Source organism: Klebsiella sp. KTE92 (assembly GCF_000398905.1).
Taxonomy (GTDB): domain Bacteria; phylum Pseudomonadota; class Gammaproteobacteria; order Enterobacterales; family Enterobacteriaceae; genus Klebsiella; species Klebsiella variicola.
Map to the genome: position 1 here is coordinate 497101 of NZ_KB976100.1, position 56222 is coordinate 553322.

The 56222-nt window shown below is 58.0% G+C and carries 54 protein-coding genes, 1 rRNA gene, 2 pseudogenes and 2 other annotated features (1 of these 59 running past the window's edge); of the genes and pseudogenes, 22 read left to right on the plus strand and 35 right to left on the minus strand.

Annotation, left to right across the window (positions count from 1 at the left end; translation table 11 throughout):
* The first annotated feature begins 31 nt into the window (after nt 1-31).
* Nucleotides 32-790: a sequence feature (23S ribosomal RNA rRNA prediction is too short), on the plus strand.
* 1 nt (nt 791) lies between these two features.
* Nucleotides 792-1664, plus strand: a sequence feature (23S ribosomal RNA rRNA prediction is too short).
* 109 nt (nt 1665-1773) lie between these two features.
* The 3 genes from rrf to A1WC_RS22585 all read left to right on the plus strand — a co-directional run bounded on the left by rrf (nt 1774) and on the right by A1WC_RS22585 (nt 3190).
* Nucleotides 1774-1889 (plus strand): 5S ribosomal RNA (gene rrf / locus A1WC_RS22590).
* 384 nt (nt 1890-2273) lie between these two features.
* Nucleotides 2274-2549: a DUF2574 family protein gene (locus tag A1WC_RS25650; RefSeq protein ID WP_012969042.1), complete on the plus strand. Its 276-nt coding sequence runs from the start codon at nt 2274-2276 to the stop codon at nt 2547-2549.
* A gap of 323 nt (nt 2550-2872) precedes the next feature.
* Complete coding sequence (locus tag A1WC_RS22585) at nt 2873-3190, plus strand: hypothetical protein (protein ID WP_016160212.1); 318 nt, start codon at nt 2873-2875, stop codon at nt 3188-3190.
* A gap of 40 nt (nt 3191-3230) precedes the next feature.
* Here the strand turns inward: A1WC_RS22585 and A1WC_RS22580 are convergent, their stop codons facing one another.
* From A1WC_RS22580 to A1WC_RS22570, 3 genes are read right to left on the minus strand one after another with little or no spacing between them, the layout of a single operon-like run.
* Nucleotides 3231-4355: an ABC transporter permease gene (locus tag A1WC_RS22580; RefSeq protein ID WP_012542996.1), complete on the minus strand. Its 1125-nt coding sequence runs from the start codon at nt 4353-4355 to the stop codon at nt 3231-3233.
* Nucleotides 4355-7099 (minus strand): ribosome-associated ATPase/putative transporter RbbA, encoded by a 2745-nt coding sequence (rbbA, locus tag A1WC_RS22575; protein ID WP_016160213.1) that lies wholly within the window; start codon nt 7097-7099, stop codon nt 4355-4357. Before rbbA ends, A1WC_RS22580 begins: the two co-directional genes overlap by 1 nt.
* Nucleotides 7096-8163 (minus strand): HlyD family secretion protein, encoded by a 1068-nt coding sequence (locus A1WC_RS22570; RefSeq protein WP_016160214.1) that lies wholly within the window; start codon nt 8161-8163, stop codon nt 7096-7098. Before A1WC_RS22570 ends, rbbA begins: the two co-directional genes overlap by 4 nt.
* A 403-nt stretch (nt 8164-8566) precedes the next feature.
* On the opposite strand from A1WC_RS22570, the gene A1WC_RS22565 reads away from it, so the two are divergent.
* Nucleotides 8567-9961 carry a GGDEF domain-containing protein gene (locus A1WC_RS22565; RefSeq protein ID WP_016160215.1) on the plus strand — a complete coding sequence of 465 codons (1395 nt, stop codon included), beginning with the start codon at nt 8567-8569 and terminating at the stop codon, nt 9959-9961.
* A gap of 48 nt (nt 9962-10009) precedes the next feature.
* Here the strand turns inward: A1WC_RS22565 and trpS are convergent, their stop codons facing one another.
* Nucleotides 10010-11017, minus strand: a complete 1008-nt coding sequence (gene trpS, locus A1WC_RS22560) for a tryptophan--tRNA ligase (protein WP_016160216.1) — start codon at nt 11015-11017, stop codon at nt 10010-10012.
* A gap of 503 nt (nt 11018-11520) precedes the next feature.
* Between trpS and A1WC_RS22555 the strand changes: the two genes are divergently transcribed.
* The 4 genes from A1WC_RS22555 to A1WC_RS22540 are packed head-to-tail and all read left to right on the plus strand — an operon-like array spanning nt 11521 to nt 15956.
* Nucleotides 11521-12504 (plus strand): autoinducer 2 ABC transporter substrate-binding protein, encoded by a 984-nt coding sequence (locus tag A1WC_RS22555; RefSeq protein ID WP_008807607.1) that lies wholly within the window; start codon nt 11521-11523, stop codon nt 12502-12504.
* Nucleotides 12505-12554: 50 nt separating this feature from the next.
* Nucleotides 12555-14039, plus strand: coding sequence for a sugar ABC transporter ATP-binding protein (locus A1WC_RS22550; protein ID WP_008807606.1), 1485 nt, complete (start codon nt 12555-12557; stop codon nt 14037-14039).
* Nucleotides 14032-15003: an ABC transporter permease gene (locus A1WC_RS22545; protein ID WP_008807605.1), complete on the plus strand. Its 972-nt coding sequence runs from the start codon at nt 14032-14034 to the stop codon at nt 15001-15003. The genes A1WC_RS22550 and A1WC_RS22545 overlap by 8 nt, the downstream gene beginning before the upstream one ends.
* Nucleotides 15000-15956, plus strand: coding sequence for an ABC transporter permease (locus A1WC_RS22540; protein ID WP_016160217.1), 957 nt, complete (start codon nt 15000-15002; stop codon nt 15954-15956). Before A1WC_RS22545 ends, A1WC_RS22540 begins: the two co-directional genes overlap by 4 nt.
* Nucleotides 15957-15993: 37 nt before the next feature.
* Here the strand turns inward: A1WC_RS22540 and A1WC_RS22535 are convergent, their stop codons facing one another.
* On the minus strand, nt 15994-16776 hold the full coding sequence (locus A1WC_RS22535) for an NAD(P)H-dependent oxidoreductase (RefSeq protein ID WP_016160218.1): 783 nt from the start codon (nt 16774-16776) through the stop codon (nt 15994-15996).
* Between the two features lie 86 nt (nt 16777-16862).
* Between A1WC_RS22535 and A1WC_RS22530 the strand changes: the two genes are divergently transcribed.
* Together A1WC_RS22530 and fosA are read left to right on the plus strand one after the other, a co-directional pair.
* Nucleotides 16863-17771, plus strand: a complete 909-nt coding sequence (locus A1WC_RS22530) for a LysR family transcriptional regulator (protein ID WP_016160219.1) — start codon at nt 16863-16865, stop codon at nt 17769-17771.
* Nucleotides 17765-18184: a FosA5 family fosfomycin resistance glutathione transferase gene (gene fosA, locus A1WC_RS22525; protein ID WP_016160220.1), complete on the plus strand. Its 420-nt coding sequence runs from the start codon at nt 17765-17767 to the stop codon at nt 18182-18184. The genes A1WC_RS22530 and fosA overlap by 7 nt, the downstream gene beginning before the upstream one ends.
* Nucleotides 18185-18256: 72 nt before the next feature.
* On the opposite strand, the gene A1WC_RS22520 is transcribed toward fosA, so the two are convergent.
* Complete coding sequence (locus A1WC_RS22520; protein WP_012969021.1) at nt 18257-19669, minus strand: PLP-dependent aminotransferase family protein; 1413 nt, start codon at nt 19667-19669, stop codon at nt 18257-18259.
* 177 nt (nt 19670-19846) lie between these two features.
* Between A1WC_RS22520 and A1WC_RS25655 the strand changes: the two genes are divergently transcribed.
* From A1WC_RS25655 to A1WC_RS22505, 4 genes are all read left to right on the plus strand, one after another.
* Nucleotides 19847-20011, plus strand: a complete 165-nt coding sequence (locus A1WC_RS25655; RefSeq protein WP_008807599.1) for a DUF1127 domain-containing protein — start codon at nt 19847-19849, stop codon at nt 20009-20011.
* A gap of 165 nt (nt 20012-20176) precedes the next feature.
* The gene (locus A1WC_RS22515) at nt 20177-20641 is read left to right on the plus strand and encodes a MarR family winged helix-turn-helix transcriptional regulator (protein WP_016160221.1); all 465 of its coding nucleotides are present in this window, start codon (nt 20177-20179) and stop codon (nt 20639-20641) included.
* Nucleotides 20642-20647: 6 nt separating this feature from the next.
* A complete protein-coding gene (locus tag A1WC_RS22510; protein WP_008807597.1) occupies nt 20648-21715 on the plus strand; it encodes an HlyD family secretion protein in 1068 nt (355 codons plus the stop codon).
* Nucleotides 21705-22769 (plus strand): DUF2955 domain-containing protein, encoded by a 1065-nt coding sequence (locus tag A1WC_RS22505; RefSeq protein ID WP_016160222.1) that lies wholly within the window; start codon nt 21705-21707, stop codon nt 22767-22769. The genes A1WC_RS22510 and A1WC_RS22505 overlap by 11 nt, the downstream gene beginning before the upstream one ends.
* A gap of 2 nt (nt 22770-22771) precedes the next feature.
* Here the strand turns inward: A1WC_RS22505 and A1WC_RS22500 are convergent, their stop codons facing one another.
* Nucleotides 22772-23686, minus strand: coding sequence for a LysR substrate-binding domain-containing protein (locus A1WC_RS22500; RefSeq protein ID WP_016160223.1), 915 nt, complete (start codon nt 23684-23686; stop codon nt 22772-22774).
* Between the two features lie 363 nt (nt 23687-24049).
* On the opposite strand from A1WC_RS22500, the gene A1WC_RS22495 reads away from it, so the two are divergent.
* From A1WC_RS22495 to A1WC_RS22485, 3 genes are read left to right on the plus strand one after another with little or no spacing between them, the layout of a single operon-like run.
* Entirely contained in the window at nt 24050-24733 is a 684-nt protein-coding gene (locus A1WC_RS22495) for a nucleoside recognition domain-containing protein (RefSeq protein WP_008807594.1), read from the plus strand.
* Nucleotides 24726-25193, plus strand: coding sequence for a YjiG family protein (locus A1WC_RS22490; protein ID WP_008807593.1), 468 nt, complete (start codon nt 24726-24728; stop codon nt 25191-25193). Before A1WC_RS22495 ends, A1WC_RS22490 begins: the two co-directional genes overlap by 8 nt.
* Before the next feature lie 20 nt (nt 25194-25213).
* Nucleotides 25214-26317 (plus strand): M20 peptidase aminoacylase family protein, encoded by a 1104-nt coding sequence (locus A1WC_RS22485; protein WP_032691124.1) that lies wholly within the window; start codon nt 25214-25216, stop codon nt 26315-26317.
* 134 nt (nt 26318-26451) lie between these two features.
* Here the strand turns inward: A1WC_RS22485 and A1WC_RS0124880 are convergent.
* The 8 genes and pseudogenes from A1WC_RS0124880 to A1WC_RS22450 all read right to left on the minus strand — a co-directional run.
* Nucleotides 26452-26703, minus strand: a pseudogene (locus A1WC_RS0124880) (DUF3343 domain-containing protein); the annotation flags it as partial.
* A complete protein-coding gene (gene yjiL / locus A1WC_RS22480) occupies nt 26700-27467 on the minus strand; it encodes a putative 2-hydroxyacyl-CoA dehydratase activator YjiL (RefSeq protein ID WP_016160226.1) in 768 nt (255 codons plus the stop codon). The gene yjiL and the pseudogene A1WC_RS0124880, both read right to left, overlap by 4 nt.
* Nucleotides 27468-27476: 9 nt before the next feature.
* Entirely contained in the window at nt 27477-28628 is a 1152-nt protein-coding gene (locus A1WC_RS22475; RefSeq protein WP_016160227.1) for a double-cubane-cluster-containing anaerobic reductase, read from the minus strand.
* 97 nt (nt 28629-28725) lie between these two features.
* A complete protein-coding gene (locus A1WC_RS22470) occupies nt 28726-28965 on the minus strand; it encodes a DUF2164 domain-containing protein (protein WP_008807589.1) in 240 nt (79 codons plus the stop codon).
* 25 nt (nt 28966-28990) lie between these two features.
* The gene (gene mdtM / locus A1WC_RS22465) at nt 28991-30238 is read right to left on the minus strand and encodes a multidrug efflux MFS transporter MdtM (RefSeq protein WP_012969015.1); all 1248 of its coding nucleotides are present in this window, start codon (nt 30236-30238) and stop codon (nt 28991-28993) included.
* A 53-nt stretch (nt 30239-30291) separates the two neighbouring features.
* Nucleotides 30292-31584: a DUF445 domain-containing protein gene (locus tag A1WC_RS22460; RefSeq protein ID WP_008807587.1), complete on the minus strand. Its 1293-nt coding sequence runs from the start codon at nt 31582-31584 to the stop codon at nt 30292-30294.
* Nucleotides 31577-32239 carry a LysE family translocator gene (locus tag A1WC_RS22455; RefSeq protein ID WP_016160228.1) on the minus strand — a complete coding sequence of 221 codons (663 nt, stop codon included), beginning with the start codon at nt 32237-32239 and terminating at the stop codon, nt 31577-31579. The genes A1WC_RS22460 and A1WC_RS22455 overlap by 8 nt, the downstream gene beginning before the upstream one ends.
* A gap of 47 nt (nt 32240-32286) precedes the next feature.
* On the minus strand, nt 32287-33102 hold the full coding sequence (locus A1WC_RS22450; protein WP_016160229.1) for an AraC family transcriptional regulator: 816 nt from the start codon (nt 33100-33102) through the stop codon (nt 32287-32289).
* 217 nt (nt 33103-33319) lie between these two features.
* Here A1WC_RS22450 and A1WC_RS22445 point away from each other — a divergent pair, with 217 nt between their 5' ends.
* The gene (locus A1WC_RS22445) at nt 33320-34234 is read left to right on the plus strand and encodes an Rpn family recombination-promoting nuclease/putative transposase (RefSeq protein WP_016160230.1); all 915 of its coding nucleotides are present in this window, start codon (nt 33320-33322) and stop codon (nt 34232-34234) included.
* 158 nt (nt 34235-34392) lie between these two features.
* Nucleotides 34393-35763, plus strand: coding sequence for an NAD-dependent succinate-semialdehyde dehydrogenase (locus A1WC_RS22440; protein WP_016160231.1), 1371 nt, complete (start codon nt 34393-34395; stop codon nt 35761-35763).
* Nucleotides 35764-35812: 49 nt separating this feature from the next.
* Here the strand turns inward: A1WC_RS22440 and A1WC_RS22435 are convergent, their stop codons facing one another.
* From A1WC_RS22435 to A1WC_RS22415, 5 genes are all read right to left on the minus strand, one after another.
* The gene (locus A1WC_RS22435) at nt 35813-36133 is read right to left on the minus strand and encodes a hypothetical protein (RefSeq protein WP_016160232.1); all 321 of its coding nucleotides are present in this window, start codon (nt 36131-36133) and stop codon (nt 35813-35815) included.
* Complete coding sequence (locus A1WC_RS22430) at nt 36133-36678, minus strand: YfaZ family outer membrane protein (RefSeq protein ID WP_008807582.1); 546 nt, start codon at nt 36676-36678, stop codon at nt 36133-36135. The genes A1WC_RS22435 and A1WC_RS22430 overlap by 1 nt, the downstream gene beginning before the upstream one ends.
* A gap of 393 nt (nt 36679-37071) precedes the next feature.
* Complete coding sequence (gene yjiA / locus A1WC_RS22425; RefSeq protein WP_008807581.1) at nt 37072-38028, minus strand: GTPase; 957 nt, start codon at nt 38026-38028, stop codon at nt 37072-37074.
* Between the two features lie 11 nt (nt 38029-38039).
* Nucleotides 38040-38243, minus strand: coding sequence for a YbdD/YjiX family protein (locus A1WC_RS22420; RefSeq protein ID WP_016160233.1), 204 nt, complete (start codon nt 38241-38243; stop codon nt 38040-38042).
* A gap of 110 nt (nt 38244-38353) precedes the next feature.
* Nucleotides 38354-40504 carry a carbon starvation CstA family protein gene (locus A1WC_RS22415; protein WP_016160234.1) on the minus strand — a complete coding sequence of 717 codons (2151 nt, stop codon included), beginning with the start codon at nt 40502-40504 and terminating at the stop codon, nt 38354-38356.
* 384 nt (nt 40505-40888) lie between these two features.
* Between A1WC_RS22415 and A1WC_RS22410 the strand changes: the two genes are divergently transcribed.
* The gene (locus tag A1WC_RS22410) at nt 40889-41512 is read left to right on the plus strand and encodes a hypothetical protein (protein ID WP_008807579.1); all 624 of its coding nucleotides are present in this window, start codon (nt 40889-40891) and stop codon (nt 41510-41512) included.
* Nucleotides 41513-41639: 127 nt separating this feature from the next.
* On the plus strand, nt 41640-42350 hold the full coding sequence (locus A1WC_RS22405) for a transcriptional regulator (RefSeq protein WP_074183194.1): 711 nt from the start codon (nt 41640-41642) through the stop codon (nt 42348-42350).
* 74 nt (nt 42351-42424) lie between these two features.
* Here A1WC_RS22405 and A1WC_RS22400 read toward each other — a convergent pair whose 3' ends face one another.
* The 12 genes and pseudogenes from A1WC_RS22400 to A1WC_RS27765 all read right to left on the minus strand — a co-directional run bounded on the left by A1WC_RS22400 (nt 42425) and on the right by A1WC_RS27765 (nt 53181).
* A complete protein-coding gene (locus A1WC_RS22400; RefSeq protein ID WP_012542962.1) occupies nt 42425-42937 on the minus strand; it encodes a 4-hydroxyphenylacetate 3-monooxygenase reductase subunit in 513 nt (170 codons plus the stop codon).
* Nucleotides 42938-42956: 19 nt separating this feature from the next.
* The gene (gene hpaB, locus A1WC_RS22395; RefSeq protein ID WP_002887473.1) at nt 42957-44519 is read right to left on the minus strand and encodes a 4-hydroxyphenylacetate 3-monooxygenase, oxygenase component; all 1563 of its coding nucleotides are present in this window, start codon (nt 44517-44519) and stop codon (nt 42957-42959) included.
* 225 nt (nt 44520-44744) lie between these two features.
* Complete coding sequence (gene hpaA, locus A1WC_RS22390) at nt 44745-45635, minus strand: 4-hydroxyphenylacetate catabolism regulatory protein HpaA (protein ID WP_016160236.1); 891 nt, start codon at nt 45633-45635, stop codon at nt 44745-44747.
* Nucleotides 45636-45644: 9 nt separating this feature from the next.
* Nucleotides 45645-47021 (minus strand): 4-hydroxyphenylacetate permease, encoded by a 1377-nt coding sequence (gene hpaX / locus A1WC_RS22385; RefSeq protein ID WP_016160237.1) that lies wholly within the window; start codon nt 47019-47021, stop codon nt 45645-45647.
* Nucleotides 47022-47138: 117 nt separating this feature from the next.
* A complete protein-coding gene (gene hpaI / locus A1WC_RS22380; protein WP_012969004.1) occupies nt 47139-47930 on the minus strand; it encodes a 4-hydroxy-2-oxoheptanedioate aldolase in 792 nt (263 codons plus the stop codon).
* Between the two features lie 10 nt (nt 47931-47940).
* Nucleotides 47941-48744, minus strand: a complete 804-nt coding sequence (hpaH, locus tag A1WC_RS22375; RefSeq protein ID WP_002887487.1) for a 2-oxo-hept-4-ene-1,7-dioate hydratase — start codon at nt 48742-48744, stop codon at nt 47941-47943.
* 108 nt (nt 48745-48852) lie between these two features.
* Nucleotides 48853-49233 carry a 5-carboxymethyl-2-hydroxymuconate Delta-isomerase gene (locus tag A1WC_RS22370; protein WP_004146089.1) on the minus strand — a complete coding sequence of 127 codons (381 nt, stop codon included), beginning with the start codon at nt 49231-49233 and terminating at the stop codon, nt 48853-48855.
* A 9-nt stretch (nt 49234-49242) separates the two neighbouring features.
* Entirely contained in the window at nt 49243-50100 is an 858-nt protein-coding gene (gene hpaD / locus A1WC_RS22365; protein WP_002887492.1) for a 3,4-dihydroxyphenylacetate 2,3-dioxygenase, read from the minus strand.
* 1 nt (nt 50101) lies between these two features.
* Nucleotides 50102-51568, minus strand: coding sequence for a 5-carboxymethyl-2-hydroxymuconate semialdehyde dehydrogenase (gene hpaE / locus A1WC_RS22360; protein WP_016160238.1), 1467 nt, complete (start codon nt 51566-51568; stop codon nt 50102-50104).
* On the minus strand, nt 51565-52329 hold the full coding sequence (locus tag A1WC_RS22355; protein ID WP_008807571.1) for a fumarylacetoacetate hydrolase family protein: 765 nt from the start codon (nt 52327-52329) through the stop codon (nt 51565-51567). The genes hpaE and A1WC_RS22355 overlap by 4 nt, the downstream gene beginning before the upstream one ends.
* Nucleotides 52326-52958: a fumarylacetoacetate hydrolase family protein gene (locus tag A1WC_RS22350; RefSeq protein ID WP_012969003.1), complete on the minus strand. Its 633-nt coding sequence runs from the start codon at nt 52956-52958 to the stop codon at nt 52326-52328. Before A1WC_RS22350 ends, A1WC_RS22355 begins: the two co-directional genes overlap by 4 nt.
* A 58-nt stretch (nt 52959-53016) precedes the next feature.
* Nucleotides 53017-53181: pseudogene (locus tag A1WC_RS27765) on the minus strand (hypothetical protein).
* A 64-nt stretch (nt 53182-53245) separates the two neighbouring features.
* Between A1WC_RS27765 and hpaR the strand changes: the two are divergent.
* On the plus strand, nt 53246-53686 hold the full coding sequence (gene hpaR / locus A1WC_RS22345) for a homoprotocatechuate degradation operon regulator HpaR (protein WP_002887503.1): 441 nt from the start codon (nt 53246-53248) through the stop codon (nt 53684-53686).
* A 3-nt stretch (nt 53687-53689) separates the two neighbouring features.
* Here hpaR and A1WC_RS22340 read toward each other — a convergent pair whose 3' ends face one another.
* The 3 genes in view from A1WC_RS22340 to A1WC_RS22330 are tightly spaced (each overlapping or abutting the next) and all read right to left on the minus strand, a layout consistent with a single transcriptional unit that may run on beyond the window.
* Nucleotides 53690-54952 carry an NAD(P)/FAD-dependent oxidoreductase gene (locus A1WC_RS22340; protein WP_012969002.1) on the minus strand — a complete coding sequence of 421 codons (1263 nt, stop codon included), beginning with the start codon at nt 54950-54952 and terminating at the stop codon, nt 53690-53692.
* Nucleotides 54933-55196 (minus strand): (2Fe-2S)-binding protein, encoded by a 264-nt coding sequence (locus A1WC_RS22335; protein ID WP_012542953.1) that lies wholly within the window; start codon nt 55194-55196, stop codon nt 54933-54935. The genes A1WC_RS22340 and A1WC_RS22335 overlap by 20 nt, the downstream gene beginning before the upstream one ends.
* Nucleotides 55193-56222: the 3' portion of an NAD(P)/FAD-dependent oxidoreductase gene (locus A1WC_RS22330; protein ID WP_016160239.1), read on the minus strand. Its footprint extends 80 nt past the window's final position; only the last 1030 of its 1110 coding nucleotides appear in the window; the start codon falls outside the window, past its right edge — the gene reads right to left on this strand; its stop codon occupies nt 55193-55195. The genes A1WC_RS22335 and A1WC_RS22330 overlap by 4 nt, the downstream gene beginning before the upstream one ends.

Below are 56222 nucleotides of genomic sequence, written 5' to 3' on the forward strand. Positions count from 1 at the left end.
TGCTGGAGGTATCAGAAGTGCGAATGCTGACATAAGTAACGATAAAGCGGGTGAAAAGCCCGCTCGCCGGAAGACCAAGGGTTCCTGTCCAACGTTAATCGGGGCAGGGTGAGTCGACCCCTAAGGCGAGGCCGAAAGGCGTAGTCGATGGGAAACAGGTTAATATTCCTGTACTTGGTGTTACTGCGAAGGGGGGACGGAGAAGGCTATGTTAGCCGGGCGACGGTTGTCCCGGTTTAAGCATGTAGGCGGAGGTTCCAGGTAAATCCGGTACCTTTTAACGCTGAGGTGTGATGACGAGGCACTACGGTGCTGAAGTAACAAATGCCCTGCTTCCAGGAAAAGCCTCTAAGCATCAGGTAACATTAAATCGTACCCCAAACCGACACAGGTGGTCAGGTAGAGAATACCAAGGCGCTTGAGAGAACTCGGGTGAAGGAACTAGGCAAAATGGTGCCGTAACTTCGGGAGAAGGCACGCTGGTGTGTAGGTGAAGTCCCTGCGGATGGAGCTGAGACCAGTCGAAGATACCAGCTGGCTGCAACTGTTTATTAAAAACACAGCACTGTGCAAACACGAAAGTGGACGTATACGGTGTGACGCCTGCCCGGTGCCGGAAGGTTAATTGATGGGGTTATCCGTAAGGAGAAGCTCTTGATCGAAGCCCCGGTAAACGGCGGCCGTAACTATAACGGTCCTAAGGTAGCGAAATTCCTTGTCGGGTAAGTTCCGACCTGCACGAATGGCGTAATGATGGCCAGGCTGTCTCCACCCGAGACTCAGTGAAATTGAACTCGCTGTGAAGATGCAGTGTACCCGCGGCAAGACGGAAAGACCCCGTGAACCTTTACTATAGCTTGACACTGAACATTGAGCCTTGATGTGTAGGATAGGTGGGAGGCTTTGAAGCGTGGACGCCAGTCTACGTGGAGCCAACCTTGAAATACCACCCTTTAATGTTTGATGTTCTAACGTAGGCCCCTAATCGGGGTTGCGGACAGTGTCTGGTGGGTAGTTTGACTGGGGCGGTCTCCTCCCAAAGAGTAACGGAGGAGCACGAAGGTTAGCTAATCCTGGTCGGACATCAGGAGGTTAGTGCAATGGCATAAGCTAGCTTGACTGCGAGCGTGACGGCGCGAGCAGGTGCGAAAGCAGGTCATAGTGATCCGGTGGTTCTGAATGGAAGGGCCATCGCTCAACGGATAAAAGGTACTCCGGGGATAACAGGCTGATACCGCCCAAGAGTTCATATCGACGGCGGTGTTTGGCACCTCGATGTCGGCTCATCACATCCTGGGGCTGAAGTAGGTCCCAAGGGTATGGCTGTTCGCCATTTAAAGTGGTACGCGAGCTGGGTTTAGAACGTCGTGAGACAGTTCGGTCCCTATCTGCCGTGGGCGCTGGAGAATTGAGGGGGGCTGCTCCTAGTACGAGAGGACCGGAGTGGACGCATCACTGGTGTTCGGGTTGTCATGCCAATGGCACTGCCCGGTAGCTAAATGCGGAAGAGATAAGTGCTGAAAGCATCTAAGCACGAAACTTGCCCCGAGATGAGTTCTCCCTGAGACTATAAGTCTCCTGAAGGAACGTTGAAGACGACGACGTTGATAGGCCGGGTGTGTAAGCGCAGCGATGCGTTGAGCTAACCGGTACTAATGAACCGTGAGGCTTAACCTTACAACGCCGAAGCTGTTTTGGCGGATTTGAGAGAAGATTTTCAGCGTGATACAGATTAATCGATGCGTCCGCAGGACGTGTTGAAAACAGAATTTGCCTGGCGGCGATAGCGCGGTGGTCCCACCTGACCCCATGCCGAACTCAGAAGTGAAACGCCGTAGCGCCGATGGTAGTGTGGGGTCTCCCCATGTGAGAGTAGGGAACTGCCAGGCATCAAATAAAGCAGAAAGCTCAGTCGAAAGGCTGAGCTTTTTGTTTTTGCGTTTTAACAAGAACCCCGTCCCGAAAGGTGCGGGGTTTTTTGCTGTGTGGGGTATATCTCCCCGGTGGCGCTGCGCTTACCGGGGCTACAAACCGGGGCTGACTGGTAGCCCGGACAAGGTGCGCAGCACCGCCTCCGGGGAAACATCCAGCCCGACCGCCGGGCTCGTTAACATCAGCAATACCTATCACATTAATAGGTTACCCTGTAATTGTCCTTATTAATAATATGGATTATCTTCCCTGCGTGATGAATCAACGCATCATCTCTCCTGAGGGAGAAAAATAGAAAGCAACTCGCTTATTTCTCATCCTGTTAACTGGTTATAAATTCAATGAAAAAACCGCTAATTGGGATCCTGACCTTCGCTTATGGACTAAGCTTACCTCTGTTTGCTGCTGATACCGCCACATTAACGCTCTCCGGGCGGGTGGTTTCAGAAACCTGCAGCACCGATATCGTCAATAAACAACCTCAGCAGCGTTGCGGAAAGAATACCTATCTTATTGCTTCGCAAAATAGCGTGACGAATGCTCGCGGCGTGATCACGCGGACGGTGAATTTACCGGATGATGCAAGTCGGAAAATAATTATTAGTAGTTACGATTAATATTATCTCTCTATTTCAGCGCCATTTTATTGTGCCTCGGTAAAATAATGGCGCTGCCTCTTCCTCCCGCAAAATAACGCACTTACGATTCAGAAAAAATATTTCCGTGACTGAATACTTCGCTCCCGGATGTATTGTGGCAAACGGCATGCTTCTTCCCTGTTTTTGTCTTAATGAGCTACATCATTAACACTTTGTTAACTTGATCTGGTTTATATGGCGGAAAATTTGTTATACAAAGGGGGATGATTGCCTGTATGGATGCTGCCCGAAATACCTTGCGAGACATATGCAGGTTATCGGCTGGCAATATGAGAATAGAAATGAAAATCCTGTTTAACTGGTCGCCACTGCGCCAGCTCTTCACTTACATTCAGGAGCGCTTTACCTTTCTGGTGCTGCTCTGCTGGCCAGCGATTATCTGGCTGTTCTGCCGGGTCGGCGTATGGCTTATGGATAACGTTTATGAACTGCTGGGGAAATCACCCGCCCAGTCCTTCACCGTTTATCTGCAGCCGTTTATGACCCCCGGCACGCTGCTGCGCATCTCCATCAGCTGGATTGTCTTATTGTTTATCCTGTTTAGTATGGCGATGGCCTTCACCTGGGGTTTACGTCGCTTTATGAACCGCCACAAATAAATCCCTGGGCCGCCGTCAGTCGACGGCCCTTCTTAAGCCCTTACGCCATCTCGCCAATAGTCTTACGAAAACGCAGCAACGCGATAGTAAAGAATACCCCGCCGATAGCCAGCAAGGTTAAGAACTGCGGCCAGACGATGGCGAAGCTGGCGCCGCGGTACAGTATCGCTTGCGCCAGACTGACGAAGTGGGTGGTCGGCATGGTCAACATAATATCCTGTACCAGCTGCGGCATACTTTCCCGCGGTGTGGATCCGCCGGAAAGCATCTGTAGCGGCAGCAGCACGAGAATCATCAGCAGCCCCAGCTGCGGCATCGAGCGGGCGAGGGTGCCCATAAAAATGCCGATTGAGGTCGTGGCGAACAGGCTGAGCGCCACCCCCAGCATAAACAGGGGAATCGACCCTTCAATGGGCACCTGCAAAATCCCCTGTACCATCAGTATCAGTGACAACCCGGAGACCACCAGCACCACCAGGCCCATCGACCAGATCTTGGCCATCATGATTTCAAACGGCGTTACTGGCATCACCAACAAGTGCTCTATGGTGCCATGTTCCCGCTCGCGGATCAGCGCCGAACCGGTGAGGACGATCGCCAGCATGGTGATGTTATTGATGATCGCCATCACCGCGCCAAAGCGCTCCTGCTCAAGGTTAGGGTTAAAACGCATCCTTACCGCCAGCTCTACCGGCAGTACGCTGTTATCCCGATAACGGGCGACAAAGCTGTTGACTTCGCCACTGATAATATTCTGGATATAGCCGTTGCCGGTAAAGGCCTGGCTCATTCGCGTGGCGTCAACGTTGACCTGGATTTCCGGCTGCCGACCGGCCAGCACATCGCGCTGGAAGTTAGGCGGGATGTTGATGGCGAAAGTGTAGCGCCCGGCATCCAGCCCGGCGTCCATCTCATCAGCGGTGATCAGCTCCGGCTCGAGAAACCAGGGACGGTAGAAAGCGTTAATAATGCGTGAAGAGAGCTGGGATTTATCCATATCAGCAACCGCGATCGGCGCCAGGTGCAGCGAACCAGGCATCACCGTGGCCGAGGAGTACACCGACACGGTAAACGCAAACACGATCAGCGCCAGCATCGCTTTATCGCCGAGCAGGCTGCGCAGCTCTTTGACGCCAAGATTATAAATATTGCGTAATCCGCGCATCATCCCTCCTGTTTCTTCAGCAGCAGCACGCTCAGCCCGAGCACCAGCGGCACCGCAATCAATAGCGGAATGAACGAGCCCCACAAATCGCTGAGATTCAGCGCCTTGGAGAAGGTGCCGCGAGCGATAGTCAGGAAGTGGCTGGTCGGATAAATTTGCCCGATCCAGCGCCCGGGCCCTTCCAGCGACGCCACCGGATCGATCATCCCGGAGAACTGGGTTGCCGGGATCAGCGTAATGATCGCGGTACCGAAGATGGCGGCGATTTGGCTCTTCATAAAGGTTGAGATCAGCAGCCCCAGACCGGTGGCGATGGTGACATACAGCAGCGCCGCCAGGGTCAGCGTCAGGAAGCTGCCCTTATGCGCGACGCCAAAGACAAAGACCGACAGCGCGCACAGCAGGAAGAAGTTAAACATGCCCAATACGATGTAAGGCAGCTGCTTGCCGAGCAGGAATTCGCTGCGGGTGGTTGGCGTCACGTACAAGTTGATAATCGATCCGAGCTCTTTCTCACGGACTACGCTCAGGGCGCTGAGCATCGCCGGGATCATCATCAGCAGCAGCGGGATCACCGCCGGGACGATGGCCGGCAGGCTCTTCACGTCCGGATTATAGCGATAGCGGGTCTCGATGGAGATGAGCGAGGTATCGCGCTGTGGGCTGCTCTGCCGGGCGGCCATCTCCTGCAGCCAGGCGAGATGCATCGCCTGCACGTAGCCGCGCACGGTTTCCGCGCGGTTGGGCATCGCGCCGTCCACCCAGACGCCGATTTGCACCGGTGTGCCGCGGGCGATATCGCGACCAAAGTTCGGCGGGATCTCTATCGCCACCGCCAGTTCGCCGTCACGCATCCGGCGGTCCAGTTCGTCATAGCTGTGCAGCGGCGCCTGTTCGATAAAGTAGCGTGAACCGGCTATGTTCTGCGACCAGCCCTGGCTGCTGAGGGTTTGGTCGCGGTCGAGTACGGCAAAGCGCAGATCCTCAACGTCCATGCTGATCCCATAACCCATGATAAACATCAGGATCACCGTCCCCAGCAGCGCCAGCGTCGATCGCACCGGATCGCGGCGCAGCTCCAGCGCCTCGCGGCGGCTGTAGCTAAACAGGCGGCGTAGACTGAAGGCCTGCCGTGGGGCCGTGTGTTCCGAATGCGATGCGACAGCAGACGTGGGGTCCTCTGGTACTGGAGAGGACGGTTGGGCCTCTTTAAGCCAGGCGATAAACGCCGCTTCGAGGCTGGCTGAGCCACGTTGCTCAACCAGCGCCTGCGGCGTATCGCTGGCCAGCACCTTGCCGGCGTGCATCAGCGAGATGCGATCGCAGCGTTCCGCCTCATTCATAAAGTGGGTGGAGATAAATATAGTAACGCGATCCTGGCGCGCCAGGTCTACCATCAGCTGCCAGAACATATCGCGCGCTACCGGGTCGACGCCGGAGGTCGGCTCATCGAGGATCAGCATCTCCGGGCGGTGGATGACCGCCACCGCTAACGACAGGCGCTGACGGATCCCCAGCGGCAGATCGGCGGGAAGCGCGTCTTTAACCTCGGTCAGCATAAAGCGCTCGCTCATCTCAGCGACCCGGTGGGCTATTTCGTCGTCCGGGATATGAAACAGGCGGGCGTGCAGCTCGAGGTTTTGCCGAACGCTCAGTTCGCTATAGAGCGAAAAGGCCTGTGACATATAGCCCACCCGCTGGCGGGTGGCGATATCCTTCGGGTCGACCGGCTGGCCGAACAGCCAGGCTTCACCTTCGCTGGCGGGCAGCAGGCCGGTGAGCATCTTCATGGTGGTGGATTTGCCGCAGCCGTTAGATCCAAGGAAGCCAAAGATTTCGCCGCGGGCGATGCGAAAGTTAACGTGGTCGACGGCAACAAAGTTGCCGAAGCGCATGGTCAGGCCGCGCGCTTCGATAGCGATCTCTTCCTCACGGTCGTCGCGCGGCGGGATGATTACCGCCTTATGCGCCTGACGTTGCGCTTCAGGTAGCAGGGCGATAAACGCCTGCTCCAGGGTCTGGCTGCCGGTCTGGGCTTTGAGCTCCGCGGCGCTGCCGGTCGCCAGCACCTCGCCGGCATTCATCGCCACCAGCCAGTCAAAGCGCTCGGCCTCTTCCATGTAGGCGGTAGCGACCAGAACGCTCATCTCCGGCTGGCGCTGGCGAATACTGTCGATAAGCTCCCAGAACTGCGCCCGGGAAAGCGGGTCGACGCCGGTGGTCGGTTCATCAAGGATCAGCAACTGCGGGTCGTGGATCAGCGCGCAGCACAGGCCGAGCTTTTGCTTCATCCCACCGGAGAGTTTACCGGCGGGGCGATCGCGAAACGGCGCCAGCCCGGTGCTCTGCAGCAGCTCGTTGATGCGCAGTTCGCGCTCGGCTTTATCGTGACCAAACAGGCGGGCGAAGAAGTCGACGTTTTCATACACCGAGAGGGTGTGATAGAGGTTTTTCCCCAGCCCCTGTGGCATCCACGCGATTTTCGGGCACACGTCGCGGCGGTGATGCACATCACGCATATCGCCGCCAAGCACCATCACGTTACCCTGTCCAATGGCCCGCGCCCCGGCGATCAGCGAGAGCAGGCTCGATTTGCCGACGCCGTCCGGGCCAATCAGACCAACCATACGCCGTGCCGGGATCGCCAGGCTGATATCCCGCAGCGCGATGGTGGCGCCATACTGCTGGCCAACGTTTTCCAGCAGGGCGACGGGGGGCGAGGTATCCTGCGGCGTCAGTTTCATTGCGGCAACCTCACCGTTAGCGCCTCAGGCCAGGGTTGCTGTTTATCCACCCGCACGTAAGCCATGCCGGGCAGGCCGGTTTTGACATATTCCAGATGCTGCGCCAGCAGCTCCGGCGGGATGCGCGCTTTGACGCGGAACATCAGCTTAAGGCGCTCGTCGCTGGTTTCTACCGTTTTCGGCGTGAACTGGGCGACGCTGGCGACAAAGCTGATGTTGGCCGGGATCACCAGATCCGGCGCGGCATCAAGGATCAAGCGCGCTTCGCTGCCGAGCGCCAGCAGGCCAGCCTGTTCGGTTGGCAGAAAGAAGGTCATATAGACATCGGCGAGATCGACCATATTCAGCACCCGGCCACCGGCGGCCAGGACTTCGCCTGGCTCAGCGACGCGATATTGAATGCGGCCATCACGGGGTGCTTTCAGCTCGCTATCGTCAATATCGGCAAGGATCCGCCGTTCGGTCGCCTGGGCGGCTTCGACGCGGGTTTGCGCCTGAATAATGCTGGTGCGGGCAGCTTCGATGGCGGCGCGGGCGGCAGAGACCTGGGCTTTTGCCGATTCCAGCGCCGCGCGGGCACTCTCTGCTGCCGCGCGGTCGTCATCCAGCTGCTGGGCGGAGACGGCGCCGCGCTGCGACAGGGCATTCGAGCGGACATGGCGTTTCGCCGAGGAATCCAGCTCCGCCTGGCGCTGCTTCACCACTGCTTCGCTGGCGCGCATTTCACTCTGCCGCTGATCGAGCAAGGCTCTGGCGGCGAGCACCGCGCTTTCCGCCTCCTTGATTTGTGCGGCGGCTTCAAGACGCTGCTCGTTCAGTACGCGGGTATCCATCCTCGCGAGGACTTCTCCCTGACGCACAAACTGGCCCTCTTTGACCAAAATCGTGTCGATACGCCCGGCGATTTTACTGGCAATATCGACTTCGGTGGCTTCGATTCGGCCGTTGCTACTGGCAAAACCGTCCGGGAGACCTGGCGGGCGCAGCAGCCACCATGCGGCGGCGGCGAGCATCACCAGTAAGCCGACAAGATACCCTGCCCAACGTTTCTTTATTTTGTCCATACGCGACTCGCTTGATTCCCTTTGCTGAGTGGTGCGCGTGTTTCCTCCGCCGAGCGGAGCGTCCTCCTTGCGAGGGACGAAAAGGTGGGGATAAAGGCCGCTGACGCCGCGCTCTGCCGCGTCGATGCGCAGCCGATCGCTGTGCTACTTATGTGGTCATCATCAGCGATCCTGGCCTTAATGAAACACGCATAGTGAGAGCTACCGTCATCGCGATAGTAACATTCGTGGCGATGTTGTCCATACGAAGTGCATGGTCTTGTCGGTGTGTTAACAGAAATACCCACCGTCAGGATAAAACCGCGAAAACAGGGCGCCTGTTTTGTTATCTGGTTGCCCCCCGGTAACTACGATATGATTCCGCTCCTGGCATTAAGAAACATCCGACGAGTGCTTTAATTTCATGAATGAAGAAAGCCAAAAATATATCGCCGTGATTTTTAAGGAATGGCTACCGCTGTATGACAGCCTGACGCCGGACGTCCGTGCATTGCTTAAAAAAATGGCCGATGAGCGATCGTCGATGTTAGCGACCCGCTTTTACGATTTTATTTTTCAGGATCCGGATATCGCCAGGCACCTCTCTTATGAGCTGGTTGAGGAACGTCTGAGCCGCTCTCTGGCGGGATGGGTACAGCAGATCCTGACCTGTGAAAAAGAGGATCTTCAGGCTCTTGCGGAGCGCCAGTATCAGATCGGCAGCATTCATTCGCGGATTGGCATCCCGGCAGAGGCGGTGCTGCGCGGCACGCGGCAGATAAAATCCGGGCTGGTGGAGGCGATTCGTGACAGCCAGGTCGCGCGGGACACCGGGATAGCGGCTATCCATTACGCGATCATGGCGATGAATATGGCGGTGGAGATGATGTGTCACGCCTATACGCTGTCGCATTATCGGGCTACCAAAAATGAAGAAGCTTTTCGTCTGTACAGCCTGATGGATAACGTCCCGATGGAGTATGGCAAGCAGCAGGCATCGCTTTCGGGTTGGGAAAATAGTGCGATTTTTAATATCGTCAGCGAGAACAGGACGGACCTTAACGCAACGTTATTATCTGAATCCGAATTTGGTTTGTGGTTTCGCCATAAATGCGTTCGCTATTTTAACCACAATCCGCAGATGGGGGAGATTACTGAGTTGATCGGTCAGGTGGATGCGTTGATTACCGAATGGCGTACCGCGGAACAGGATGCTGGTTATAAAAATACTCAGAGCCTGCTGCAAAAGATCCATATCCATTGCCAGCACATCAGCAGCCAGCTGGGAGTGTTATTCAGTAGTCTGTCGCAGATGCAAAATGGCAAAGACGCGCTAACCAGCCTGCTTAACCGTCGCTATCTGCCTGTGGTGCTCAAGCATGAAGTCACCCTGGCGATTGAGTATGACCTGCCGCTGACGGTAGCGATTATCGATATTGATTTCTTTAAAGAGATCAATGACAAATGGGGCCATATGGTCGGCGACCGCGCCATTAAGCACGTAGCCGATCTGCTCAGCGATAATATTCGCTCCAGCGACTATCTCTTCCGCTACGGCGGCGAGGAGTTTCTGCTGGTGCTGGTGGAGACCCGCGCGGCAGAGGCTTTCCCTCTCCTTGAACGTCTGCGCAAAAAGATTGGCCAGCTGGCGTTTAACGTTGGCGGCGACACGCAGATCCCCATCACCGCCAGCATTGGCTTTGCCGCCCACACCGGTCACCCCGATTACAATCTGCTGCTGCGCGACGCCGATAACGCGCTGTATGCCGCCAAGCGCGAGGGGCGCAACTGCGTGAAGATGCACAAAGGCGGGGGATAAAACCGTAGCCCCGGTAAGCGTAGCGCGACCGGGGAAGGGCTCTGAAACTCAGAACAGCACCGGCAGCCCCAGCCCGCGCTTCACCTCATGTAGCGTCTGCTGCGTGAGCTGGTGGGCACGTTCGCTGCCCTGGCGCAGCAGCTCAAGCAGCATCCCTTTATCCTGAATATAGGTAGCCCGGCGTTCGCGGATCGGCGCCAGTAGCGCCTGCAGGCAGGTTTCCAGTTCATTCTTACACTGGCGATCGCCCAGCCCGCCGCGCTGATAGTGGGCTTTCATCTCAGCAACCAGCGCCTTATCGCTATGGAAAGCGTCGAGATAGGTGAACACCACGTTGCCGTCGACATGTCCCGGATCGCTGACTCTCAGGTGCGTCGGGTCGGTATACATCGCGCTGACCGCGCGGTGGATCTCCTCTTCACTGGCCGATAACGTCAGCGTATTGCCCAGCGATTTCGACATTTTGGCATTACCGTCGACGCCCGGCAGGCGGCTCACTTCGCTGAGTAGCGCCTTACAGTGGCGCAGCACCGGCTCGCCGGTGAGGCTATTCATCTTGTGGACGATCTCGTTGGTCTGCTCAATCATCGGTAGCTGATCGTCACCCACCGGCACCAGCTCGGCCTTGAAGGCGGTGATATCGGCCGCCTGGCTAATCGGATAGGCAAGAAAGCCCACTGGCAGCGAACGGGCGAATCCCTTTTGGGCAATCTCATTTTTGACCGTCGGATTACGTTCCACGCGGGCGACGGTGACGATATTCATATACAGCGCGCTGAGCTCCGCCAGCGCGGGCAGAGCGGACTGCAGGCAAATAGTGGTGAGCCTGGGGTCGATGCCGACGGCCAGATAATCGGCCATGACTTCGAGGATATGGTGGCTGATTTTTTGCGGGTTGCTGCCGTTATCGGTGAGCCCTTGCAGGTCGGCGATCAGGATAAACTGCTGGTGGTCGTGCTGCAGCGCGACGCGCTGGCGCAGCGAGCCGACGTAGTGGCCAAGGTGCAGCTGGCCGGTCGGGCGGTCGCCGGTGAGGATGGTTTGTGGATGGTTCATCAGGGACTCCTTATCAGACTGTTCAGCCGAAAGACGTCCTGAAAACACCAAAGCCGCCTTCCGGCGGCTTTGAAAATGGAAACGTGTATCGTGCCGCCTGTTATGCAGGCCGCCACCAACGACGGGGATAGGTAACGATAACGTTTCTGTTCATAGGGAGTATCCTGCCACGGAAGGGGCTGGAGGCGCAATCAAAAATCACATACTTTTCCTGATGTTATTTATGTGTTTGTTTTTCGGTAAATGACGAAGCGGGAAAAATATATTTTCTCTGCGACCCGATCATTATTCTGGAACAACAAACTATGTTGCATGTTTTTTGTGAAAAAGCTCACGTCACAGGATTATAGTATTATTATCCATATTTATAGCTGGATATTACCTGTCTGCTGTTACGGCTTGTGTTTATTCTCTTCTAAATTATTAACATTATTACAATTTATATCTCTTTTCCGCTTTGCGTCATACCCCTGTCTGACTACAACGTATTGAGGCTAATTATTATGCATAAACGTCTGGTCGTTAATATTTTTTCATCATTGCTGTTGGGGGCTGCGCTTATTTCCGCGCCGGTATATGCGGCGGAAAAAACCGTAGTCAATATTTCAAAAGTGGATGGCATGCCATGGTTTAACCGGATGGGTGAAGGGGTCGTCCAGGCCGGGAAAGAGTTTAACCTCAACGCCTCCCAGGTAGGGCCGTCCAGCACCGATGCGCCGCAGCAGGTGAAAATTATTGAGGACCTGATTGCACGTAAAGTGGATGCCATCACTATCGTGCCTAACGATGCCAACGTGCTGGAGCCGGTATTCAAAAAAGCCCGTGACGCCGGCATCGTCGTGCTGACCAACGAATCGCCCGGGCAGCCGAGCGCCAACTGGGATGTGGAGATCATCGATAACGAGAAGTTCGCCGCTGAATACGTGGAGCATATGGCCAAGCGGATGGGTGGCAAAGGCGGCTACGTTATCTATGTGGGTAGCCTTACGGTACCGCAGCACAACCTGTGGGCAGATCTGCTGGTGAAATACCAAAAAGAACATTACCCGGACATGCATGAAGTCACCCGCCGAATGCCGGTGGCGGAAAGTGTTGATGATTCCCGCCGTACCACGCTTGATCTAATGAAAACTTACCCGGATCTGAAAGCGGTGGTCTCTTTTGGTTCGAATGGCCCAATTGGCGCGGGGCGCGCGGTGAAAGAGAAGCGTGCGAAAAACAAAGTCGCGGTCTACGGGATGATGATCCCATCGCAGGCGGCTTCTCTTATTAAGAGCGGCGATATTACTGAAGGGATCACCTACGATCCGGCGACAGCCGGCTATGCCCTCGCGGCGGTCGCCAGCACCCTGCTGAACGGCAAAACCATTGAGCCGGGCTTCGAACTGAAAGAACTCGGTAAAGCGGATGTCGATAGCGACAAGCATATTATCCGCTTCCATAAAGTGCTGTTGGTGAATAAAGACAATATTGATTCGCTCTACTAATCCACCTTCCGGGGCGCCTGCCGCCCCGGCTTAACCAGCCAGGGGATGCTATGGAACCTTTCCTTTCCCTTCGTCACGTCAGCAAAACCTTCCACGCCAACCGCGCGCTCAATGATATCAGCCTCGACTTTATGCCCGGGGAAGTGCACTGCCTGGCCGGGCAGAACGGTTGCGGGAAGTCGACGTTGATCAAAATTATCTCTGGCGTCTATCGCCCGGATGAGGGCGCAGCGATGACGCTAGGCGGCAAGACGTGGCCCAAACTAACGCCAGCGGCCTCTGTCGCCCATGGGATCCAGGTGATTTATCAGGATCTGTCGCTGTTTCCCAATCTCAGCGTGTGGGAGAACATTGCCATTAACCACTATCATCGCGGCGTGCTGGTGAGGCGCAGCGAGCTGCGGCGCAGTGCGGAGCAGGCGATGCGCAGTATTAACGTCTCGCTGCCGCTGGATGCCGCTGTGGAGTCGCTCTCCATCGCCCGCTGTCAGCTGGTGGCTATCTGCCGCGCGCTGGCGCAGGATGCCCGGCTTATCATTATGGATGAACCCACGGCCTCATTGACCCATCAGGAAGTGGAAGGACTACTGCATGTGGTGCGCCAACTGCGTGAGAGGGGGATCTGCGTCGTCTTCGTTAGCCACCGTCTGGAAGAGGTCATGGCCGTATCGGACCGCATCAGCGTGCTGAAGGATGGCAATCTGGTTGGTACCTTGCCGGCGGCTGAGGTGACCACCCGACGGCTCGGTTTTCTGATGACGGGCCAGGAGTTTGACTATCAGGTGCGCGATCTGTGGCAGGGGAAGGGCAGCACGCCGGTGCTGGAGGTGCGCAATCTCTGTCGCAAAGGGGAATATCACAACGTCTCCCTGAAGGTCGAAGCCGGAGAAGTGGTGTCGATAGTCGGCCTGTTGGGCGCCGGGCGAACAGAGCTGTGCCTGAGCCTTTTTGGCATGACCCGCCCCGACAGCGGTGAGATCCTGATAAATGGCCAGCCGGTGCGGTTGCGCAGCAACCAGGATGCTATCCGCCACGGTATTGGCTATGTCTCTGAGGACCGTATGTCGCGCGGCCTGGTGATGAGCCAGTCGATTGAAAACAACATCATCAGCACGGTGTTTCATAAAGTGAAAGGCGCTTGTGGGCTATTGAGTGACAGTAAAGCTCAGCAACTGGTCGCAAGAATGGTCAACGCGTTGACCATCAAGGCGCCGGATACGCATCTGCCGGTGAATACCCTCTCCGGCGGCAATGCCCAGCGCGTCTCTATCGCCAAATGGCTGGCGATCTCGCCTAAGCTGCTGATCCTCGATAGCCCAACCGTGGGGGTGGATATCGCAAACAAAGCCGGGATCTATCATATCATCAGCGATTTGGCTGCCCATGGTATCGCTGTGCTGATGATTTGCGACGAGATCGAAGAGGCGTGGTACCAGAGTCATCGCATCCTGGTGATGAAGCAGGGCGAGCTAACCCATAACTTCCCGCCGGACAGCAGTACCCAGCAGCAGATAGCGGAGGTGGTCAATGGCTAATCTGTTGAAACAACATGAATTCTGGTTAGGTATGTTTATTATTGCGTTGTGCCTGCTGCTGGGCTGGCGCAGTGAGGAATTTTTCACTTTCGGCAATCTTTACGACCTCGCTAATAACTACGCGATGCTGACCATTCTCGCCTGTGGTCTGTTCGTGGTGCTGATCGCCGGCGGGATTGATATCTCCTTCCCGGCTATGACCATTATCGCCCAGTACGGCATGGTGGTGATGCTGCAAAAAGTAAGCGGCAACTTCGCGGTGGCTTTTGTGCTTGCCGGCGGCATCGGCGTGCTGCTGGGGCTGGTGAACGCGCTGTTGGTTAATCGTCTGCGGGTCCCCTCGATCATTATCACCATTTCTACGCTCAATATTTTCTACGGTTTGCTGCTGTGGTTAAGCAAAGGTGTCTGGCTCTACGACTTCCCCCCGTGGTTTGAAAAGGGGGTCATGCTGTTCAAATATACCGATGCCGATGGTTACGATTACGGCCTGGGGCTGCCGCTGCTGACGATGATCGCCGTGGTGCTGTTGACCGCGTTTATCATGAATTTCACCACCGTTGGCCGCAAGATCTATGCCATGGGGGGCAACCGGGAATCCGCCAGCCGCGTCGGCTTCAGCGTGCTCCGCCTGCAGCTGTTCGTTTATGGCTATATGGGGCTAATGTCGGGGGCCGCAGGTGTCGTGCAGGCGTGGACAGTGATGACCGTTGCGCCGGATTCACTGCTGGGCTATGAGCTGACGGTGCTGGCGGCGGTGGTGCTGGGCGGCACCAGCCTGATTGGCGGGCGCGGAACTCTCACCGGTACGCTGCTGGGGGTGATTTTACTGGCGGTGATGCAGAACGGCCTGAACCTGCTGGGGGTCTCCTCCTACTGGCAGACCCTGATCACCGGGGCGATCATCGTCGTCAGTATCAGCGTAACGGCATGGAGCCAGCATCAGAACCGGAGCTTGTTATGAAAAAATCGTGGCGCAACAACGTTGAGTTTTACCTGATCGGCCTGCTGCTGCTGACGGTTATCGCCTTTAGCATCGCCATGCCAAACATCTTCTGGTCTGTCAGCAATTTCCAGTCGATTGCCTCGCAAATGCCGGTGTTGGGGATCCTGGCGCTGGCGATGGCCATGACCATGCTTTGCGGCGGCATTAATCTGTCCATTATCGCGACGGCCAACGCCTGTTCGCTGGTGATGGCTTGGGTAGCGACGAGCTATCCGCCGGGTGGCGCCACCGCGCTGGCGACGCTGTTGGCCGGCGGAGGGGCGGCGATGATCATTGGTCTGTGCAACGGGATACTGATTGCCGGGATCCGCGTTTCGCCGATCCTGGCTACCCTTGGCATGATGACCCTGCTTAAGGGGATCAATATTCTGATCACCGGCGGCAGCGCTATCGCTAACTATCCGCAGTGGGTGCTGTGGCTGAATCACGCTCAGTGGTTCGGTATTCCGCTGCCAATGTGGCTTTTTGCGGTGGTGGCGTTTGGGCTGTGGGTGCTGCTGGAGAAAAGCCCGCTGGGTCGGGCGATCATGTTGATCGGATCCAACGAGCGGGCGACCCATTATTCCGGGATCAATACCCGACGGGTATTAATGTGGGTATATGTCATCTCGGCCCTGCTCTGCGCGGTGGCGGCGTTTCTGATGATGTCGAAGCTGAACTCAGCCAAAGCGTCTTATGGAGAATCGTATCTGCTGGTGTCGATCCTCGCGGCGGTGCTCGGCGGCGTGAATCCGGATGGCGGCAGCGGGCGCATCGTCGGGATGGTGCTCGCGCTGTTCCTGCTGCAGATCATTGAGAGTGGGTTCAATATCCTCGGGATCAGCCCCTATCTGACGATGGCGCTGTGGGGCGTATTGCTGCTGTGCTTTATCCAGGCGCGAGGCATGCTGGGACTGGAGAGAGCTGGGTAAATGACCCGTCCTCGGGGGGCGAAGACGGGGTAGTCAGTTATTCGCTACGCAGATGCACCGCCAGGCCGCTTTGCCCCGGCGCCAGCTCCGGGCGCAGCGTCAGCGACGGGATCAGATAATCGCCATGATTCTGCCGGCGGAATGGAATGGGCTCGGTTTGCCACAGCGTGTCCAGCCGCTCGGCCAGCGTGGCGCACTGGTCGGCGAATTGCCCGGCATCGGTTTTATCCGTGCGGTAGAACACCAGCGGCGGAAGCACCTCAAAGCCGGGATAGAACAGCATACCGTGCTGAATGGGGAACAGGATGTCGTCGATGGGGCCATTGATCCCGCGCGGTGAATAGTGTTCCGCCCAGCCGCCGGCGGTGACGATCAGCATCGCCCGTTTGCCGACGAAGGTGCCTTCCCCATAGCGATCGCCCCAGTGGCGGTCGCTGTGCTCGCCGACGCCATAGGCAAAGCCCCAGGCGTACACCCGGTCGATCCAGCCCTTCATGATGGCGGGCATTGAGAACCACCACAGCGGGAACTGGAAAATCACCGTATCGGCCCACAGCAGCTTTTCCTGCTCGGCTGCGATATCCGCACTTTGGGTGCCCTGGGCAAAGGCCTGTTTGGAATCGAGGGTCGGCCGCCAGAACTCGCCGACCGGCGGGGCGCCGCTGTCATCGGCGTCATACCCGGCCTTCCAGCGCATGGCGTAGAGATCGGAGACTTGCACTTCATGCCCGGCCTGCTGCAGATGGCGGACGGCAAAATTTTTCAGCGCGCCATTAAGCGAGCGCGGTTCCGGATGGGCGTAAATCAGCAGTACTTTCATAACATCACCTCTGGCGTATGGAGAGCTGCAGAGTAGGAAAGCTGACGTTATAGTAGAAATTAATTACTTAAATTCCAGGTATAGCCGTGATTAATTTACATCGTCTGGATCTTAATCTGCTGCGCACGCTTGATGTGCTGCTCAGTGAAAATAATGTCACCCGGGCGGCGCAGCGGCTGAATCTGTCGCAGCCCTCGGTGAGCATTCAGCTCGCCAGGCTGCGGGAGATTTTCGCCGACCCGCTGCTGATGCCGGGCCCGCGCGGCATGCAGCCCACCGCCCGTGCCGATGAGCTTCGCCAGCCGCTGCGCGCAGCGCTAGCCGCACTGGAGCAGGCGGTAGCGCCGGTCAGCCCTTTTGATCCGGCGACGGCGGCGGAGACCTGGCGGGTGGCAGCGACGGACTATATGGCCTCGGCGATCCTCCTGCCGATGCTGGGCAGGCTACGGCTGGCCTCTCCCGGCAGTCGGCTGGCGGTGTTCGAGCTACAGCCGGCGCGGCTGGAGCAGCAGGCGGCCAGCGATACAGTAGATCTCTTCTTTCATACCCGCGAGGGCGCGCCGCCGGGGCTACATCAGCGCCTGCTGTTTCGCGAACGCTATGTGCTGGCAGGCCGGGCGGAGCATCCGGCGCTGCGGCCTGGGCTTAGCCTGGAAACGTTCTGTCAGCTGGAGCACGTGATCGTCTCCCCGGACGGGGGCGGCTTCAGCGCGGCGACCGATACCGCGCTGGCGAATCTTGGCCTGGCGCGGCGGGTTGTCCTTTCCGTGCCACATTTCCTGTTTATGCTGGAGACCCTGCGCAATAGCGATCTGGTGGCGGTGCTGCCGGAGCGGCTGGTGCGCGGGCAGAGCGGGCTGGAAGTCGTCGAGCCGCCACTGGCGGTCGCCGGCTTTGAGATGCTGATGCTGTGGCACGAGCGCTGGCACCGCGACCCGGCGCATCAATGGCTGCGTCAGTTCATTGTGAATTCACTGGAGGAACAGACATGCTGAGTGGACTGAATCACCTGACCCTGGCAGTCAGCCAGTTGGCGCCGAGCGTGGCGTTTTATCAGCAACTGCTGGGCATGACGCTGCACGCCCGCTGGGACAGTGGCGCCTATCTCTCCTGCGGCGATCTGTGGCTGTGCCTGTCGCTGGATCCGCAGCGGCGCATCACCCCGTCGGAAGAGAGCGACTACACCCATTATGCGTTTAGCATTAGCGAGGCGGATTTCGCCAGCTTCGCCGCCCGCCTGGAGGTTGCCGGCGTGGCGGTCTGGAAGCTAAACCGCAGCGAAGGCGCCTCGCACTATTTCCTCGATCCCGATGGCCACAAGCTGGAGCTGCACGTCGGCAGTCTCGCCCAGAGGCTGGCCGCCTGCCGTGAGCAGCCGTATAAGGGAATGGTGTTTTTTGACCAGTGAAGCTGATTTGCGGACGCGGGGTAACCCGTAGCCCCGGTAAGCGCAGCGCCAGCGGGGAGAACAGATTAAACTTCACTCCATCGCCACCTTCACCGCTTCTCCCAGCTTCACCATCACTGCTTTATGTTTCTCGGTCGGCGGCAGGGCGCAGTTGATCCTGACGCAGTTGCGATACTTGCCCGCTGCCGAAAACAGCGAGCCCGGCGCGACCTGGATCTTCAGCCGGCACAGCTGTTTGGCGACGCAGACCATATCCACCTGCTCCGGGAGCTCCACCCACAGCATAAAACCACCTTTTGGCCGGGTGACGCAGATCCCGCACGGGAAAAACTCCCGCAGCCAGCAGGTGTAGATCTCCATATTACGCTGATAGATCTGCCGCATCCGCCGCACGTGACGGTGGTAGTGGCCTTCGCGAATAAAATTGCAAGCCGCCAGTTGGGTTGAAGGGACGTTAGTGCCGCTGGCGGCGTACTTCATCTGTAGCAGCTTGTCGTAGTAGCGCCCGGGCGCTATCCAACCGATGCGCAGGCCGGGGGCGATGGTTTTGGTAAAAGAGCTGCAGAGCATCACCCGGCCGTCGATATCCCAGGAGTGAATGGTGCGCGGGCGAGGGTACTCGGTGGCCAGCTCGCCGTAAATATCATCCTCGAAAATCACGATATCGTGGCGCTGGGCCAGGTTCAGCACCGCGCGCTTGCGAGCGTCCGGCATGATAAAGCCCAGCGGGTTATTGCAGTTTGGCACGAGGATCACCCCTTTGATCGGCCACTGATCCAGCGCTAGCTCCAGGGCCTCAATGCTGATCCCGGTTTCCGGATCGGTAGGGATCTCAATGGTCTTTAATCCCAGTCCGCGCAGCATCTGCATCGTGCCGTAGTAGCAGGGAGATTCCACCGCCACGATATCGCCAGGCTGGCATACCGACAGCAAGGCCAGAGACAGCGCGCTATGGCAGCCGCTGGTGAGCACCAGATCATCAGCCGTCACTATCGAGCCGCCGTCAAGCATCAGACGGGCGATCTGCTCCCTCAGCTCGCGGCGCCCGGCCAGCTCGTCATAGTTCAGCACTTCGCTGAGGTTATGCTGGATCGCCCGGCTCAGTTCGCGCCAGATAGGCTTCAGGCTTGGCTGTGTGACATCCGGCGAGCCGCCGCCGAAGGGGATAATCGATTTATCGTAGCGGGCGTCGAGCATGGTCAGCACCTGATCCCACTGGGTGATCTCCACCGGGCGCTGTACCGGACGCGACATCGGCGGCACCGGCGGCTGGGCCTTGCGGGGGGCAACGAAATAGCCCGATCGCGGCTGCGGTACGATCATCTGCTGCTGCTCAAGCAACTGATAGGCCTGCTGGACGGTGCTGATGCTGACGCCGTGCTCCTGGCTCAGGCTGCGCACCGACGGCAGTTTTTCGCCGTGGCGATACAGGCCCTGTTCGATGCGTTCGGCCAGCAGCGTAGCGAGATGTTGGTAGCGGGTCATGCTGTATCCTTAATTGCAGCCATACAGATGGAATAACCAGTACAGATTGGCGTAAAAATTGGGCTCTGGTGTACGTTTTAGCTAATCTGTATGTTAAAGAAAAGCATTTTGTGAATCTGTATTCCTTGGCCCCAAATCCGTGAAGATAAAGCCTCTGGCAAGGTGAGGAGGTAGAGGATGGAATTTCACGAGAACAGGGCAAGACAGCCATTTATCGGTTTCGTACTGCTGGTGCGGTTTATCAAAAAATGGTGGCTTCAGGAGCAAACGCGCAGAGCTTTGCAGCGAATGAGCGACGAACAGCTGAAAGACATCGGCCTGCGTCGGGATCAGATCAATTAAAAAGTGCGGTTTTTTTCAGGCATCATTCCTTCTTTGCCCCGGTAAGCGCTGGCGACGCCGGGGAATACATTCACGAAATTTATCAATTGATGCGGCGCGATCGTCCGTTTCTTGATACTTACCCTGATAAGTATTATTTTCTTCTCAACAATGAGAGGAAAACCTGTGACCGAAGACGACCTGTTTGCCCGCCGCCCGTTGGGGATGAGAATGGCCATGGTGGTGCGCCAGTGGCGCGCCATTATTGACTCCGCTATCACCGATACCGGACTCACCCAGTCCAGCTGGACGGTGTTGATGCAACTGCATCAGCTGGGAGACAACGTCTCGGTCAGCGAACTGGCGGAGGTGCAGGGGATTGAACTGCCGCCGCTGATGCGCACCCTCTCGTTACTGGAAAAGCAGGGCTATCTGGTGCGTTCTACATCGCCATATGACAAACGCATTCGCCTGCTGACGCTGACCGCCGAGGGGCAGGCGATTCTGGAAAAACTGAGCTGCGTGATCGAGACCTATCAGGAACGCGTGACTCAGACCATCCCGGAGGCCGACCTCGCCACCTTCAGCGCCACATTAAATCAAATCGCCTGCCGTTTGCGGAATATCCGCGAAGAAGATAACAAGATCTAACACACTATGATGACGCCTGAACAAAAATTTGCCCGCTGGGTACGGGTGAGTATTGCCGCTTTTCTGGGAATATTCGCCTGGTTTATCGTTGCCGATATCTGGATCCCGCTGACGCCAGACTCCACCGTCATGCGCGTGGTGACCCCGGTTTCGTCGCGGGTCTCCGGCTATGTCTCGCACGTTTACGTGCACAACAACAGCCAGGTGAAAAAGGGCGACCTGCTGTATGAGCTCGACCCAACGCCATTCATTAATAAAGTTGAAGCGGCGCAGATCGCCCTCGAGCAGGCGAAACTGAGCAACCAGCAACTGGATGCACAAATCGCCGCCGCCCGCGCCAACCTGCGCACCGCACAGTACACCGCCCGTAACGATAAGGTCACGCTCGATCGCTACCAGCGCCTGAGTACGATGCAGAACGTCTCGCAGTCCGACCTCGATAAGGTGCGTACCACCTGGCAGACCAGCGAGCAGTCGGTCTCGGCGCTGAACGCGCAGATCCAGAACCTGCTGATCCAGCGCGGCGAGCGCGACGATAAGCGCAACGTCACCCTGCAGAAATACCGTAATGCGCTGGAGGAGGCGCAGCTGAACCTGGCCTGGACCCAGGTGCGTGCCGAAACTGACGGTATGGTCAGCAACCTGCAGCTTAACCCGGGGATCTACGCCACCGCGGCGACGGCTGTGCTGGCGCTGGTCAACAACAACACTGACATCGTCGCCGACTTCCGTGAAAAGAGCCTGCGACACACCGCGGTGAATACCGATGCAGCGGTGGTCTTTGATGCCCTGCCGGGGCAAGTCTTCCCGGCGCACGTCACCAGCAGCGATGCCGGGATTCTGGCGGGGCAGGAGGCGGTGAACGGCCAGCTGTCGCAGCCGGAGCAGTCCACCCGCTGGGTGCGCGACGCACAGCGCATGCGCATTCACGTCGCGCTGGATCAGCCGCTGGCGAAACCGCTGCCGACCGGCGCCCGCGCCACGGTGCAGCTGTACAATAGCGAGGGACCTTTCGCCCGCACCTTCGCCGGCCTGCAGATCCACCTGGTGAGCTGGTTGCACTATGTCTATTAATACCCTGGCGCACGTCTTTACGCCGCACGGCAATATCGTCTACACGGCGAATGATTTTCGCCAGACGGTGCGTATCGCCGTGGCCGGGACGATTGCGCTCAGCATCTCCACCTTCTACGACGTGCAGTACGGCGTATTTTTTGTGGTGTATCCGCTGATGCTGATGTCGCTGGTGCCGGTGTTCAACCGCCATGTCGCCCGCCAGTTTGTGTTCAGCGCGGCGGTGAACTGCGTCGAAATGGTACTGATCGTCGGTTATCTGTCGCAGTGGCCGGTGATTATGACCCTGGTGGTGTTCGCCCTGTACGTGATGCGTTTTCGCTTTATGAGCCAGGGGCCGCTGTTTCTGCTGGGGTCTATGGGCGTGGTGTGCCAGAGCACGATGCTCAACTTTATGAGCTATCCCACCAGCAACTGGCACACCCTGATGTTCTCCAATATGGAAGCCTGTGTGCTGGCGGTGGCGCTGAGCGCGCTGCTGCATTACCTGATCCCGGACGTCGAATCGCGCAAGCCGCCGCCGCGCATTGAAAAAGACGCCGCCCGCATTCGCCACGAGTCGCTGCTCTCCGGTACGGTCGCGACGATCATCTTTGTGGTGTTCCAGATCTGCGATCTCAGTGACTCGCTGTCGGCGCTGATGGCCGGGATCTTGATCCTGTTTCCGATGCACTATCGTGGGGCGGTGATCAGCTCGATCTGGCGCGTCGTCGGGGTGGTGCTGGCCTGTCTCTATATTCTGGTGGTGCAACTGATCATCTATGATTTCAGCAACCACATGATCCTGATGATGCCGCTGATTGGTCTCGGGCTGGCCTTCAGCGCCCGCCTGCACGTGATGGAGAAAGTGGGCGCCGGGGTGGGCTTCGCCAGCATTACCACCATCGGCATTATGTTCGGCCAGAATCTGCATCCCTATCAGGATCTGGTGTTCAGCGACCTGTACCGCATCACCTCGGTGACGGTCTCGCTGGTGGTGACGCTGACTCTGGTCTTTCTCATGCACCGTCTGCTGAACTGCTTTGCGGCGACGCGCTTTGTGGTGAGCGAATAGGGTCACACCGTCATCGCCCGCTGCGCATCGCGAAAGGCGTTATGGAGTAAGCGCCACATATGGTGCGCGGCGGGGGTAAAGCGGCGGTTCGAGTTGCGTAATAAGTGGCATTGGGCGCTGCTGGCGATCGGATGGTCGATGGGGACCGCCTTTAGTATGCCGTGAGCGATTGCTTCCCGGGCGGCGAATTCGGTCATGAAAGAGATCCCCAGACCGGCCTGGCTCAGGCTCATGGCGGTGGAAAAGAGGTTGCAGCGATAGGCCGGATGAAACTGCCGCCCGGCGGTTTTAAACATGGCGTTCATATGGCGCTGTAGGCCAAAGCTTTCTGTCAGGGCGATCAGGCGATATTGCGTCAGCTCATCGATGGTCACCATTGACTGTCGCGCGATGGGATGCTGCGGAGAGACCACCGCGCAGATGGGCCCCCACTGGAAACTGTGGCGTTTAAGCTCCGGATTGCCGATGGGGCCGAAGGCGACCGCCATATCCGCTTCACCGCTGGCGATATCGTTGAGCATCTCCTGCATATTGCCGACGCTAATATCAACGAATACGTTCGGCCACGACTGCGAAAACGTGCTCATCACCGACTCGATAAAGGTCGTCACCAACCCTCCGCCAATTCTCACAGAGATGGTGCCGCCACGCATATGGCGTAAATCCTTTAGATGACTCTCCAGCTTTTCCCGCCGCTGGCGGCTTTCGTGGTAATCCTCGGCCAGCAAACGTCCGGCTTCAGTGAGCGCCACATTGCGCCCCTGTCGCTCCAGCAGAGGGAGTTCCAGCGTTCGCTCCAGCTGCGCTATCTGGCGGCTGATAACCGACGGATTAATCCCCAGAATATCAGCGGCCCGCCGAATGCCCCCCTGGATCCCGACTTCGTACAGATAGCTCATGGGACGTTCGTGCAACATCCTGTCTCCCTCCTTTGTTGACTTCAGGTCAACAATAACATCCTTTACCAGACATTTATCATCCCGGCTAGTTATAGATAATCGTGATTCAGGTACATAACAGACAAGGGGAGTCACGGAACGGATTAACTGCCATGGCAATAAACCAGTACCACCGGTGGTTGCCAATAATAAGATATCGATATGCCAGTAAAAAGATAAATAAGTGAGGTATATGCCTGTTGCCGGCTTTTCGGGAAAAGAGAGGCACCTTATTTATTGATGGGTGTTTTACGTCAAAATAATCAATGCCAAAACCAATACATTGAAAAGCGTCCAAATGGCAAAAGACCAATAAAATATTTCATAATGTGAGGACAGGGTATGAGTGAAAATAAAACGTTGGAACGTTCCTCCGACGACGCGACAAATGAGTGGCGGGTAGGACCTGGGGCATGGATCTCGCTGGTGGTGGTGTTATTAGTCTTCTCCGGGCTGCTGTTTAAAGTGGAAGGGATGGCCTGGCTGGGGGCTTTCGACTTTACCACCCTCGGCGGCGCATTTGGTACGATGAAGACCCCGGAAACTAACACTTTTATCGGCAGCGGCGGCATCAGCGCCAAGGCCGGTTTCTTGTTTGCGCTGTCGCTGGTCCCTACGGTGATGCTGGCGCTGGGGTTGCTGGAAATCTTTACCCATTATGGCGCGATACGTGCAGCGCATAAGCTGCTGACGCCGTTGTTACGCCCGTTACTAGGGATCCCGGGTTATACCGGTCTGGCGTTAATTACCGACCTCCAAAGCACCGATGCCGGGGCCGCGTTGACCAAAGAGCTGTATGACAGCAAAAAAATTAGTCGGAAAGATGTGGTAATTATGGGGGCATGGCAATATTCCGGCGCCGGTCTGATCAATAACTATTTCTCCATTGGCTCAGCGCTTTTCGCGTCGTTAACCATCCCTATTATTATTCCGCTGCTGTTAATGTTTGTGCTGAAATTCGTTGGCGCGGCAATCACCCGTCTGGTTTTGAATACGGCCTATAAAGGGGATTTTGATAATGAGTAATTCGGCAAAAGTGGCCAGTAATCCGTTTGATATTTTTGTTATCGGTGCACGTAAAGGATTTAATATTGCCATCAACAACCTGATGCCGAATGTATTAATGGCATATGTGATCGCCGAAATGCTTAATTTGCTCGGGGTGATGCAGTTGATAGGCCAGGTCTGCGCGCCGCTGATGGGCCTGTTTGGCTTACCGGGCGAAGCGATTACCGTGCTGCTCACCTCCTGGCTTTCCGCCTCGGCGGGGACGGGAGTGGCGGTGAGCCTGTTGAGTAAAGGCACCCTCAACGTGGCGGACGTCACCATCCTGATCCCGGCCATCTTCCTGATGGGTTCGCAACTACAGTATATGGGGCGGCTGCTTGGGGTGGCGGATGTACCGAAAAAATACTGGCCGCTGCTGATGGCGGTGAGCATTATCAACGCCGTCATCGCCATGCTGGTCATGCGCGTGATGGCATAATGAAAGGCAAGGAGTCAGTCGTGTCGCGAACGTTAGAGCATTTCAATTACCTGCACCAAATACCTGAGCTGGGCTTTGAGGAGTACAAAACCTCGGCTTACATCGGCGACGCCCTGGCGGCGGCAGGGTTCCGGGTTCACCGCAACGTTGGCGGGACTACCGGGATTGTCGCCGAAATCGATAGCGGGGAACCGGGGCCAGTGGTGGCGCTGCGGGCAGATATGGATGCGCTGGGCCATATTATCGATGGCCGCTTAGAGGCCCGTCATACCTGCGGTCATGATGGCCACTCTTCGGTGGTATTAACCGCCGCCGAAGAGATCCTCGCCGAGGGGCTGGTAAAGCGTGGGAAGTTAAAAGTGCTTTTTCAGCCTGCTGAAGAGCTGGGGACGGGCGCGATCGCTTTAACGGAGGCCGGGGTACTGGATGACGTAGAGATGCTGTTCGGCTTCCATCTCCGGCCGTTGGAAGAGTGTCCGATGGGCCAGGCGGTACCGGCAATGTACTATTCCGCTTCGGCGACGGTGATGGTGGATTTTCACGGCAAAGCCGCTCACGCCGCTCGTCCGCATCTGGGCATTAACGCGCTGGATGCCGCCTCGCATGCAGTACAGGCGGTGAACGGTATCCATCTGGCGCCGTCGCTCACCTGGAGCGCGAAAGCGACGCGCTTTCTTTGCGATGCGGGCGTCACCAATTCGGTGTCGGCGAAAGCGCACGTCTGTTGGGATCTGCGCTGCGAGGAAAATGACGGCATGGCGACACTCAAAGAACGCGTGGTCAGGGCTATCGAGAGTAGCGCAGCAGCATATGGCGCCAGCGTCGACATCCGGGTAGTCAAAGAGATGCCGGCGGCGATTATCGACGCAGAAGCCACGGCTATCATAAGCCAGGCAATATGCGAAACCTTTGGCGAGGCAGGCTTAACGACCGCGAAGAGTACGCCGGGCAGCGAAGATTTTTTCCACTATTTGCGTCTGCGCCCGGCGGTGAAAGGTGGCTTCTGGGGACTGGGCTGCAACCTGCTGCCGGGCCTGCATCATCCGGAAATGCATTTCGATCGCACCGCGCTGGCGGATGGCGTGCGGGTATTCAAATCCTGCGTTCGCCAGCTGTTGGGCTGAAGCTAAGCTGCCAGCCCCCGGGTAGCGGCTTACGCCTTACCCGGGCTACGGTTGGGCATTTTGTCGGTAGCCCCGGTAAGCGTAAGCGCTACCGGGGAAGCGTCCCGGATGTCGGCTAACGCCTCATCCGGGCTACCGCGGTGCGCATAGGTCGCCAACAGGTGATAGTCATTTCCGGCGACGCGAAACAGGGCTGCCGTTTCGCCGGGTATAACCCATCGTTGCTCATCGCCTGGCATGCAGCTCAGGTAAATGCACAGCCCGCAGCCGCTGCGCAGCTGGCGCGGAATATCCTTCACCTCGAAGGTCATTCCCGCCGCCTGCAGGGCTTTGCGCATCCGCACCACCCCCACCGTGGAATGAAATAAAAACAGAAAGGTTGTCATCCGCGCCTCCGCTGGCGCTGGCCGATCAGCGCCGCGCCGATCGCCCCGGCAAACTGGGCGTCGGGATGGGATGTCACCGCCATGCCGACATGGCTTTCCAGCATCCGGGCAAAGGTGGCGCAGTGGCTGACGCCGCCGGTAAACAGCAGCGGCCCCTGCGCCGATAAGCGGCCAATAAAGTTCGCGCTGCGCCGGGCCATGGCGTTAATCACCCCGGCCAGAATCGCCTCCGGCGCGACGCCGGCCGACCGCAGGCTAATGACCTCCGATTCGGCAAACACCGTGCACATGCTGGTAATCGCATGCGGCTCGACGTCTGCGGTGATGCTGTCGAGTTGTTCGACGCTGGCGCCAAGCGTCCGTGAAATGACCTCCAGGAAACGTCCGGTACCGGCGGCGCATTTATCATTCATCAGGAAGTCGCTGAGATTGCCCTCAGTGTCCAGCTGGATAACTTTGCTGTCCTGGCCGCCGATGTCAATCACAGTGCGGGTGTCCGGCGCCAGCAGGCGAGCGCCGAGGCCGTGACAAGAGATCTCCGTCACCTGCTTATCGGCAAAATCCACCAGCTGGCGACCATAGCCGGTGAGGGTTAAAAAAGGCGTCTCCGTGAGGCCAGCGCGTAGCGTTTCCCAGGCCTTATGGATGGCGTCGGCGGGGCGAAAGGGAGTGGGGCAGAGGAAGCGGCGTACAATGACGCCGTCTGCCAGCAGGATGCCTTTTGTGGCGGTGGAGCCGGAATCAATGCCAACCGTATAGTTCACGCGAGCTCCTTACAACATTTCGATAAAGGCGGCGACGCGGGTGCTGAGCTGGCCGAGGTCCGCCGTCGAATAGTCGGTTTCTATCGCCATATAAGGAAGGTCGTGCTGCTGGCGCAGATGGCGTTTAATCGCCAGCGATTCCACGGCATAGGTATGGCAGGCCTGCAAAATGACGTCGATCACCCCGTCGGCCTGATACTCCTCCACCATCTGGCTCAGCAGTTGCAGACGCTGGTCGTTGGGGGAGATACAGGAGCAGCCGATGGCGAGATATTTATCGGTTAAGGCGTCGTAGACGTCACCCTCTTCCGCCACGCAGCGCTCGGTGGCTTTCGCGCCGGTGCAGTTCTCATAGCCGACCACCCAGCCGCCGTTTTCCTCGATGGCGCGGACCACTTTTTCCGCCGCGCCGCCGATCGGGCAGCCGGTGATCAGGATCCGCGGACGAGGTTCCAGCCGTTTACCCTGCTGCCACTCCTGATGGATGCGCTCCGCCATGGCATGTAGTTCATCAATCAGGGCGGTTTTGTCGAAACGGAAGGTGGCGCCATACACCACTTTCAGGATGTCGCCGCCGCTGAGCGCCGGCGGATTGAGTTGCCCGAGACGATAAAAGTGGGCCAGCGCCCGGCGCTCGCGATTTTTCAACACGATGGCTTCGCGTAGCGCCGCCTCGCTAATCGGCGTGCCAAACCGGGTCTCAATCACCTGCTGCAGGCGCAGGATCTCCGTTTTCCACAGCGTGCGGGAAGCGGCGTCGCTGGCGCTGTTCGGCAACTGCATGACGTGGACCGCCTTGAACTCGGCCATGTACTCGTACATCTTCTTTTTACCGTCGCAGGTGGTTTCCCCGACCACCAGGTCAGAGAAATAGAAGTACGGGCATTTATCGGTTTTGCCGAAGCCGTAGCTGCTTTTGATCAGCGGGCAGAGGTTGCGCGGCAGATCTTTTTCCGCTTCCTCGATGGTTTCATCGGAGGTGGAGCACAGTGAAACGACAATGGCGCCCGCCGCCATGGCGATCTCCTGAGGCATAAAGGTGCAGTAGGTGCCCACCAGCGGCACGTTCTGCTCTTTAAGATCCATGACGGTGAGAAAGCCCTTCTTGCGAGCTTCTGAGAACTGGTCAAAAATGGCGGGTAGATCGGTGATAAGCGACATGATTTTCCTTCCCCGTACACGGGAGATGCTGAAAGAGTCGCCATTATAGCCCTGTTGTTTGTGAGCTTTTATTGATCTCCTGCGTCTGAGCGCGGCGTTAATAGACCTTCTTCAAATCCATCTCTTCCTGGATCCGCTCGCTCCACGCCAGATGGGTGCGGATAGCCTCTTCGATACCGGCGTTGTAAAACAGCGGCCCCAGCTCTTTGGCGATAAAGTCGACAAAAAACTCGGCGTCAAACTGCTCCAGCTCGAGGTTGAAGGTCTCTTCGCAGTACTTGCTGAGCTTGTCGCGCAGCAGGTCGCGCTGTGCCGGGCTGAGTTCAATGTCGTTCATGATGGAGCTTTCTCCGTAAAAGGGCTCACGACTGCCGGGCTTCGATCACCGCTTGCCCACACTGGCGCTGATGGCGTAACAGTCCGGCCAGGCAGCAGGCGGCGACGATCCCGGCGGCCACCGCCAACAGGTGGAAAGGGAGTCTGCCGCCATGGAACCACAGCCAGCGCGCGCCTTCAATCGATAACGCGCTGACGCTGAGGATCACGATATTCAGCGAGGCGGAGACCGTGCCTTTCGGCAGGTCGTTGGAAAAGAGGGTAAAGCGAAACAGCGTCGGGAAAATCAGCCCGATGCCGAAGGCGTAGAAGCAGGTGCCGAGCACTGACCACAGCCAGACGTGCGGCCATATCAGATTCCCAACGATCAGGATGGCCAGGCCGAGCATTTGTATCGGGACCGCGCTGAGCACAAAGCGCGGGCGGGTGGGATCTTTTACCCAGCGCGCCACCGACAGATTAGCGATGATGACGGCGCTGAAGACCGGCACCTGGCTCCAGGCGAACTCGCTGGTGGTCAGCCCGCCGGCGTCCATTAAAATCACTGGCGATACCGCCACCCAGCTCATCAGCGGAATATAGCTCAGAGACAGCGTGGCGGCGCCGAGTAAAAAGATGCGGTTACGAAAGACGGCGCGGAAATCCCGCAGCACGCCGGGCAGGCTGAATGGCACATCGCCGCGGCGCACCGTCTCCGGCATGGTCAACAGCAGGCCGAGCCAGGCCACCAGCCCCATGGCGGCGATGATGCCGAACAGCGCTTTCCAGTGGATGAAATGCATCAGCGCCGCGCCGGAGAGCGGGCCGACGATCGGCGCCACCAGCACGACGGAGGTGATCACCGCCATCAGCCTGATCGATCTTTTTTCCTCAAAGGCCTCCTGCACGGTGACGTAGCCGACGGTGGCGATAAAGCAGATGCTGGTGCCCTGCACGAAGCGGGCAATCAGGAACTGGGTCATGGAGGTGGTGAACAACGTCGCCAGGCACGCGAGGGTGAAAATCAGCGCGCCGGTGAGCAGCACCGGACGCCGTCCGATCCGGTCAGAGAGCGGCCCCAACAGCCATTGCAGCGCCATGCCGCCAGCCATATACAGGCTCACCGAGGCCGGAGCCAGCGCCACATCGGCATTGAAATCCCGCACCACGTGGAGGATCCCCGGCTGGATCAGGTCGGTAGTAAGATAGGCTGAAAAATCATACAGAATGAGCGCCGCCGGGAAGAACAGCGCGGCGGCGTGGCGGGTCAGCCAGTGGGAAATCCGGTGCATCATTTCTCCCTCCCTGTGGAATATTTATCAGCGCTATTGTTCGGATAGTATCATTGCTAACCAATATGCAGATGCAGCAGCGAGGGGATCTGCGAGAACAGCCACAACATCAGGCCGATGGTCCCCCCCACCAGGGTGCCGTTGATGCGGATAAACTGCAGATCTTTACCGATATTGAGCTCGATCTGCCGCGACATATCGCGGGCGTCCCAGCTCTTCACCGTGTCGCTGATATGGCGGGTGAGGAAGGCGGCGAACTCCGGCGCCACCCGGTGCGCCGCCTGTTCCAGGTGTTCGTTAAGCGATTCGCGCAGGGCGTCGTCGCGGAGTAAGGTTTCACCGAACCACTGGCCAGCCTCGGCGATGCGCTGCTTAATACGTGAGTCATCGCTGCTGATATCGTTTTTTACCCAGCTGCGCAGGTCGCCCCACACTTCACCGAGATAGCGGTTAAAGGTCTCATCATTTTTCAGATATGCTTTGATGTTCTCGGCCTTCTGCGCCATGAGCGGGTCGGATTTCAGGTTGTCGATAAGCTTCTGCACCGCGTGGTCGAAGGCCTGGCGGATCTGGTGGGTACGGTCATGGCTCACCTCGTCCAGCAGGGTATTCACCGCATCGGTGACCATCTCGGCGCTGTGCTCGCCGAGCCACTCGGTGGGTAACAGTTTGGCCTTCAGCGGGTGCTCGGTCTCCAGCCAGCGCACGATGCCGCGAGCGATAAAGGCGCGGGAGTTGTCCCGCTGCAGCAGGGCGATAAGCTGGCTTATCAGCGAATCCAGCAGCTTCTGGTGGCGATTGTCGCGGGTCATTCCCTCCAGCATCATGGCGCTGGTCTGCGTCAGGTCGACTTTATCGATCGCCTTATGTACCGCGCGGCGCAGCAGGCGCTGAATGCGCGCGTCGTCGGTCAGTTCAAGAAAACCGCTCATCACCTGCAGCAGATGCTGGCCGACCCGCCGGGCATTCTCCGGCTGGCTGAACCAGTTGCCGAGCATCAGGGCTGGCTCATAGCGGCGGATCAACGCGACCAGCGACGGGGTATCGAGGAACTTCTCCTCGACAAAGCGGCCAAGATTATCGGCGATGCGGTCTTTGTTACGCGGGATAATCGCGGTATGGCGGGCGACAAAGGGCAGCGGAATACGACGAAACAACGCGACCACCGCAAACCAGTCGGCCAGCGCCCCGACCATCGCCGCTTCGGAAATGGCCTTTAGCGCGCTGACCCACGGCGTCGGCGGCAGCAGCAGGGTGGTGATAAATAGCGCGGCGGCGATCAGCAGCAGCGACAGCGCCAGCAGTTTGGCGCGTTTGAGTTCAGCGAGTTTTTCCATAAACTTAAGCATATAACCTGACGGCGAGGTCGTGCAAAAATCGCCAGATAATCCACAGACCGAAGATCATCAGGACCGCCCCTGCCGCCCGCTCGACTCGCCAGACGATGGCGCCCAGGCGGCGCTGTACCTGCGGCAGCGCAATCGCACTCACCAGCAGTAAATCCCAGAAGAACACCACGCTGACCATCCACAACCCGCTCACCGTTTGCTGCAGCAGGGTGACCGTCGGCCCGAGCAGGGAAGTCATCAGCGCCAGATAAAACAGAGCGTTTTTGGGGTTGAGCAGCGATGACCCCAGCCCGAGCAGCAGCTGCCTGCCGAACCCCGGACGCGATGCGCGAATGCTCTCCACCGCCAGCGTCGCGGGACGGCTGCGTATCAGCAGGCTGCCAACCCACAGTAAATAGCCCGCCCCCAACAGCTCAATGAGCAAAAACAGCAGCGGCGCCTGGCGCAGAAGCCCCCAGCCGACAATGGCGAGAACAATATACAGCGCATTGCCGGCGGCGATGCCGAGACACAATCCGATGCTGCCGCGGATCCGGTAGCGCACGGCGTAGCCGACCAGCAGAAAAAAATCAGGGCCCGGGCTGAGCAGAGCGACAAAGTGAGACAGGGCTAGCGCCGGGAAGGCGGCGGGAAAGAGCGTCGATAAGGTATGCATAGTGGCCTCGATAATGGTACTGAGGCCACCCTAAGCGAAGTGCCGTATTACTTATTGTCGGATATTGATCTGCTGTGCGCATATTGCCGCGGCGTGGCGGCGGTATAGCTGACAAAGGTTTTATGGAAATGGCTCTGATCGGCAAAGCCAGCCTGATAGCCGACATCGGCAATAGGGTCCCCGGCGCGTAAGCGCGTTTTCGCATATTCGATGCGCGCCATGTTGATCAAACTGGCGGGTGTCAGGCCGGTATCCTGTTTCACGGCGCGGATAACGGTCTCTTTACGAAGCGCGCTGTCGTGGGCCAGCTTATCCAGCGACGGCGGCGCTGGCAGATCTGTCGCCAGGCGCTGAAACAGCAGGGCGCTGGCGTGATGTGGCGCCTGCGGCGCGGCGGCGCACAGCGGCAGCGCGTGCAGGAGTTGCGCCAGCCGGGCGGGCAGTTGTTCAAGGCTCCCGCGGCTCATCAGGGCGACAACCTGCTGGAAACAGGCAAAGAGAGGGCTGTCGCGCAACAGTGGCTGCGGCGAGGCGATACTGGCGCCAGGGGGAATATCCGGGCGCTGCGCGTGGCACCATGCCGCCTCCAGGTACAGCATATGATAGCTGCGCGGCCTGTCATGCAGCGGATTACAGCTATGCGGCGCGTGCGGGGGGATCACGATCAGATCCCCGGGCTGCAGGAGATATTCCTCACCATTGCACAGGCAGCGCGTTTCCCCCTCGATAATCGCCCCCACCGAGAGCTGCGGGTGGCTGTGGCGTTTGTAGGCCTGGCGGCTGCGCCAGGTGCTGCGCAGCTCCAGCCACGGTAGACGATCGTCTCGCCAGAAGGTTTGGGGGATATCTCGGGTATGGTTCACCGCATCGACCTTTGCTGAGGAGGGAGAGGTCGTTTATAGCATGCTGCGCGGAGGCTGTCGCCCGCCTGGATTTGCGTACCGCCTCGAAAAAGGATGTCGCGCTTGCAGTCCGGGGAAATCTATTTTCGTGGCGGTGCGTAAAGGTTGTATTGCCCGGGTGTCAGAAACATTCCGAGCGCGTAGAGTCCCTGCAGGATAAGCAGGCAGGGATGAGCCGATGGCAAAGGGTACCACCTCGACGCCGCATGATGCGGTGTTTAAACAGTTTCTCACTCAGACCGACACCGCGCGTGATTTCCTGGCGATCCATTTACCGCCTGCGCTGCGTCAGCGCTGCGACCTCGATACCTTACAGCTGGAATCGGCAAGCTTTATCGAGGAGAGCCTGCGGGCCTGGTACTCCGATGTGCTGTGGTCACTCAAAACCGCGTCTGGCGAGGGCTACATTTATGTGGTTATCGAACATCAGAGCTCGCCGGACGCGCAGATGGCTTTTCGCCTGATGCGCTATGCCATCGCCGCGATGCAGCGCCATCTTGATAGTGGTCATACCAGACTGCCGCTGGTGGTGCCGATGCTGTTCTACCACGGGGCGACCACGCCATACCCGTGGTCGCTCAACTGGCTGGACTGCTTTACCGATCCGCAACTGGCGAGGGAGCTTTATATCTCGCCCTTTCCGCTGGTGGATATCACGGTGATCCCCGACGATGAAATCGTTAGCCATCGGCGCGTGGCGCTACTTGAGCTGATACAGAAGCATATTCGCCAGCGCGATTTAATGGGGATTGTTGAGCAGCTGACGACGATTTTACTTAGCGGTGACGCTAATGACAGACAGCTAAAAACGCTGTTTAATTATCTGCTGCAAACTGGCAACGCGCGCCGCTTTGGCCGGTTTATCCACGAAGTGGCGCAACGGGTTCCTCAGCACAGGGAGAGCTTAATGACCATCGCCGAAAGATTACAGGAAGTGGGCCGCAGAAAAGGCAAACGGGAAGGCCGGCAAGAAGGACAGCATGCCGAGGCGCTGCGCATTGCACAGAGGATGCTGGACGACGGTATTGCCCGCGAGACGGTGGTGAAAATCACTGGCCTGGCCGCCGACGAGATCGCCACGCTGGCGCATTGATAACGCCGGGGCGGCCTGAAGGTAGCCCCGGTTAGCCTCTTTATGGAATATTCCGGATATACCTAACTTTACCCGCATCGCCAGCCATCTCGACTACCCTTAATATCCTTAACGGCATTTTTGACTGCCTTAATAGCGATAACAAGGAGACATGCGATATGGCCTATCAGACGGTGAATCCTGCGAATAATCAGCTTATTAAAACGTACCCGGCGCACAGCGACGCGGACGTGGAGGCGGCGCTGCAGCAGGCGGATGCGCTCTACCATTCAGCCTGGGCAAAAGGCGATATTGAACCGCGGCTGGCGGTACTGCATAAGCTGGCGGATCTGATCGACAGCCGGGCGGAGGAACTGGCAAAAATCGCCAGCCAGGAGATGGGGAAACTCATTAAGCAGAGCCGCGGCGAAGTGAAACTTTGCGCGCAGATCGCCCGCTATTATGCCGATAACGCCAAATCGTTGCTGGCGCCGGTGAAATATCCCTCCGAACTCGGCGACGCCTGGGTTGAGCATCATCCCATCGGCGTCTTAATGGCGGTGGAGCCGTGGAACTTCCCCTATTACCAGCTGATGCGCGTCCTGGCGCCAAACCTGGCGGCCGGCAACCCGGTTATCGCCAAACACGCCAGCATTGTGCCGCACTGCGCGGAGACCTTTGCCCATCTGGTGCGTGAGGCCGGCGCACCGGAAGGGGCGTGGACCAACCTGTTTATCTCCCAGGAGCAGGTGGCGAAGATTATCGCCGACGATCGCGTGCAGGGCGCGGCGCTCACCGGGTCGGAGAAAGCCGGCAGCGTGGTGGCGGCGCAGGCGGCGAAGCATATTAAGAAATCGACGCTGGAACTGGGCGGTAACGATGTATTTGTGGTACTGGACGATGCCGACCTGGAACGCGCGGTGAAAATCGGCGTCCAGGCGCGGCTGAATAACGCCGGCCAGGTGTGTACCGCTGCCAAGCGTTTTATCCTGCACGAAAATATCGCTGAGTCGTTTCTGGCGAAATTTAGTGAGGCGTTTCGCCAGGTGAAAATCGGCGATCCGCTGGATGAAAGCACCACGCTGGGGCCGCTCTCTTCCAAAGATGCGCTGGACACCCTAAGCAAACAGGTGGACGAGGCGGTGAAAAATGGCGCTACGCTGCATCTGGGCGGCAAAGCGGTGGCACGAGAAGGCAATTTCTTTGAACCCACCATTTTGACCGGTATCACCCGTGACAACCCGGCGTACTTCGAAGAGTTCTTTGGTCCGGTGGCGCAGATCTACGTGGTGAAAAATGACGAGGAGGCAATCCAGCTGGCCAATGATTCCCACTATGGTCTGGGCGGCGCGGTCTTCAGTCAGGATATCGAACGCGCCAAACGGATGGCCTCCGCCATTGAAACCGGGATGGTTTATATCAACTGGCTTACCGATACCGCGCCGGAGCTGCCGTTTGGCGGCGTGAAGCGTTCCGGTTACGGACGGGAGCTCTCCGATCTCGGCATCAAAGAGTTTGTGAACCAGAAGCTGGTGGTGGTGCGCCACTAAGCCCGGCCATAAAAAAACCTGCCATTCGGCAGGTTTTTTTATAATAGATTCATTGCACTTCGACTTTATCCCAGCCGCTTTTGAACATACAGCTGTCGACTAAGGTCTCCCGCTGATATTCATTCGCGTCTTCTACCGTATAGCTTGTTTCAACATCCTGTTTCTTATGTTTTTTGTCCGTTTTTTCTGAACTGGACCCGGTCACCACGTTATCCGGAGGGAGATCGACCAGGGCCTGCGCTTCACATTCGGTGAGCTTTTTATGCATTTCGGCATCGCTTAAACCCGGCTTCACCCAGGTATACTGAGTGCAGCCGGTCAGCAGCAACGCCAGGCTCAGCGCAGAGAGCGCGGCGAGACGTGGTTTCATCAGAAGGTGACTCCGCCGCCCACGTAGGCGCCATCAATCAGGGTGTGGTTTGGGCGACCCTCTTTGCCGTCAACGCTCACGTGACGGTAACCCACTTTCAACGTCACTGGACCAATCGGGGACCAGCTTACGCCGCCGTTCGCTTCGACATAGTTTTTTACGCTGTTGTTCAGGCCGTCCGGCGCGACATACCCTTCGCCAAACACGTGGATGCTGTCGGTCAGGGCCACGTTCACCCCGCCGCCGACCGGAAACGCGACGCCGTTATCGCCTTTTTTCGGCCCGAGGTAGATAGCTTTCGCGCCAGCGTTGAGCATAACCGGACCTACTTCCAGATTGTAACCCGCGCCAACGCCGCCGGTCTGGCTACCATCATCGGTATTCTTCAGCCAGTGGCTTTCGGCGTACAGGCCAGAAGAGGATTTACCCATTTCCATATTCAGATTGGTGAAGTTTTTACCTTGTTCAACGGTAAATCCCATCGCCATGGCGGAACCAGAGACCGCGGTCAGGGCAGCAACAATCAGGATGTTAAGCTTTTTCATGGTTTGCTCCTCGTCATTAAATTTGTCTGAGCGCACCTTAACAATCGATGTTTACCTCTGCAAATGTGACTTACGTCAATTTTTTATGCTGGGTTTGTCAGGGCGGTGTTTTGAAAATGTTGTAATGACGTTGGGTTACGGCGAGGTCAATCAGCAAATTTGGTCTGTTTAGCCGCGGTTTAATGGGTGGGCTAAACAGAAACTGAACAGGGCGGGCATTAATTATTAAGGATCCTATTCATTTAGTTTCTTATTATTTCCAAAAGTGTTTCTGCTGTTACTTATTAAAACGTTGCTTTACATTTTTCGACGCGCTGCCGACGTTTGGTCCCTGTTTTTGGCGAGGTGTCAGAGAGAGGATGGTGCCTGCGCCTTGGGGCGCAGGCGGGCAGGTTAGCGTCGTAACCCGGCAAATGCGGCGCGAATTTCCTCTTCCGGCAGCTGAATGCCGATAAATACCAGCGTGCTGTGCGGCGTTTCATCGCCCCACGGGCGATCCCAGTCGGCGCTGTAGAGGCGCTGCACGCCCTGAAACAGCAGGCGATTTGGCTCGCCGTCGATCCACAGCATGCCTTTATAGCGCATCAGTTGCTCGGCGAAGGAGAGCAACAGGTTCTCCATTACCCGTGAAACTTCACTGATATCCACCGGATAGTCGAGCTCGACCACAATCGACGAGACGTCGTTCTGCTTTTCTGCAACAAAATGAAAACGCGGTGTGGCGCTGACAACCTTTTCTTCCAGCATAAAGCCGCTGGTGTTAAACAGCTGGCTTAGATCGATATCGCCGTGAATGACGGTATAAACCGGCGCCCGCGCATTGATGCGCGCCAGCCGTTCGCGCAGCTTCTCGGTGTCGCCGGCAACATCGGTTTTGGTTAGCAAAATGCGGTCCGCATAGCCGACCTGCGACTGGGCGATGGTGAACTGATCCATCTGCTGGTCGGCATGGACGGCATCCACCAGGGCGATCACGCCGTCCAGCAGATAGCGCTCGCAGAGCACCTCATGGGAGAAAAAGGTCTGGATAATCGGCCCCGGGTCGGCCATGCCGGTGCACTCAATCACCAGCCGGTCAAACTCGATTTCGCCGCGATCGCGACTGTCGAGGAGATCGAGCAGGGCGTCTTCCAGTTCGTTGGAGCGCGTACAGCAGATACAGCCGTTGGTCAGGGTTTTGATCTGCGTGGCGCGGTCGCCGATCAGCTGATCGTCAACGGAGACTTCGCCAAATTCATTTTCAATCACGGCGATTTTGAAACCGTGCTGCTCATTCAGGATATGGCGCAGGAGGGTGGTTTTTCCTGCGCCGAGAAAACCGGTGAGTAGGGTGACTGCAATCGGTGCCATTATTGCCTCCATTAACAGCAGCGTACGCCGCCTTTGCCGTCTCCGCCGTAGCGGGCCTGCTGGCGTTCGCGGAAGAATTCTTCATAAGTCATGTAGGGCTGATTCGGATGGTTGGTTTGCATATGCGTGACGTAGTTGTCGTAATCCGGAATGCCAATCAGCATTTTTGCCGCCTGACCGAGATATTTTTTTGCCTGACCTAAGTTACCAAACATTGTAAGTTCCAGATAACGAATAAAGCCGGATGGCGGCTAGCGCCTTATCCGGCCTACGTTGATGCACTTTTCTGTAGGCCGGATACGCGTAGCACTATCCGGCATCAGGGTTAATGATGTGACGAGGTCTTCACGCCGCCTTCCGGTACCGGCACGTACGGGGTCTCTTTGTCGGTACGCACCTTATTGTTGCGCACGTTGAGCCAGGTTTTGATGCCGTAGAAGATGATGCTGTACACCACCACCAGGAACAGGATACTCAGCCCGGCGTTGGTGTAGTTGTTGACCACGATATGATTCATGTTGGCAATCTGTTGCGCGGTCAGCTCGCCGCCGGCGGCAATCTTCTCTTTATACTGCTGAGCCATAAAGAAGAAGCCTTCCATCTGCGGATTGCTGCTGAACAGCTTCAGACCCAGCGCCCAGGTGGTGCACAGCAGCAGCCACGCTGCCGGGATAACGGTGACCCAGATATATTTGGTGCGCTGCATCTTGACCAGCACCACGGTGCCAAGCACCAGCGCCACGGCGGCCAGCATCTGGTTAGAGATACCGAACAGCGGCCACAGGCTCTTCACACCGCCCAGCGGGTCGACCACGCCCTGATACAGCAGGTAGCCCCACAGCCCGACGCAGCCCGCGGTACCGATAATCCCGGCGACCAGCGAGTCGGTTTTTTTCAGGAACGGCACGAAGTTACCCAACAGATCCTGCAGCATAAAGCGGCCTGCGCGGGTACCGGCATCCAGCGCGGTGAGGATAAACAGCGCTTCAAACAGGATACCAAAGTGGTACCAGAAGCCCATATCCGCCATCGGGATGATTTTATGGAACACATGGGCGATACCGACGGCCAGCGTCGGCGCGCCGCCGGCGCGGTTCAGTACCGAAGGTTCGCCGATATCTTTCGCCGTCTGCAGGATCTGCTCAGGGGAGATCACGAAGCCCCAGGAGCTGACGGTCGCCGCCGCATGGACGGTCACTTCTTTCAGCTGCGCGGCGATCATCGCCGCGTTTTCGCCACCCATCTCATGCAGGTTCGGCATGACGATGCCCAGGCCTGCCGGCGGGGTGTTCATCGCGAAGTAGAGACCCGGTTCGATAATCGATGCCGCGACCAGCGCCATGATGGCCACGAAAGACTCCATCAGCATCGCGCCATAGCCGATAAAGCGGGCATCGGTTTCGTTGGCCAGCAGCTTCGGCGTGGTGCCGGAGGCGATCAGCGCGTGGAAGCCGGAGACCGCGCCGCAGGCGATAGTGATAAACAGGAACGGGAACAGCGCGCCTTTCCACAGCGGGCCGGTACCATCAATGTACTGGGTCACCGCCGGCATTTTCAGGTCCGGGTTGAGGATAACGATCCCCAGCGCCAGGCCGACGATCACGCCGATTTTCAGGAAGGTGGCCAGATAGTCACGCGGCGCCAGAATCAGCCATACCGGCAGCAGGGCGGAAATAAACGCGTAGCCAATCAGGGTAAAGGTGATGGTGGTGTCTTTAAAGGTCAGCGCCGGGCCCCAGTATGGGTCGTGGGCAATGATGCCGCCAAACCAGATGGACGCCACCAGCAGCACGATACCGATAACCGAGACTTCACCCACGCGGCCAGGGCGCAGGAAGCGCATGTAGATCCCCATAAACAGGGCAATAGGTACCGTCGAGCAGACGGTAAAGACGCCCCACGGGCTTTCCGCCAGCGCTTTCACCACGATGAGCGCCAGCACCGCGAGGATGATGATCATAATCAGGAAGCAGCCGAACAGCGCGATAGAGCCCGGAACCGGCCCCATTTCCTGCTTGATCATCTCGCCCAGCGAGGCGCCGTTACGCCGTGAGGAGATAAACAGCACCATGAAGTCCTGTACCGCGCCCGCCAGCACCACGCCGGCCAGCAGCCACAGGGTGCCCGGCAGATAGCCCATCTGCGCGGCCAGCACCGGGCCAACCAGCGGGCCGGCGCCGGCAATGGCGGCAAAGTGGTGGCCAAACAGCACGTAGCGGTTGGTTGGCACGTAGTTCAGGCCATCGTTATTAATAACCGCCGGCGTCGAGCGCGTTGGGTCAAGCCTCATCACCTTCTGCGCGATGTACAGGCTGTAATAACGGTAGGCGACGAGGTACACAGAAACCGAGGCGACGACGATCCACAGGGCACTGACGTGCTCACCGCGGCGCAACGCGACGACTGAGAGGCAAAATGCCCCGATGATTCCGAGAATCACCCAGGGTATGTGCTTGAATAGTTTTTTGGTATCCATAGTAAAACCTGGCGTTAATTAGATGAATAATTGGCCGAAGCCGTCTGGTTTTAAGTAAGGGTTGATGGAGGTATTGATTAGCTAGGCTGCCTTCGATCTTGCCAGAACAGCGCGCGCGTAAAGTTGGGTAAATGGGTGAGTGGTTGTATAGGGGGTTAAGCGGTTACTGGAAGGGGTAAGCGGTTAGATATGAGTACGAGAGCGCGTAAATGTGTGATTAAGTTCACAATATTATTCTGCGCATCTCAAAGATATGCTTTCAAACTGAGGATAACGGTTTTTATCACCCGCAGATTACTATCTTTATTTCAAATAGAGGTATTTTGATATTATGCTGGCTTTGTCATGTCGTATGGATAGCGTTTAGCAAAGGGAATTCGTGTTATGAAATTTGTAAAGATAATGATCGTCGCCAGTGCTTTTTATTTAACATTTGCTCATGCAAGAGAGATACATCAGGCTGTTGATGAGCCGGCAGCCCCTTATAATTTGCGCTGGGGGATGAGTTACGATGAAGCCAGAAACACGCCTTTATATTCTCTTGAGGTATCAGATATCAATTATGCCGGAAAAGACCCGGATCTGATTATCTCAACGCTGACTCCCCAGGAAGTGGGGGCATTGAAATATCAGGAGATGAAGCTTTATTTCGATAAGAATAAAGGGCTGAAAAGTGTTTTTGTTAGCGCTGATGTTGATTCCAGTCAGCAGGCCTATAAAGTTGATGATGGCCGGGAAGCACTCGCCTTATATAATGAGGAAGTTAAGGTCCTTGATCGAGAATATGGGCCAGCGACAATCAAAGAAGAGTTCATTGCAGACAAAGGGAAATTCTATCAAAGTCTTTCCGCCTGCATTGCAAAACAGCAGGAGTGGTATAGTAAAAGATTAGATCTGAATAAAATAACAAATTGTTCTACCTGGCAACGTACTTATAAAAAAGGTCGGGTAACCGTTTTGCTATACATCGAACCGAGACAAGTTTCCAAACATTATATTTATAAATAAATTAAAGGACTTCACGGTGAGAATATATAAGATTTTTTTTAGAATTATTGCCATGGTCATTATGGTTATGCTCCTTTCTGATTGTCGTCAGTCGTATTATATTGCCAGAAATACGGGGCGCAATATAATGACCTTATCCGACCATCAGCGCGCTAAATCGGCGTTAAACGCTAACGATTTAAACGCAGCTCAGGGCTACCTGACGGGAGAAAAATACAATAATCGCTACAGGCCTGTTAGCGGTGAGGAATCCTGGGGAAGTTTACAATATCGGGCGGCGAAAATCGTCGCCAACGCCGCGGCGAACGGTCAAAAAGTGCGTGATGATGCGCTCTATCTCGCTTATATCTCTTTGTTTGAAGCAGAAGAGGGAGTGCCCGAACGTCCCGATATTATGTTGGGTTACATGCATAAAGCCATGGCGCTACTGTTAGCGAATTCGCAATTACTCGATAAAATCGATTCTAAAAATGTCAGTACTTTACCCAGCCAGTTTACCCTTGAGCGCTATGCTGTATGGCAATATTTATACGATGGCGGCGAGATTGACTGGACCAAAAAAGCGCCTGAAGGTGAAGGTTATACAATTGCTGGTGAAAGCTATCAGACCTGGAATATCAAGTTAAAAAAAGCTATCTGGAATCGGGGAGATGCCTTTTTAACAAATATAGGTAAACAACAATTTATTCATGACGCTATAGATTATTCTCAATTTCCGGTTATTGCCTGTACCGCCAGGCGAAAAGGCTGGCACTTAACATTACCTGCTGACTACCGGGAACAAAATTTCCGCGGCGGTGGACGTTTTGATTGGGCTTCATGTCGCGCTGTTGAATAAGGCTGGCGGGTGAGATGACGCATATTAAGCGCCAGGTTTACGCATCGGGCGATAAGTAAACCTGGGCGCGGATTTTAGACTGCCACTTCCATTTCCATCATCACCGGGTGGAAACGGCGTTTAAAGTAAATCAGGCCGTGCCCTTGCGGGCTCAGGGTAATATTGCGGATCTCCACCAGATACACCAGGTGGGTACCAATGGTTTGCACCTGGCTAATCTCGCCTTCGAGACTGGCCAGCGAACCTTTCAGCACCGGCTGTCCGAGCGCGCCCTGCTGCCAGCCGCTGAGGGCAAACCGCTCTTCCATCGTCACCCCGGTCATCCCGGCGAAATGACGGGCCATGATTTCCTGTTCGTGGTTCAGCACGTTGATGCACAACTTGCCGTTACCCTGAAACACCGGGTTCATCGCGCTGTTGGCGTTGATACAAACCATCACCGATGGCGGCGTATCCGTCACCGAGCACACCGCCGTGGCGGTAATGCCGCAGCGACCGGCTTCGCCTTCGGTGGTGACAACGTTAACCGCCGCCGACAGGCTGGCCATGGCATCGCGAAAACGCAGGCGTTGTTCATCTAATTGCATTATGACCTCCCGCTGTGAATTACTTCAGCAGCTTATCCAACATGTTGATATCAGCGTTATTGTGCAGATGCGGCACCGTCCAGCCGTTCTGGTCGTACTCGGACAGGCAGCGGTCGACCATCGCCATCATTTTGTCCATATTGCCGGAGCTCTGCGCCTGGCGCAGACACTGCAGGCGAATTTCATCCTGGCTACCGGAGTAGTTGATCTCATACAGTTCATGGCGACCGCCGAATTCGCTGCCGATGGCGTCCCACATCAGTTTGAGGATCTTGATACGTTCAACGTGATCCATACCGTTGGAGCCGCGCACGTACTTCGCCAGATACTGGTCGATCTGCGGGTTGTTCAGATCGCGGGCGCTGGACGGCAGATAAATCAGGCCGCTGGTGACGTTGCGCTCGATGATGTTCTTGATCTTGGCGTAGGCCATCGGGGCCATCACGCGATAGGTCTGCAGCGCGGCGTGATCCGGCAGCCATGCGCCGTTGACCCACGGCGTCGCTTCCGAGCACATGGAATCGCTAAGCGCCCAGAACATGTTGCGCCAAGCGACTACTTCGCCGAGGTCGGCCTGTACGCCGCGGAACTCGAGGGTGCCGGTACATTCCAGAGAGCGTTTCAGCAGGGCAGTGATAAAGTCCAGTTTTACCGCCAGGCGTACGCAGGCCTGCAGGGGATACATGCGGGCGAAACCGCCCTCCATGGTCCAGCGACGGCAGCGGTCAAAGTCGCGGTAAATCAGCACGTTCTCCCAGGGGATCAGCACTTTATCCATTACCAGAATCGCGTCGTTCTCGTCGAAACGGCTGGAAAGCGGATAGTCGTACGGGGAGCCGGTCGCACCGGCGACCATCTCATAGGAGGCGCGGGAGATAAGCTTGACGCCTTCGGCATCCATCGGCGCGACGAACATCAGCGCGAAGTCTGGGTTCTCGCCCATCACCTGTGCGGAGCCGAAGCCGATCATGTTGTAGTGGGTCAGCGCCGAGTTGGTGGCGACCACTTTCGCGCCGCTGACGATGATCCCGGCATCGGTCTCTTTTTCCAGCTTGATGTAGACATCCTTCACTTCATCAGCCGGCTTGTGGCGGTCGATCGGCGGGTTGACGATAGCGTGGTTAAAGTACAGGCCGGTTTCCTGAATGCGGGTGTACCAGTTGCGGGCGTTCTGCTCGAACTGGCCGTAAAACGCCGGGTTGGCGCCCAGCGCGCAGCCGAAAGCGGCTTTGTAGTCCGGGGTGCGGCCCATCCAGCCGTAACTTAAGCGCGACCACTCGGCGATGGCGTCGCGCTGCTGGCGCAGGTCGTCGGCGCTTTTCGCCACGCGGAAGAATTTATGGGTGTAGCCGCCGCTGCCGGTATCGGTGCCCCAGCACAGGGAATCCTGCATCTCCGGTTTGTGCAGCGCATCGTACAGCTGAGCGACAGAAGCCGCGGCATTACGGAAGGCCGGATGCGTGGTGACATCCTTCACGCGCTCGCCGTAGATATAAATTTCGCGGCCATCCTGCAGGCTTTTTAAATACTCTTCGCCAGTTAACGGGCGTTTCGCGTCGGCGCGGAAATCTTCAGGTTTCATAGGGGCCTCTTCAGTATTTATCGGAAAAATAATGTTAAATATATGTTTTGTTTTTGTTGTTTAATTGAAGCGGTTATTGCGCTTGTCGTGAAGGGACGTTTGCGACAACGGCGGGTACTTTTCAGGCGGGATTAAATTTTGTGATCTCGGCAGCTTTTGGCGGGTGGCGCGGCGCTGACCCGCCCTGTGGTCTGTAGCCCAGGCAAGCGCAGCGCCGCCGGGGTATTACGACACAGGTACTTTTTGCGCCCGGTAGCTGCTGGGCGAGCAGCCGACCTGGCGGCTAAAAAAGCGCGCAAAATAGGCAGGGTCTTTAAACCCCAGCTGCCAGGCAATCTCATTGACCGCGCTATCGGAAAACAGCAGCAGCCGCTTCGCCTCGCGCAGCTGGCGGTCGAATATCAGCCGCTTCGGCGAACGGTTGGCGAAGCGGCGGCAGATATCGGTCAACCGCGATTCGGTCAGGTGCAGCTCCCTGGCGTAATCCGGTACCGTCCAGTGCTGATGGTAGTGGCTGTCGATCATCTGGTTAAAGCGCTGGAATAGCTTCAGCTCGCCGCGCATGCCGCTGGCTGCGTGATCGTCGAGCTTTGCGTTACGCAATAGCAGGGTAAAGACCGCCTGCGCCAGCAGCGCCAGGGTATGCTCGCGCCCCGGCAACTGGGCGGTAGATTCCCGGCGAATCAGCTGCCAGTAGTGGGCCAGCGCCGCCAGCTCGTCGGGTTTATCTGCCAGCGACAGACAGATCCCCGGCAGGCCGAAGGTCTCCCGTGTACCGGGATAGAGCACCTCCAGCAGCGGCCAGATGAGTTCTTCGTGCACCGTCAACACGTGACCATCGCTATCGGACTCGGTAATAAAGGCGTGCGGCACCGAGGGCGGCGTTAACACAAACAGCGGCGCCTGCACCGAATAGCGATGGTCATCAAGCTGCAGCTCAATCTGCCCGGTATCAAGGTAGTGCATCTGGAAATAACGGTCGTGACGATGCGCCTGCATGTCGCGGCCAAAAAAGGCCGCCATGCGGGAAAACGACTGGTAGTGCACCTCTTCGGTGCCCAGGCTCTCGTCGTACTCTTTATTGATATCGATGTTGGCGATTGGGCTTTGGCACATAGCGGCTCCTTACGGTGTCGCGCGAGGGCGCGAGCCCTTCATCGGAATCGCCCAGATGATCACCGCGCCAATCACCAGCAGTGCGGCGACGAACCACAGCCCGCTGCTGAAGCTGCCGGTAATATCCTTCAGCCAGCCGATCATAAAGGGACTGAGCGCCGATCCGATATTGCCGGTGGCGTTGATCACCGCAATGCCGATTGCGCGGGCACGCAGACTAATGGACTGATCCGGCATGGTCCAGAAGATGGCCATAGCGCTAAACGATCCGGTGGAGGCCATCACGATCCCGAGCAGCTGGATCAGGTTATGATCGGTGGCTGACGCCAGCAGCCAGCCCGCAGCGGCGAACAGGAACGGCAGGGCAGTGTGATGCTTCCGCTCCTGGTATTTATCGGAGTGGCGGCTCCAGTAGATCATCCCGAGAATGGTACAAATTTGCGGGATCGCCGCCAGCAGACCGATGGTGATATTGCTGCTGCTTTCGTTAAAGCTTTTGAGGATCTGCGGCGTCCAGATGCTGATCGCGCTGAGCGTATTGGTCAGGCAGAAGTAGGCGAGGGTATACATCAACACGATCGGGGTGAACACTTCCCGCCACAGGCTGCGCTGCTGCATGGCGTGATGGCTGATGGCCCCTTCCGGCTGCACCAGAGTCAGGCGATCGTTATCCATCATCTCCTGCAGACATTTTTTGTCCTCCGCCGTCAGCCACCTGGCCTTCGACGGAGAATCATCCAGCCAGAACCAGACCATAATGCCGAGCAGCACCGACGGGAAGCCTTCCAGCAGGAACAGCCACTGCCAGCCGTGCAGGTTCAGCAGACCGTCGAGGGACAAGATATAGCCGGAGACGATCGACCCCAGCGCGGTGGTCACCGGCATCGCAATCATAAACAACGCGTTAGCGCGGGCGCGGAAAAATGCCGGGAACCAGTAGGTCAGGTACAGCAGGATACCCGGCAGGAAACCGGCCTCGGTGATCCCCACCAGCATGCGCAGAACATAGAGACTTTTTGGTCCGGTGGCGAACATGGTGGCGGTAGAGGCGATGCCCCACAGCACCATGATGGTAGCGATCCAGCGTCGTGCGCCGACGATGCTGAGCATCACGTTGCTGGGAATGCCAAAAATGACGTAAGTGGCGTAAAACAGGGTGGTGGCCAGGCCAAACATGGTGGCGTTGAGGCCCAGATCCTGCCCCATGGTTAATCCAGCAAAGCCGATATTGATCCGGTCTAAAAACGAAAAGATAAACAGGACGAATAAAAACACGATCAGACGGCGGAAGAGCTTGTTGATAACCGACTGCTGCTGCGCCGTCAGCTGTTTGTGCTGATTCGCCGGATCGAACTTTTCCGGGATGGCAGGTGATGTATCGCTCATTATTATTTTCCTCTAATGGGAATTTTGTAGGGTACTGCGGGTTGCCCGGTAGTGCGCGCTTACCGGACCTGCGATTCGCTGCTGCTCCGGGCCGGATGAGCGTAGCGCCACCCGGCGTTAGTAGACGCCTGACGAACCCAGGTCGGTTTTTTCCGCGCCAAACCGCGCCGCCAGCGCTTCTGCGCCGCGGGCCAGCAGGGTGGTATCGACGCCGACGGCGACGAACAGCGCGCCCAGTTCGAGATAGCGTTTCGCCAGCTGTTCATTGGCCATCAGGATCCCCGGCGCCTTTCCGGCCTGGCGGATTTGCTGGATGGCATCTTCAATGGCGGCCTGCACTTCCGGGTGTTGTGGGTTGCCGCCGTGGCCCATATCGGCGCTGAGATCCGCCGGGCCGATAAACACGCCGTCCACCCCGTCGACATCGAGGATCTGCGGCAAATTTTTCAGCGCTTCGCGGGTCTCAATCTGTACCAGTACGCACATGGCGTCATTGGCCCGGTGGATATAATCCGGAATGCGATTCCAGCGTGAGGCGCGGGCCAGCGCGCTGCCGACTCCGCGGATGCCGGCAGGCGGGTAGCGGGTGGCGCTTACCGCCAGCCGCGCTTCTTCGGCATTCTGCACCATCGGCACCAGCAGAGTTTGCGCGCCGACATCCAGCAGTTGTTTAATTTGTACCGGATCGTTCCACGACGGACGCACTACCGGCTGGCTGGGGTAGGGCGCAATGGCCTGCAACTGGGTCAGCACCGTTTGTACGTTGTTGGGCGCGTGTTCGCCGTCGATCAGCAGCCAGTCGAAGCCCGCGCCGGCCAGCAGTTCGGCGCTGTAGCTGCTGCACAGCCCAAGCCACAGGCCGATTTGCGGACGGCCGGCCTTGAGCGCCTCTTTAAATGCGTTGTTCATGTTGCTCTCCTCAAACAAAGCGGCAGCTGATGGCGCCCATGTTGCCGTAGTCGACGTGGAAGGTATCGCCCTTGCGCGCCGGGACCGGGCGGGTGAAGGAGCCGCCGAGGATAATTTGCCCGGCTTCGAGCTGGACATCGTACGGCGCCAGTTTGTTGGCCAGCCAGGCCACGCCGTTGGCCGGATGATTGAGTACGCCCGCGGCGACGCCGGTCTCTTCAATCACGCCGTTGCGATACAGCAGGGCGGAGATCCAGCGCAGGTCGAGCTCATCCGGTTTAATCGGCCGGCCGCCGAGGATCACCCCGGCGTTGGCGGCGTTATCGGAGATGGTGTCGAACACTTTGCGCGGACGCTGGGTTTCCGGGTCGATGTTGTGGCAGCGCGCGTCGATAAGCTCCAGCGCCGGGATAACGTAGTCGGTGGCGTTGTAGACATCAAACAGCGTGCAGTTCGGGCCGCGCAGCGGTTTGGCCAGCACGAAGGCCAGCTCGACTTCAATACGCGGAACGATAAAGCGGTCGGTGGGAATATCGCTGCCGTCGTGGAAGAACATATCGTCGAGCAGCGCGCCGTAGTCCGGCTCGCTGATCTGCGAGCTGGCCTGCATCGCTTTAGAGGTCAGGCCGATCTTGTGGCCTTTGAGCACGCGGCCTTCGGCGATCTTCATCTCGACCCACTCGCGCTGGACGGCGTAGGCGTCCTCAATGGTGATCGACGGATAATCCAGCGAGATCGCGCGGATCTGTTCACGCTGTTTTTCGGCCTGGTTCAGCCGCTGGGCAATCAGGGTGCGGGTCTGTTTATCGAGCATAGTGATTCCTGTGGCATTGTATTGCCGGATGGCGCTTCGCTTATCCGGCCTACAAATTCATGGCCGTTGTAGGCCCGGTAAGCGCAGCGCCACCGGGCAATTTGCACATTATTTAAATAACGCGTGCACGTTGTTCTGTTTGTAGTTCAGCGTCGGGTCGAGCTCTTCCATGGCGAACGACAGCGCCAGATAGCGGCTCTCCATCAGTGCGGCAAAGTGGGCTTTGATCAGCGCGAACAGCATATCTCCCACGTCCTGACGGCTCTCCAGACTGCGCCCGGCGCCGATTTTCAGGGTCATATGCACGAAGGCGTAATCCTGCCTGCCGTCGGCCATCTGCCAGGTATCCAGCCAGTGGGCGCGGCTGCGAATGCCGCCGATGGGGAAGATGCCGGTGTCGGCCAGTGCCTCGTTGACTTTGGCGAACAGCCCTGGCAGATCGGCCTGTTCGCGGATGTTGTCGGTACATTCGGCGATAAAATGCGGCATGGGGCCCCCTTACGCCTGCGCTGGCAACGGGAACACGGCGTTAACCTGGCCGGTACCGGAGCTGGCGAATAGCTCGGTGATAAACTCCACCTTGCCGTCGTATTTATCCCAACCCAGCAGACCGAGCAGCATCACCGTGTCGTGCATGTTGCCTTCGCCGTAGCAGTAGTCGGCGTACTCCGGCAGCATGGTGCAGAACTCTTTGAATTTGCCCTCCCGCCACAGTTTCACCACGCGCTCATCCATCTGATGATCAAACTCGCGGGTGTAGCTGTTCATGCCCTCTTCGGCGCGCTGGTCATCGATAAAGCGGTGCGACAGCGAACCGCTGGCCAGCACCGCTACGGTGCCGTCATATTTCTCAATGGCTTTGAGGATCGCTTCGCCCAGCCTGCGGCTGTCGGCAAAGTCGTGAACGGTACAGAAGGCGGAAATGGACACCACTTTGAAATGCTTATCGCTGTTCATGTAGCGCATTGGCACCAGGGTGCCGTACTCCAGCTTCAGGCTGGGAATATTGTGTGCTTTGGCGCGTACGCCGAGCTTTACGGCCTCGTCGGCGATAAGCTGGCCCAGCTCCGGGTTGCCGTCGTAGTCGTAGGTCATGTCGCGAATAAAATGCGGCAGTTCGTTACTGGTGTAGACGCCCTGAAAATGGTCGGCGCAGTTGATGTGATAGGCGCTGTTGACCAGCCAGTGGGTGTCGAACACGATGATGGTATCGACGCCCATTTCACGGCAGCGCTTGCCAATTTCTTTATGCCCGTCGATCGCGCCCTGGCGGCAGCCGTGGTTTTTCCCCGGCAGCTCAGACAGATACATCGACGGCACGTGAGTGATTTTTGCTGCTAACGCTAACTTACCCATATCAGACTCCCCATTTCGGGATCGGATGGTCGCCCATCGAGATGCAGACGTTTTTCATTTCGGCGAACACTTCAAAGCTGTACTCGCCGCCTTCGCGGCCGGTGCCGGAGGCCTTCACGCCGCCGAACGGCTGACGCAGGTCGCGCACGTTCTGGGTGTTGACGAACACCATCCCGGCTTCAATACCGCGCGCCAGACGCAGCACTTTGCTGACGTCCTGGGTCCAGATATACGACGCCAGGCCGTATTCCACATCGTTCGCCAGGCGCAGCCCTTCCGCTTCGTCTTTGAACGGCAGCAGGCAGGCGACCGGGCCAAAAATCTCTTCCTGGGCGACGCGCATGCGGTTGTCGACATCCGCCAGTACCGTCGGGCGCAGGAAGTTGCCGGCTTTCAGATGCGCCGGCAGGTCGGACGGTTTATCCGCGCCGCCGGCCAGCAGGGTGGCGCCCTCTTCGATGCCGAGGCGAATGTAGCCGGACACTTTCTCCCAGTGCTGCTTGCTAATCAGCGCGCCGACCTGGGTATTCGGATCGGTCGGATCGCCCACGCGCAGGCGGTTGGCGCGCTCGGCGAAGCGCTTGACGAACTCCGGATAAATACTCTGCTGAATGAAAATGCGCGAACCGGCGGTGCAGCGTTCGCCGTTGATCGAGAAGATGGTGAACAGCGCGGCGTCGAGCGCTCGCTCAATATCGGCGTCTTCAAAAATCAGCACCGGCGATTTTCCGCCGAGCTCCATAGAGTACTTTTTCAGACCGGCGTTCTTCATGATGTTGCGGCCGGTGGCGGTGCCGCCGGTGAAGGAGACGGCGCGCACATCATGATGGCGCACCAGCGCGTCGCCGGCGGTGGCGCCATAGCCCTGCACCACGTTGAGCACGCCAGCCGGGATCCCGGCTTCCAGCGCCAGCTCGCCCAGACGATCGGCGGTCAGCGGCGACAGCTCGGACATTTTCAGCACCGCGGTATTCCCCAGCGCCAGGCACGGCGCCACCTTCCAGGTCGCGGTCATAAACGGTACGTTCCACGGCGACACCAGCGCGCACACACCAACCGGCTGCACGAGGGTATAGTTAAGCATCTTGTCATCGACCGGATAGGTCTTGCCGTTCATCTGCTGGCATACTTCGGCGAAAAATTCGAAGTTATGCGACGCCCGCGGGATCAGCACGTTTTTGGTCTGGTGGATAGGCAGGCCGGTATCGGCGGTTTCCATCGCCGCGATCTTCGGGACGTTCTGATCGATCAGATCCCCGAGGCGGCGCATCAGGCGCGCGCGCTCTTTCATCGGCAGGTTAGCCCACTTCGGGAAGGCCTCTTTCGCCGCCGCTACCGCCTGGTTGATTTCGGCTTCGCCGCCGGAGGCGACTTCAGCCAGTACCTCGCCGGTGGCCGGGTTGGTGGTATGAAAATAGTCTGCGCCGGCAACGTTTTTACCGTTGATCCAATGGTTAATCTTTTTCATGACAGTGTCTCCTCATACGCTTGCTGGCTGATGATATGGTTGACCAGGCGGCCCACGCCCTCGACTTCAACGATCACCTCGTCGCCCGGCACCACATCGGATAGCCCTTTCGGCGTGCCGGTGGCGATCATGTCGCCCGGTTGCAGGGTCATAAATTCGCTTAAATAAGCGATGAGGAACGGGATGCTGAAGATCAGATCGGCGGTGGTGCCCTGCTGGCGCAGTTCGCCGTTGACCCAGGTGCGCAGGGCCAGATTATGCGGATCCGGGATCGCCTCTTTGGCGACGATCCACGGGCCAATCGGCGTCAGGGTATCGCGGCTTTTGACCCGCAGGTTCGGGCGGTAGTAGTTTTCCAGGTAGTCGCGGATCGCGTAGTCGTTGCACACGGTATAGCCAGCGACATAGTCCATGGCCTCGGCTTCGCTGACGCGGCGCGCGGTTTTCCCGATCACCACCACCAGTTCGGCTTCGTAGTGCATGTATTCGACGTTATCCGGGCGTACCGACTGCTGCTGGTGGCCAATAAAGGTGTTCGGCGCTTTGATGAACACCAAAGGCTCGGTTGGCGGCTTAAATTCCAGCTCGCTGGCGTGGTCGGCGTAGTTCAGCCCCAGCGCGAACAGCGTGCCGTCGGCGGGCGGCAACCAGCGGAATTCGCCTTCTTTCAATACCGTGCCATCGTTCAGGCGCACCTGGTCGCGTTCATCGACCAGCACGTCGCGTACCTGTCCCTGCCATTCAATGCGTGCCTGTTTCATGCCAGCTCTCCTTCTGCGACAACCGGGTTTTCCAGCGCCGGGAATCCGTCGGCGAGAATACGTACGCGGTCGCCGGGGCGCAGCGTGACGCGAGAGTGGGGCGTGCCGATAAGGATCGCGTCGCCGGGATTGAGGGTGGCGAACTCGCTTAAGGCGCTCAGCAGCTGCGCGGCGTTACGCTGCAGATCGCCGGTATGCCAGCTATCCGCCTCGCGGCCGTTGATTTCGGTGATGATGGTCAGGTTATCGACGTTACGCACCGCCGACAGCGCGCCGACGGGGCAGAAGCCATCGCGGCATTTCGCCTTGATCGCCGGGCGATAAAAACTCTCTTCCGGCAGACTCACATCGTTAGCCAGCGCGTAGCCGGCGATATAGTTCGCTGCCTCTGCCGCCGCCACTTTACGCGCGGTTTTGCCGACAATCAGCGCCACCGTCGCGCCGCTTTGTACGGTCTCGCCCTGCGGATAGGGGATCGCCTCGCCGTCGCCAATCACGGTATTGCGCGGCTTGATAAACCAGACCGCGGTTTTCGGCGGCGTCTTGTAGGGGGCCTGTTGAAACGCTTCGCGCCAGGCGTCGAGCTGGCTGCGATGATTGAGCGCAACGGCGAAGATGGTACCTTTCATTCACCACTCCTCTGGTACTGATTTCGGATTTAAATGCATTTCATTAATATGTTAATGATCATCTTTTATGCTTTGCGGCCAGGTTTAGCAACTGGAAGTGAATGTTTTGTGATCTGATTAACACAATATTTACACATCAATAACTTATTGGTTTTTAATCAATGAGTTGACTGTTTTTCAGGAAGAGGCTGGTACTTTTCAGGTGCAGAAACCGGTTGTACATGGCAGGATTAAAGCTAATTATTAAGTTGTTAATAAGTTTTGGATGAGGCTGTAGAGGGGATACTATGCATGATTCATTAACCATTGCCTTGTTGCAGGCGCGTGAGGCGGCGATGGCCTACTTTCGGCCGATCGTCAAACGGCACAATCTCACCGAACAGCAGTGGCGGATCGTGCGAATTCTCGCCGAACGTCCGTCGATGGATTTTCACGATCTGGCCTTTCGCGCCTGCATCCTGCGCCCCAGCCTGACCGGGATTTTGACGCGCATGGAGCGGGATGGGCTGGTGCTGCGCTTAAAGCCGGTTAACGATCAGCGCAAGCTGTACGTCTCGCTGACGCCTGCCGGAACCGCGCTGTATGAAAGCGCTCAGGCCGAGGTGGAAGAAACCTATCGTCTGCTGGAGGCCCAGTTCACCACGGAAAAGCTGCAGCAACTGACCTCGCTGCTGGAGGAGTTTATTGCGCTTGGCGTCCCTGCCGGGCGCGGTGATGAAGAAGAGTAGTGGTTACGGCTCGGCGCTCGGCCGGGCGAGGGCAATAAGCGTTTCCGCGCGGGCGGGGGCCAGCGGTTCTCTTGGCTGCGGCAGCGGCCAGCCGTACAACCAGCGGGCGCTGGCGGCGCAGGTACGCCCCTGACAGGCGCCCATTCCGCAGCGCTGGGTCAGTTTGGCCTGCAGCCAGCCTCCGGCGGCCGCCACATCGCCGCAGCGTACATCCTCGCAGCGGCACAGCAGGCTCTCCGGCGTTGCGGCGTCTTTCAAGGATTCCGTCAGCCGGAAGGTACGGTTGATTGCTTCGGCGAAACGCTGCCAGCGGGCGCGGCGGGTAAATAACGCCTGCGCTTGCTGGCTGGCCCCGGCGGCGGCATACCCGGCGATTTCGCCCTCCGCCAGCGCCAGCTCGCTACCGCCGAAACCGGTGCACTCGCCGGCGGCATAGATATCCGTGACGCTGGTCTGCTGCCAGCGGTTAACCTGGATCGCCTCCTGTGCCGTGGCGCAGCCAAACAGCAGCCCCGTCTCGATATTGGGTATCAGCCCGTAGCCGATAGCCAGCCGATCGCAGGCGATAGTTCGCTCGACGCCGCGCTGGCGAAGCGTAACGGCTTCCAGCCGCGTTGTGCCGTGAGCGCGGATCGCCTGCGCGCCGCTCAGATAGCCTTTCGGGGCCAGCGTCGCTAACTGGCGCAGCTTCTGCGGCCAGCGCCACAGCCCGCTGGCGAAGCGCAGTAGCGCCGGGAGCGGCGCTTGCTCAATGATATTCGTCACGTCGCCTCCGGCCTTGTTCACCGTATCCGCCACCGCCAGCAGTAGCGGACCGCTGCCGGCAATCACCACCTTTTCTCCTTTCAGCGACAGGCCCTGTTTGATTTGCGCCTGCAGGCCGCCCGCGCCGGTTACGCCGGGTAAGGTCCAGCCGGGAAAGGGCAGCGACAGCTCGCGCGCGCCGCAGCAGAGGATCAGTTTCTGCCAGCAAACCACGCCGCCGCCGTCGGCGGTTTCAAACAGCACGCTGTACGCGGAGGGGCGGGCAATCAGCCGCGCGCCGTTCACTAACCGGATGGCGGCAGACGCGGCGATGGCGTCGCGGTAGCGCCGGGCCAGGGCGGGTTGCGTCGCCTGCGGACCGGCCCGCCAGATTTGCCCGCCAGGGGCGGGATTATCGTCGAGAATAATCACCTGTTTATCGCAGGCGGCGGCGGAGAGCGCGGCCGCCATCCCTGCGGGGCCGGCGCCGAGGATTAAAATGTCACAGCGCAGCGTGTTCATCGCGGCTCCTTTCTATTTGCATATCGGACCGGCACAAGGTCTGGCAGGCCAGTACCCGTAGGCCATCGACGGTGACCCGGCACTCCTGGCAGACGCCCATGCCGCAAAACGGCGCGCGGAGATCGCCGTTAACCGCCTGGCGGGTGGTGGGGTCGCCGGTCAACGCCAGCGCCGCCGCCACGCTAATGCCTTCCGGCACCGTCAGCGCTTCGCCATCAATGGTGATAGTGAGCGTGGCCTTCATGCAATCGCCTCCTGTTGACACAAACGGGCCGGGAGCCAGGCGTCGGGCGCCACTGGGCAGCGTTCATCGAGGATCTGCGCCGCCAGCAGTTCAGCTGTGGCCGGAGCGGTGGTGACGCCCAGCCCTTCATGGCCCAGCGCCAGCCATAAACCACGGCGGGTGGGGTGCGGGCCGATCAGCGGGTTGCCATCCTGCGAGGCGGCGCGCAGGCCGCTCCAGCAGCGGATGATATTCAACGTCGCCAGCGCCGGCACGAAATGGCGGGCGCGATCGAGCATCTGCGCCAGCAAGGGCAGATCCAACTCGCGCTCACGGTTATCAAACTGACGCGAAGAGCCAATCAGCAGCTGGCCGGTTGGCCGCGGCTGAAGGTTAAACGCCACCGAGGTGCCGCCGCCATGGGCGCTGGCGCCGTAACCCAGCTCAACCAGCTGGTGCTGCACCCGCGGCCGGTAGCGATCGGTAATCGCCAGTTGGCCTTTTTTCGGTCGCAGCCAGTTTTCCGCTAACAGCGCGTTGGCTTCAAGTCCGCAGGCCACCACGATGGCCCGCGCCTGTAGCCGTTTGCCGCTGGCGAGCAGCACCTGCGGTTCGGTAATCGCCTGCGCGCTGTCGTGCAGGCAGGTGAGATGGTCTCCGGCATCGGCCATCAGCCAGCGGGCGACGTTTGGCGCGTAGACGATACCATCGCCTGGCACCCACAGGCCGCCCGCCAGCCCGCTGCGCAGCAGCGGCTCGCGTCCGGCGATCTGCTGCGGGGTCTGGCGTTCGCTGGGCACCTGATAGCTGGCCAGCCGCCGCTGTTTGTCGCCAGCCACGGCCATCTCTTCTTCGCTTTCCGCCAGCCACAGCGTGCCGCAGCCGCGCCAGGCGCAATGGTCGGGCATCCGTGGCGTGATAGCGCGCCAGCGTTCCAGCGACCATGCCGACAAGGCAAGCTCGGCGGGGTCGTCATCCATGCACACCAGATGGCCCATACCGGCCGCCGTCGCGCCGGGCTGACCGTCATCGATAAGCGTCACGCTC

Coding starts and splice junctions, on each gene's coding strand:
- A1WC_RS25650 (WP_012969042.1), top strand. CDS start 2,274: ATGAAAAAACCGCTAATTGGGATCCTGACCTTCGCTTATGGACTAAGC.
- A1WC_RS22585 (WP_016160212.1), top strand. CDS start 2,873: ATGAAAATCCTGTTTAACTGGTCGCCACTGCGCCAGCTCTTCACTTAC.
- A1WC_RS22580 (WP_012542996.1), bottom strand. CDS start 4,355: ATGCGCGGATTACGCAATATTTATAATCTTGGCGTCAAAGAGCTGCGC.
- rbbA (WP_016160213.1), bottom strand. CDS start 7,099: ATGAAACTGACGCCGCAGGATACCTCGCCCCCCGTCGCCCTGCTGGAA.
- A1WC_RS22570 (WP_016160214.1), bottom strand. CDS start 8,163: ATGGACAAAATAAAGAAACGTTGGGCAGGGTATCTTGTCGGCTTACTG.
- A1WC_RS22565 (WP_016160215.1), top strand. CDS start 8,567: ATGAATGAAGAAAGCCAAAAATATATCGCCGTGATTTTTAAGGAATGG.
- trpS (WP_016160216.1), bottom strand. CDS start 11,017: ATGAACCATCCACAAACCATCCTCACCGGCGACCGCCCGACCGGCCAG.
- A1WC_RS22555 (WP_008807607.1), top strand. CDS start 11,521: ATGCATAAACGTCTGGTCGTTAATATTTTTTCATCATTGCTGTTGGGG.
- A1WC_RS22550 (WP_008807606.1), top strand. CDS start 12,555: ATGGAACCTTTCCTTTCCCTTCGTCACGTCAGCAAAACCTTCCACGCC.
- A1WC_RS22545 (WP_008807605.1), top strand. CDS start 14,032: ATGGCTAATCTGTTGAAACAACATGAATTCTGGTTAGGTATGTTTATT.
- A1WC_RS22540 (WP_016160217.1), top strand. CDS start 15,000: ATGAAAAAATCGTGGCGCAACAACGTTGAGTTTTACCTGATCGGCCTG.
- A1WC_RS22535 (WP_016160218.1), bottom strand. CDS start 16,776: ATGAAAGTACTGCTGATTTACGCCCATCCGGAACCGCGCTCGCTTAAT.
- fosA (WP_016160220.1), top strand. CDS start 17,765: ATGCTGAGTGGACTGAATCACCTGACCCTGGCAGTCAGCCAGTTGGCG.
- A1WC_RS22520 (WP_012969021.1), bottom strand. CDS start 19,669: ATGACCCGCTACCAACATCTCGCTACGCTGCTGGCCGAACGCATCGAA.
- A1WC_RS25655 (WP_008807599.1), top strand. CDS start 19,847: ATGGAATTTCACGAGAACAGGGCAAGACAGCCATTTATCGGTTTCGTA.
- A1WC_RS22510 (WP_008807597.1), top strand. CDS start 20,648: ATGATGACGCCTGAACAAAAATTTGCCCGCTGGGTACGGGTGAGTATT.
- A1WC_RS22505 (WP_016160222.1), top strand. CDS start 21,705: ATGTCTATTAATACCCTGGCGCACGTCTTTACGCCGCACGGCAATATC.
- A1WC_RS22500 (WP_016160223.1), bottom strand. CDS start 23,686: ATGTTGCACGAACGTCCCATGAGCTATCTGTACGAAGTCGGGATCCAG.
- A1WC_RS22495 (WP_008807594.1), top strand. CDS start 24,050: ATGAGTGAAAATAAAACGTTGGAACGTTCCTCCGACGACGCGACAAAT.
- A1WC_RS22490 (WP_008807593.1), top strand. CDS start 24,726: ATGAGTAATTCGGCAAAAGTGGCCAGTAATCCGTTTGATATTTTTGTT.
- A1WC_RS22475 (WP_016160227.1), bottom strand. CDS start 28,628: ATGTCGCTTATCACCGATCTACCCGCCATTTTTGACCAGTTCTCAGAA.
- A1WC_RS22470 (WP_008807589.1), bottom strand. CDS start 28,965: ATGAACGACATTGAACTCAGCCCGGCACAGCGCGACCTGCTGCGCGAC.
- mdtM (WP_012969015.1), bottom strand. CDS start 30,238: ATGATGCACCGGATTTCCCACTGGCTGACCCGCCACGCCGCCGCGCTG.
- A1WC_RS22460 (WP_008807587.1), bottom strand. CDS start 31,584: ATGCTTAAGTTTATGGAAAAACTCGCTGAACTCAAACGCGCCAAACTG.
- A1WC_RS22455 (WP_016160228.1), bottom strand. CDS start 32,239: ATGCATACCTTATCGACGCTCTTTCCCGCCGCCTTCCCGGCGCTAGCC.
- A1WC_RS22445 (WP_016160230.1), top strand. CDS start 33,320: ATGGCAAAGGGTACCACCTCGACGCCGCATGATGCGGTGTTTAAACAG.
- A1WC_RS22440 (WP_016160231.1), top strand. CDS start 34,393: ATGGCCTATCAGACGGTGAATCCTGCGAATAATCAGCTTATTAAAACG.
- A1WC_RS22435 (WP_016160232.1), bottom strand. CDS start 36,133: ATGAAACCACGTCTCGCCGCGCTCTCTGCGCTGAGCCTGGCGTTGCTG.
- A1WC_RS22430 (WP_008807582.1), bottom strand. CDS start 36,678: ATGAAAAAGCTTAACATCCTGATTGTTGCTGCCCTGACCGCGGTCTCT.
- yjiA (WP_008807581.1), bottom strand. CDS start 38,028: ATGGCACCGATTGCAGTCACCCTACTCACCGGTTTTCTCGGCGCAGGA.
- A1WC_RS22420 (WP_016160233.1), bottom strand. CDS start 38,243: ATGTTTGGTAACTTAGGTCAGGCAAAAAAATATCTCGGTCAGGCGGCA.
- A1WC_RS22415 (WP_016160234.1), bottom strand. CDS start 40,504: ATGGATACCAAAAAACTATTCAAGCACATACCCTGGGTGATTCTCGGA.
- A1WC_RS22410 (WP_008807579.1), top strand. CDS start 40,889: ATGAAATTTGTAAAGATAATGATCGTCGCCAGTGCTTTTTATTTAACA.
- A1WC_RS22405 (WP_074183194.1), top strand. CDS start 41,640: ATGACCTTATCCGACCATCAGCGCGCTAAATCGGCGTTAAACGCTAAC.
- A1WC_RS22400 (WP_012542962.1), bottom strand. CDS start 42,937: ATGCAATTAGATGAACAACGCCTGCGTTTTCGCGATGCCATGGCCAGC.
- hpaB (WP_002887473.1), bottom strand. CDS start 44,519: ATGAAACCTGAAGATTTCCGCGCCGACGCGAAACGCCCGTTAACTGGC.
- hpaA (WP_016160236.1), bottom strand. CDS start 45,635: ATGTGCCAAAGCCCAATCGCCAACATCGATATCAATAAAGAGTACGAC.
- hpaX (WP_016160237.1), bottom strand. CDS start 47,021: ATGAGCGATACATCACCTGCCATCCCGGAAAAGTTCGATCCGGCGAAT.
- hpaI (WP_012969004.1), bottom strand. CDS start 47,930: ATGAACAACGCATTTAAAGAGGCGCTCAAGGCCGGCCGTCCGCAAATC.
- hpaH (WP_002887487.1), bottom strand. CDS start 48,744: ATGCTCGATAAACAGACCCGCACCCTGATTGCCCAGCGGCTGAACCAG.
- A1WC_RS22370 (WP_004146089.1), bottom strand. CDS start 49,233: ATGCCGCATTTTATCGCCGAATGTACCGACAACATCCGCGAACAGGCC.
- hpaD (WP_002887492.1), bottom strand. CDS start 50,100: ATGGGTAAGTTAGCGTTAGCAGCAAAAATCACTCACGTGCCGTCGATG.
- hpaE (WP_016160238.1), bottom strand. CDS start 51,568: ATGAAAAAGATTAACCATTGGATCAACGGTAAAAACGTTGCCGGCGCA.
- A1WC_RS22355 (WP_008807571.1), bottom strand. CDS start 52,329: ATGAAACAGGCACGCATTGAATGGCAGGGACAGGTACGCGACGTGCTG.
- A1WC_RS22350 (WP_012969003.1), bottom strand. CDS start 52,958: ATGAAAGGTACCATCTTCGCCGTTGCGCTCAATCATCGCAGCCAGCTC.
- hpaR (WP_002887503.1), top strand. CDS start 53,246: ATGCATGATTCATTAACCATTGCCTTGTTGCAGGCGCGTGAGGCGGCG.
- A1WC_RS22340 (WP_012969002.1), bottom strand. CDS start 54,952: ATGAACACGCTGCGCTGTGACATTTTAATCCTCGGCGCCGGCCCCGCA.
- A1WC_RS22335 (WP_012542953.1), bottom strand. CDS start 55,196: ATGAAGGCCACGCTCACTATCACCATTGATGGCGAAGCGCTGACGGTG.